This is a genomic window from Micromonospora sp. DT44 (assembly GCF_049841635.1).
Taxonomy (GTDB): domain Bacteria; phylum Actinomycetota; class Actinomycetes; order Mycobacteriales; family Micromonosporaceae; genus Micromonospora.
This window is the reverse complement of record NZ_JBNCKS010000043.1, coordinates 1-56570: the sequence shown is the minus strand read 5'-3', so window position 1 is coordinate 56570 and position 56570 is coordinate 1. Positions and strand designations below refer to the sequence as shown.

49 protein-coding genes (1 of these 49 running past the window's edge) are annotated in these 56570 nt (G+C 71.1%); 22 read left to right on the top strand and 27 right to left on the bottom strand.

Annotation, left to right across the window (positions count from 1 at the left end; translation table 11 throughout):
- Window positions 1-201, bottom strand: partial view of an N-acetylmuramoyl-L-alanine amidase gene (locus ACLQ25_RS23495; protein WP_425732957.1) — the 5' end (the start) only. It extends 765 nt beyond the left edge of the window; 201 of the gene's 966 nt are visible here — the first part of the coding sequence; its start codon is at window positions 199-201; its stop codon lies beyond the left edge, outside the window.
- Window positions 201-353 carry a hypothetical protein gene (locus tag ACLQ25_RS23490; RefSeq protein WP_425732956.1) on the bottom strand — a complete coding sequence of 51 codons (153 nt, stop codon included), beginning with the start codon at window positions 351-353 and terminating at the stop codon, window positions 201-203. Before ACLQ25_RS23490 ends, ACLQ25_RS23495 begins: the two co-directional genes overlap by 1 nt.
- 214 nt (window positions 354-567) lie before the next feature.
- Here ACLQ25_RS23490 and ACLQ25_RS23485 point away from each other — a divergent pair, with 214 nt between their 5' ends.
- Entirely contained in the window at window positions 568-951 is a 384-nt protein-coding gene (locus ACLQ25_RS23485) for a hypothetical protein (RefSeq protein ID WP_425732955.1), read from the top strand.
- A 12-nt stretch (window positions 952-963) separates the two neighbouring features.
- On the opposite strand, the gene ACLQ25_RS23480 is transcribed toward ACLQ25_RS23485, so the two are convergent.
- From ACLQ25_RS23480 to ACLQ25_RS23465, 4 genes are all read right to left on the bottom strand, one after another.
- Window positions 964-7779 (bottom strand): RHS repeat-associated core domain-containing protein, encoded by a 6816-nt coding sequence (locus ACLQ25_RS23480; RefSeq protein ID WP_425732954.1) that lies wholly within the window; start codon window positions 7777-7779, stop codon window positions 964-966.
- Between the two features lie 78 nt (window positions 7780-7857).
- Complete coding sequence (locus ACLQ25_RS23475; protein ID WP_425732963.1) at window positions 7858-11439, bottom strand: LamG-like jellyroll fold domain-containing protein; 3582 nt, start codon at window positions 11437-11439, stop codon at window positions 7858-7860.
- 92 nt (window positions 11440-11531) lie between these two features.
- Window positions 11532-14732 (bottom strand): DNRLRE domain-containing protein, encoded by a 3201-nt coding sequence (locus ACLQ25_RS23470; protein ID WP_425732953.1) that lies wholly within the window; start codon window positions 14730-14732, stop codon window positions 11532-11534.
- Between the two features lie 715 nt (window positions 14733-15447).
- Window positions 15448-16233: an aldo/keto reductase gene (locus tag ACLQ25_RS23465; protein WP_425732952.1), complete on the bottom strand. Its 786-nt coding sequence runs from the start codon at window positions 16231-16233 to the stop codon at window positions 15448-15450.
- A gap of 94 nt (window positions 16234-16327) precedes the next feature.
- On the opposite strand from ACLQ25_RS23465, the gene ACLQ25_RS23460 reads away from it, so the two are divergent.
- Together ACLQ25_RS23460 and ACLQ25_RS23455 are read left to right on the top strand one after the other, a co-directional pair.
- A complete protein-coding gene (locus tag ACLQ25_RS23460) occupies window positions 16328-17377 on the top strand; it encodes a DNA polymerase ligase N-terminal domain-containing protein (protein WP_425732951.1) in 1050 nt (349 codons plus the stop codon).
- A 14-nt stretch (window positions 17378-17391) separates the two neighbouring features.
- Window positions 17392-18582, top strand: a complete 1191-nt coding sequence (locus ACLQ25_RS23455; protein ID WP_425732950.1) for a threonine synthase — start codon at window positions 17392-17394, stop codon at window positions 18580-18582.
- 13 nt (window positions 18583-18595) lie between these two features.
- Here the strand turns inward: ACLQ25_RS23455 and ACLQ25_RS23450 are convergent, their stop codons facing one another.
- From ACLQ25_RS23450 to ACLQ25_RS23440, 3 genes are all read right to left on the bottom strand, one after another.
- Window positions 18596-20392, bottom strand: a complete 1797-nt coding sequence (locus ACLQ25_RS23450) for a glycoside hydrolase family 15 protein (protein WP_425732949.1) — start codon at window positions 20390-20392, stop codon at window positions 18596-18598.
- A gap of 42 nt (window positions 20393-20434) precedes the next feature.
- Complete coding sequence (locus ACLQ25_RS23445) at window positions 20435-20827, bottom strand: cupin domain-containing protein (protein WP_355051904.1); 393 nt, start codon at window positions 20825-20827, stop codon at window positions 20435-20437.
- A gap of 302 nt (window positions 20828-21129) precedes the next feature.
- Window positions 21130-22023, bottom strand: coding sequence for a sulfotransferase domain-containing protein (locus tag ACLQ25_RS23440; protein WP_425732948.1), 894 nt, complete (start codon window positions 22021-22023; stop codon window positions 21130-21132).
- 92 nt (window positions 22024-22115) lie between these two features.
- Between ACLQ25_RS23440 and ACLQ25_RS23435 the strand changes: the two genes are divergently transcribed.
- Window positions 22116-23186: a beta family protein gene (locus ACLQ25_RS23435; protein WP_425732947.1), complete on the top strand. Its 1071-nt coding sequence runs from the start codon at window positions 22116-22118 to the stop codon at window positions 23184-23186.
- Between the two features lie 6 nt (window positions 23187-23192).
- On the opposite strand, the gene ACLQ25_RS23430 is transcribed toward ACLQ25_RS23435, so the two are convergent.
- Window positions 23193-23474 (bottom strand): adhesin, encoded by a 282-nt coding sequence (locus ACLQ25_RS23430; RefSeq protein WP_425732946.1) that lies wholly within the window; start codon window positions 23472-23474, stop codon window positions 23193-23195.
- Window positions 23475-23749: 275 nt separating this feature from the next.
- Between ACLQ25_RS23430 and ACLQ25_RS23425 the strand changes: the two genes are divergently transcribed.
- A complete protein-coding gene (locus ACLQ25_RS23425; RefSeq protein WP_425732945.1) occupies window positions 23750-24484 on the top strand; it encodes an MIP/aquaporin family protein in 735 nt (244 codons plus the stop codon).
- Between the two features lie 51 nt (window positions 24485-24535).
- The gene (locus tag ACLQ25_RS23420; RefSeq protein WP_425732944.1) at window positions 24536-25498 is read left to right on the top strand and encodes a D-alanyl-D-alanine carboxypeptidase; all 963 of its coding nucleotides are present in this window, start codon (window positions 24536-24538) and stop codon (window positions 25496-25498) included.
- A gap of 12 nt (window positions 25499-25510) precedes the next feature.
- On the opposite strand, the gene ACLQ25_RS23415 is transcribed toward ACLQ25_RS23420, so the two are convergent.
- The 3 genes from ACLQ25_RS23415 to ACLQ25_RS23405 all read right to left on the bottom strand — a co-directional run bounded on the left by ACLQ25_RS23415 (window position 25511) and on the right by ACLQ25_RS23405 (window position 27656).
- Window positions 25511-25834: a hypothetical protein gene (locus tag ACLQ25_RS23415; protein ID WP_425732943.1), complete on the bottom strand. Its 324-nt coding sequence runs from the start codon at window positions 25832-25834 to the stop codon at window positions 25511-25513.
- Between the two features lie 86 nt (window positions 25835-25920).
- Window positions 25921-26886 (bottom strand): hypothetical protein, encoded by a 966-nt coding sequence (locus tag ACLQ25_RS23410; RefSeq protein WP_425732942.1) that lies wholly within the window; start codon window positions 26884-26886, stop codon window positions 25921-25923.
- Window positions 26887-27062: 176 nt separating this feature from the next.
- Window positions 27063-27656 carry a pentapeptide repeat-containing protein gene (locus ACLQ25_RS23405; protein WP_425732941.1) on the bottom strand — a complete coding sequence of 198 codons (594 nt, stop codon included), beginning with the start codon at window positions 27654-27656 and terminating at the stop codon, window positions 27063-27065.
- Window positions 27657-27739: 83 nt separating this feature from the next.
- Between ACLQ25_RS23405 and ACLQ25_RS23400 the strand changes: the two genes are divergently transcribed.
- Window positions 27740-28972: a serine hydrolase domain-containing protein gene (locus ACLQ25_RS23400; RefSeq protein WP_425732940.1), complete on the top strand. Its 1233-nt coding sequence runs from the start codon at window positions 27740-27742 to the stop codon at window positions 28970-28972.
- Between the two features lie 45 nt (window positions 28973-29017).
- On the opposite strand, the gene ACLQ25_RS23395 is transcribed toward ACLQ25_RS23400, so the two are convergent.
- On the bottom strand, window positions 29018-30067 hold the full coding sequence (locus tag ACLQ25_RS23395) for a hypothetical protein (RefSeq protein ID WP_425732939.1): 1050 nt from the start codon (window positions 30065-30067) through the stop codon (window positions 29018-29020).
- 133 nt (window positions 30068-30200) lie between these two features.
- Here ACLQ25_RS23395 and ACLQ25_RS23390 point away from each other — a divergent pair, with 133 nt between their 5' ends.
- Window positions 30201-30842, top strand: a complete 642-nt coding sequence (locus ACLQ25_RS23390) for an NAD(P)-dependent oxidoreductase (protein WP_425732938.1) — start codon at window positions 30201-30203, stop codon at window positions 30840-30842.
- 23 nt (window positions 30843-30865) lie between these two features.
- Here the strand turns inward: ACLQ25_RS23390 and ACLQ25_RS23385 are convergent, their stop codons facing one another.
- Together ACLQ25_RS23385 and ACLQ25_RS23380 are read right to left on the bottom strand one after the other, a co-directional pair.
- The gene (locus ACLQ25_RS23385) at window positions 30866-31330 is read right to left on the bottom strand and encodes a PPOX class F420-dependent oxidoreductase (protein WP_425732937.1); all 465 of its coding nucleotides are present in this window, start codon (window positions 31328-31330) and stop codon (window positions 30866-30868) included.
- Window positions 31331-31375: 45 nt separating this feature from the next.
- Complete coding sequence (locus tag ACLQ25_RS23380; RefSeq protein ID WP_357127766.1) at window positions 31376-32014, bottom strand: DUF6642 family protein; 639 nt, start codon at window positions 32012-32014, stop codon at window positions 31376-31378.
- 304 nt (window positions 32015-32318) lie between these two features.
- Between ACLQ25_RS23380 and ACLQ25_RS23375 the strand changes: the two genes are divergently transcribed.
- Entirely contained in the window at window positions 32319-33107 is a 789-nt protein-coding gene (locus tag ACLQ25_RS23375) for a D-Ala-D-Ala carboxypeptidase family metallohydrolase (RefSeq protein ID WP_425732936.1), read from the top strand.
- Window positions 33108-33219: 112 nt separating this feature from the next.
- On the opposite strand, the gene ACLQ25_RS23370 is transcribed toward ACLQ25_RS23375, so the two are convergent.
- The 3 genes from ACLQ25_RS23370 to ACLQ25_RS23360 all read right to left on the bottom strand — a co-directional run bounded on the left by ACLQ25_RS23370 (window position 33220) and on the right by ACLQ25_RS23360 (window position 35841).
- On the bottom strand, window positions 33220-33711 hold the full coding sequence (locus ACLQ25_RS23370) for a hypothetical protein (protein WP_425732935.1): 492 nt from the start codon (window positions 33709-33711) through the stop codon (window positions 33220-33222).
- A gap of 145 nt (window positions 33712-33856) precedes the next feature.
- On the bottom strand, window positions 33857-34609 hold the full coding sequence (locus ACLQ25_RS23365; protein WP_425732962.1) for a response regulator transcription factor: 753 nt from the start codon (window positions 34607-34609) through the stop codon (window positions 33857-33859).
- Window positions 34588-35841, bottom strand: a complete 1254-nt coding sequence (locus ACLQ25_RS23360) for a sensor histidine kinase (protein ID WP_425732934.1) — start codon at window positions 35839-35841, stop codon at window positions 34588-34590. The genes ACLQ25_RS23365 and ACLQ25_RS23360 overlap by 22 nt, the downstream gene beginning before the upstream one ends.
- Before the next feature lie 132 nt (window positions 35842-35973).
- Here ACLQ25_RS23360 and ACLQ25_RS23355 point away from each other — a divergent pair, with 132 nt between their 5' ends.
- From ACLQ25_RS23355 to ACLQ25_RS23335, 5 genes are all read left to right on the top strand, one after another.
- Window positions 35974-36870: an ABC transporter ATP-binding protein gene (locus ACLQ25_RS23355; protein ID WP_425732933.1), complete on the top strand. Its 897-nt coding sequence runs from the start codon at window positions 35974-35976 to the stop codon at window positions 36868-36870.
- A complete protein-coding gene (locus ACLQ25_RS23350) occupies window positions 36867-37664 on the top strand; it encodes an ABC transporter permease (protein WP_425732932.1) in 798 nt (265 codons plus the stop codon). Before ACLQ25_RS23355 ends, ACLQ25_RS23350 begins: the two co-directional genes overlap by 4 nt.
- 2 nt (window positions 37665-37666) lie before the next feature.
- Complete coding sequence (locus tag ACLQ25_RS23345; protein ID WP_425732931.1) at window positions 37667-38395, top strand: YqeB family protein; 729 nt, start codon at window positions 37667-37669, stop codon at window positions 38393-38395.
- A 40-nt stretch (window positions 38396-38435) separates the two neighbouring features.
- Window positions 38436-38999 (top strand): SOUL family heme-binding protein, encoded by a 564-nt coding sequence (locus ACLQ25_RS23340; protein ID WP_425732930.1) that lies wholly within the window; start codon window positions 38436-38438, stop codon window positions 38997-38999.
- A gap of 86 nt (window positions 39000-39085) precedes the next feature.
- Complete coding sequence (locus tag ACLQ25_RS23335; RefSeq protein ID WP_425732929.1) at window positions 39086-39625, top strand: DUF1697 domain-containing protein; 540 nt, start codon at window positions 39086-39088, stop codon at window positions 39623-39625.
- A 38-nt stretch (window positions 39626-39663) separates the two neighbouring features.
- On the opposite strand, the gene ACLQ25_RS23330 is transcribed toward ACLQ25_RS23335, so the two are convergent.
- The gene (locus ACLQ25_RS23330; protein ID WP_425732928.1) at window positions 39664-40638 is read right to left on the bottom strand and encodes an MBL fold metallo-hydrolase; all 975 of its coding nucleotides are present in this window, start codon (window positions 40636-40638) and stop codon (window positions 39664-39666) included.
- Between the two features lie 152 nt (window positions 40639-40790).
- Window positions 40791-41675, bottom strand: coding sequence for a serine hydrolase (locus tag ACLQ25_RS23325; RefSeq protein WP_425732927.1), 885 nt, complete (start codon window positions 41673-41675; stop codon window positions 40791-40793).
- Between the two features lie 48 nt (window positions 41676-41723).
- On the opposite strand from ACLQ25_RS23325, the gene ACLQ25_RS23320 reads away from it, so the two are divergent.
- The 3 genes from ACLQ25_RS23320 (at window position 41724) to ACLQ25_RS23310 (ending at window position 44792) form a co-directional block, all read left to right on the top strand.
- A complete protein-coding gene (locus ACLQ25_RS23320) occupies window positions 41724-42692 on the top strand; it encodes a LysR family transcriptional regulator (protein WP_425732926.1) in 969 nt (322 codons plus the stop codon).
- A 97-nt stretch (window positions 42693-42789) separates the two neighbouring features.
- Window positions 42790-43641, top strand: a complete 852-nt coding sequence (locus ACLQ25_RS23315; RefSeq protein WP_425732925.1) for an aldo/keto reductase — start codon at window positions 42790-42792, stop codon at window positions 43639-43641.
- Window positions 43642-43805: 164 nt separating this feature from the next.
- Window positions 43806-44792, top strand: coding sequence for an aldo/keto reductase (locus ACLQ25_RS23310; protein WP_425732924.1), 987 nt, complete (start codon window positions 43806-43808; stop codon window positions 44790-44792).
- A 90-nt stretch (window positions 44793-44882) separates the two neighbouring features.
- Here ACLQ25_RS23310 and ACLQ25_RS23305 read toward each other — a convergent pair whose 3' ends face one another.
- Window positions 44883-45140: a hypothetical protein gene (locus ACLQ25_RS23305; protein ID WP_425732923.1), complete on the bottom strand. Its 258-nt coding sequence runs from the start codon at window positions 45138-45140 to the stop codon at window positions 44883-44885.
- A 175-nt stretch (window positions 45141-45315) separates the two neighbouring features.
- Between ACLQ25_RS23305 and ACLQ25_RS23300 the strand changes: the two genes are divergently transcribed.
- Window positions 45316-46329 (top strand): ATP-binding cassette domain-containing protein, encoded by a 1014-nt coding sequence (locus ACLQ25_RS23300; RefSeq protein ID WP_425732922.1) that lies wholly within the window; start codon window positions 45316-45318, stop codon window positions 46327-46329.
- Entirely contained in the window at window positions 46326-47189 is an 864-nt protein-coding gene (locus ACLQ25_RS23295) for an ABC transporter permease (RefSeq protein WP_425732921.1), read from the top strand. Before ACLQ25_RS23300 ends, ACLQ25_RS23295 begins: the two co-directional genes overlap by 4 nt.
- Before the next feature lie 267 nt (window positions 47190-47456).
- On the opposite strand, the gene ACLQ25_RS23290 is transcribed toward ACLQ25_RS23295, so the two are convergent.
- Complete coding sequence (locus tag ACLQ25_RS23290; protein WP_425732920.1) at window positions 47457-50918, bottom strand: ATP-binding protein; 3462 nt, start codon at window positions 50916-50918, stop codon at window positions 47457-47459.
- A gap of 99 nt (window positions 50919-51017) precedes the next feature.
- Between ACLQ25_RS23290 and ACLQ25_RS23285 the strand changes: the two genes are divergently transcribed.
- A complete protein-coding gene (locus ACLQ25_RS23285; protein WP_425732919.1) occupies window positions 51018-51479 on the top strand; it encodes a helix-turn-helix domain-containing protein in 462 nt (153 codons plus the stop codon).
- Window positions 51472-51840 carry a DUF4180 domain-containing protein gene (locus ACLQ25_RS23280; RefSeq protein WP_425732918.1) on the top strand — a complete coding sequence of 123 codons (369 nt, stop codon included), beginning with the start codon at window positions 51472-51474 and terminating at the stop codon, window positions 51838-51840. The genes ACLQ25_RS23285 and ACLQ25_RS23280 overlap by 8 nt, the downstream gene beginning before the upstream one ends.
- Window positions 51841-51845: 5 nt before the next feature.
- Here ACLQ25_RS23280 and ACLQ25_RS23275 read toward each other — a convergent pair whose 3' ends face one another.
- Together ACLQ25_RS23275 and ACLQ25_RS23270 are read right to left on the bottom strand one after the other, a co-directional pair.
- Window positions 51846-52469: a hypothetical protein gene (locus ACLQ25_RS23275; RefSeq protein WP_425732917.1), complete on the bottom strand. Its 624-nt coding sequence runs from the start codon at window positions 52467-52469 to the stop codon at window positions 51846-51848.
- A gap of 139 nt (window positions 52470-52608) precedes the next feature.
- Window positions 52609-53514, bottom strand: a complete 906-nt coding sequence (locus ACLQ25_RS23270; protein WP_425732916.1) for a hypothetical protein — start codon at window positions 53512-53514, stop codon at window positions 52609-52611.
- 207 nt (window positions 53515-53721) lie between these two features.
- On the opposite strand from ACLQ25_RS23270, the gene ACLQ25_RS23265 reads away from it, so the two are divergent.
- Window positions 53722-54600: a cellulose binding domain-containing protein gene (locus ACLQ25_RS23265; RefSeq protein WP_425732915.1), complete on the top strand. Its 879-nt coding sequence runs from the start codon at window positions 53722-53724 to the stop codon at window positions 54598-54600.
- Between the two features lie 62 nt (window positions 54601-54662).
- Here ACLQ25_RS23265 and ACLQ25_RS23260 read toward each other — a convergent pair whose 3' ends face one another.
- Window positions 54663-55298, bottom strand: a complete 636-nt coding sequence (locus ACLQ25_RS23260) for a hypothetical protein (protein ID WP_425732914.1) — start codon at window positions 55296-55298, stop codon at window positions 54663-54665.
- An 82-nt stretch (window positions 55299-55380) separates the two neighbouring features.
- Window positions 55381-56487 (bottom strand): FAD-binding oxidoreductase, encoded by a 1107-nt coding sequence (locus tag ACLQ25_RS23255; protein WP_425732913.1) that lies wholly within the window; start codon window positions 56485-56487, stop codon window positions 55381-55383.
- Window positions 56488-56570 lie beyond the last annotated feature (83 nt).

Genomic DNA, 56570 nt, shown 5'->3' with positions numbered 1-56570 from the left:
GGCCAGGTCGGAGCGACCGTTGATGCAGATGCCCAGCGCGGGGTGCGGGTCGCTGGCGCTCGAGGTCGAGGCCGTGTGGTGCCAGAGCACCCCAATCGGGTCGAAGGAGCCGGGCCGCATCCGGTTGAGCCAGTCGCCCTCGACGACGACCTGGACCCCGGCGGCGCGCAGCACGTCCACGAGCCACGGGATGGTCGCCATCAGGAGTCCTGCAGCAGGTCCGCCAGGCACTCGGCCTTCGGCGCGGCGCTCGCCGGGGCGGGCCGGACCACGACGGTCAGAGCGGCGGCCACCAGGGCGGGGATGCCGAGCACCCCACGACGGCGCAGGCGGATGGACGGTGGTCGGGCCATGGCGATCCTCCAGCTGAGGCGGGTGGGGAACGGATCGACGGACGTAATGACGGCGCGCTATACCGTTATGTGTGTCGATGTCGATACCCTTCACGAGCCGACCGCCGCCTGAAGAAATTCGCCGTCGGAGCTAGGCCATAGAGAAGACGCGAATCACGGCCACCTCGCCAAAGGGTGACTGCAGCTCCAAGATCAGACTGTCGATGTCACGCAGGTGGACGCCCTGCACGCTAGCACCGCGCAGGGCGTCCAGACGACCGACAATCTGCCGCTCGACCCTCCCGTCTATAGCGATTCAGTCGCCTTCCACGAAAAGGTATCCACTGACATTTCTCGCCTCTTGGGCCGCGCCTTTAACTCTGACTACAAGGCTCCGCTCGGTCGACGTCAAATCGCCACGCAAAGCATCGTCAAGTTCGCTTATCATCCTATCCAACTGGATGTAGTTGAACATTGCATCAGCATATGGGTCGAAGATGTCGAACACGTGGCTGCCCCTGACGGCCAATCGGCGAGCAAGGCCAAGGAACGAGTTACCAGCATCGTCGGAGAATGTCGAAAGGCGCGCGTGCAGCTGATCCTCGACGAAAAACGTTAGCGCCATCTTTCCTCAGTTCGGCAATCCTGGGTGCATGGTGACAACCCGACCATTCTCTTCTGTCACTACCGTGTACTTGTTCGTTGGTAGACCATTCTGGTCTTTGCCGATGATCCGATTATCGGGCAAGGTGCAAACGCGGTTGCAACGACCGTTTGTCTGCCTTTGCGGCTCAAACTTCGCCGCCTCATCCGCCAACTCATCATAGTCGACGCCCTTGTCAAACTTGCTCTTGTTCCCAGGAGCGTTCGGCCCATGGAACTTGTCCACGTGTGTATAGCTTTGCGGAGCCATCCATGGCTCATCGCAGTTGTGGACCAACGTCGAGGCGCCGCCAAGGACCACGTAATACGTGTGAACCGATTCGACGGTGAGATCCCGCATAACCTTGGCGTCAATATAGGATCGCACTTCGGAGACGATAACGTCGCTGCCGTCATGAGACCTAAGCCTCTCTCCGACATGAAGCAATGACGCGGAAACCCATTCTTTCCTGTCATTGCTCCAGAGGGGGTGATTCTGGGTCGTCTGCACCTCGATGACCGTGCCATTAATCACGAGGCGCAGGTCAGTCAGCTCCAAGTCGAGATTTATGTGCGTAGCGACGACTTTTTCAGGTCCGGTCTCGCCGCTGTCTGGATCCGTTGCCAAAACCTGATCGCCGAGACTGACCTGTTCGATCGGTTTTGAAGATCCATCAGCTAGGAGCACCAGCGTCCCTGGGGCGAAGCTGTGGCAGGCCTTCTTCCCTGCCTTGATGAAGTCCTTGACCCCGGTGATCAGCTTGCCGAGCAGGTCCTTGACCCGGATGCCGAGCTCGTAGCCCTTCTTCCACTTCCACGGTGCGCCGTACTTGCTGGCGAGCTTGCCCAGCAAGCCGCCCACGAAGGAACTCGCGATCGTGATCGCCGTGCTGACACAGCCGCCGACGTCGCCCTTGGTGATGCAGTTCAACGCGTCGGTGATGCCCAGCTCGTCCATCGCGATCTTGGCGAGCGCCTTGCCCGCCTCGAGGAGAACGGCCTTCGCCTTGGCGATGCGCTCCTGCCGGGCCTTATCTGCGGCCGCCGCGGCGTCACCGCCGCCGCCACCGCCACCGCCGCCGTTGTCCTTCGTCCGTGGGTGGTTCTCGGCCGGCGCGTGCGGGTCGTACGCACCCGAACAGCCGTGGCAACCGTCGTTGTGCCCGGGCACGTCGTGGTAGTTGCCGTACATGTCCTCGTAGTCGGCGCCCGGACCGCAGGCGTCGTCGGAGCAGGCCCGCAGGCCGTCCGGGTCGGAGAACGAGACCGGGTTGTTGTTCGCGTACGCGTACCCGTGCATCTGCTGCGGGTCGTTGACGTCGATGATCGGGTCGATCGAGATGAACCGACCGAGCATCGGGTCGTACTCGCGGGCGCCGATGTTCACCAGGCCGGTGCTGCTGTCCTGGTTGCCGTTGACGAAGCCCTTCTCGGTGGGCCACTGCCCCGGTCCGGGCGGGGTCCCACGCGACTCGCCGTACGGCGTGGTCCGCCGGGTGACGATCGCGCCTGCCTCGTCGACGACCGCCTGGCCGGTGCCGTGGTGGTCCGGCGCGACGTAGCGGACGCCGTCGAGCTTGCGGACGATGCTGCCGCCACCCGGGACCGGGTAGTAGCGGGTGCCGTCCGTGGAATGGGTGGTGGTGTTGAGCCGGATCTCCATGCCCGGCAGGTAGAGCGTCGTCGTGCCGGGCTCCTTGCGAAGGATCCGCGACCCGTCGACGTCGTACACGAAGGACGTCTTCTTGCTGTTGGCGGTGACCGACTCGAGGTTGCCCTCGGCGTCCCAGACCAGGGTCTGGTCCTCGCCGACCTTCGTGCGCTTGGTGGTGTTACCGGCGGTGTCGTACTGGTAGGTGTAGAGCCGCTCCCCGGACGGGGTCGACTCGGTCATCTTGTTGACCGTGTGCGGCCGGGCCTGGCCGGCCAACGGGGTCTCGTAGCTGCGGGCGAGCAACGAGGTGCCGTTCGCGGCGTACTGGGTCTCGGTCTTGCGGTTGCCCGTCGCGTCGAACGTGTAGGCGTGGTGGTACGGGGCCACCCCGCCGAGTCCGGTGACGCTGGGGCCGCCGGCGCAGGGGTCGGGCGCCGTGCTCCCCGACGTCCAGGCCCGGTCCATCCGGCGCAGGTAGTCGTAGGTGAAGCACTGCACGTCCCGGGCACCGGTCGGGGTGTCCTCGATCCGGGTGATGTTGCCGGCATCGTCGTAGCTGTACCGGGCGTCGATATCGATGACCGGCGCGCCGGCCCGATCGAGTCGGGTGTGACTCAGCCGCTTCGACGCCCGCTCGTACTCGTACGTCGACCAGACCTTCTTGGTGTTGAGCTGCACCTCGGACTGCAGCACCTCACCGGTCGCCTGGTAGGAAACGTCGGTGACGTACGGCACGTCACTCTTGGTGCTCTTCAGCCGCTCCAGGGAGTCGTAGGTGTAGGCGATCGACTCGAACGGCAGCCCGCCGCCGTCCGACATGCCGACCGTCTGCACCGTTCCGTCGAAGTTGAACTCCGTGCCGAAGGTGTACAGGCCGGCGAGCTCCTTGCCCGCCTCCTCCGGCACCTGGTAGTACGTCTCGTGTGGCCGGTACAGCTCGTCGTAGCCGCTGTAGTAGGTGACGTACGCGCCGCCGTCCGAGGCGTACCGGGTGGTGGAGGAGAGCTGACCAAGCATCTCCAGGTCGTACTGCCACTCGCTGAGCAGTTGGCCCGTGTCCGGGTCCTTGCCCTTGTACGTGGCGGTCTTGCGGCCGACCGAGTCGTAGCGGTAGCTCAGTGACGCGCCGACGCCGTTGGTGCTGACCGCCAGCCGGTCCTGGTCGTCGTAGGAGAAGTACGAGTGCCCCGCGTCCGGGTCGATCGCTTCGGTCTTGCGACCCCGCTGGTCGTACCGGTTCTCCCACTGGTTGCCGAGCGGGTCCTTCACCGTCGCGAGCTGACCGGACCGGGTGTAGGTGTAGTCGGTCTTGTCGTACGCGCCGGTCGGGCTGTTGCCCTTGTACTGGAGCAGCTGGGTGGTCTGCCCGAGCGCGTTGGTGACGGTGGTGCGCGGCGTCTCGCCGTCCGGCGGGTCGACCGACACGCGGTCACCGCCGTACGTGGTGGTGGTCCGCCACTTCTCGGAGATGCCGTCCAGGAAGATGGTGGCCTTCACCCGGTCGGCGCCGTCGTACACGAAGGCCGTCTGGCCGTTCATGTCCGCCGGCACGGCCGGGTAGATCACGTCGGCCGGCGCACCCGCCACCTGGTAGGTGTCGTACGTCCGCTCGACCTGGCCGGTCGGGGTGTAGAAGGTGTCCGCGATGAGCCGGGTGCCGTCCGGACCCTCGGTCTGTAGCTGCCGGGGCCTAAGGAGGCTGTCGTACAGCTGGTACTCGACGGTGTAGGTGCCGTCGTTGCGCCGCTGCTCGGTCTTCACCGCCGCCGGCTTGTCGGTGCGGATCAGGTAGGTGTACTTGGTGTTCGGGGTCAGCCCGCTGGCCCCCGTGCGGTCCGGCATCCAGACCTTGGACAGCCGGCCCAGCGGGTCGTACTCCAGGATGCTCTTCATCCCGTTGGGGTCGACCTGCTGTTTCGGGCTGCCCCAGGCCGGCGCGTACGTGGTGACCGTCTCGTAGCCGAGCGGGCTCTTCTCGGTGACCTGCGTGGTCAGGCCGTTGGTCTCGACGTAGCTGGTGCCGGTAGTCGCGCCGAGCGCGTCCTTCGCGGTCAACGGACGTCCGAAGCCGTCGAAGGTGCCCTCCGCCACCCGGGTGTACGTGGCCGTGGTGCCGTCGTGCGTGGCCAGCCGCTCCGTCCGGGTGGCGTTGCCGGTGATCTTCGCCTTGCCCAGCACCTGCGCGTCATAGTAGGTGCGGTCATCGGAGATGACCTGGGTGGCCCGGTTCGGGGTCGTGGAGCACTTGACCGACACCGACTCAACCTGGGAAACCAGGTCCTTGACGTAGACCGGCTTGTTGTCGCCGTAGGTGGTCACGTCGGTGACGTAGGTGGTGCGGGTGCACGCCTCGTCGCCGGTGACGTCGACGTCACCCTCGTTCTCGGTCAGATACGCCTGACCGTAGGTGGTGTCGAAGGTCGTGCTGGTCTTCGTCTGCCGCCAGCCGCCGGCCGCCAGCGCGGTGTAGCCGCGGGTGCTCGCGGTGTTGACGAAGTACGACTCGCTGGCCCCCCAGGTGTGCGACTCGCTGCCGGTCTTGTACCGCCACGGCGTCTTGATCCTCTTGCTGATCTCGGTGGCGCCGTCGAACGTCTTGCTCTCGTACTCGAAGCCGGAGAGCTCGTCGTAGTCGGTGTAGGTGCCGCCGGCGGTGTCGGTGACAGTGATCGAGCGGGGGTTGGTGCTGTCCGGGTCGTCGTCCCCGTGCAAGCCGCGCAGGTAGCGGTACTCGGTCTTGGTGGTCTGCGTCTGACCGTCACCCTTGGTGACCTCGACCTTGCCGTAGCCGCGCCAGTCGCTCCAGGTGAGGTCCTTGCCGTCACTCAGCCCGTCCGGTTTCGCCTTACGCCAGGCGGCACCGTCGAGGTAGGTGTACCTGGTGACCATGTCGGGCGAGCGGGCGGTGCGGTCGGTCTCCACCACGGCACTGACCACGTACTTGTGGAACCAGTCGGTGACCTGGCTACCGCTGCCCAGCGGGTTCCACTTCACCGGGAAGCAGCGGCGGGTGCTCCTGCCCTCGGTGGGCAGGGTGTTCTCCGTGCAGTCGGCCTTCTCGTAGTTGACGTCGATCTGCCCGCCGCTGTCGGTGTAGACGGTGGCCAGGCGGAAGCGGATCAGCGGGGCGATGAAGTCGCTGGTCCGGTCGATCCGGTTGGGCAGCTGGAGGCCGGCAAGCTCCACGCTCGGCAGGGTGGCGCTGCCGCCGACCAGGCCGGTGTGGGTGATCTTGTTGAGCCAGAGGGTGCGGCTACCGTCACCGTTGTCGGTGAGCAGGTGGTCGAGCGCCCACTTGTCGACGTCGGTCCACGCGCTGGCACCCCGGATCTGGGTACGGATGCCGACGAGCCGCTTGCGGGTCCAGAAGGTGGGGGTGATCTGGTCGCCCTTGCACTTCGTGTCCTTGGCGCAGTTGCGGTCCCACGGGACGTCCGGCCAGTACGGGGCGGTAGTGGTGTTCAGGTCCTGCTCGTCGCAGTCGATCGTGCCTTCGGCCAGACACCGCTCCAGGGTGTCGAAGAGCACCCGGGCGGGCGCGTTGGTGGTGTAGACCTGCCCGTCCTTCTGGCCGTAGTCGATCCGCTTGAGCCAGCCGGCCCGGTGGTACTCGACTCCGTTGAGGTCGGTGCGGTTACCGCGGGCGTACCAGTTGCTCTCCCGCCCGTAGAAGTAGGACGTGACGTTGCCGTGCCGGTCCTTGACGTAGTCGAGGCTCCACCGCCACGCCTGGTTGCAGTACGAGTCGGCGAAGGTGGTCTTGTTGCACGGCTCGTTGGCGTCGTCGCCGAAGACCGGGAGGGTCCAGGTCGACGCCGTCTCCTCCTTGCCGCTGGCCCAGCCCGGGAGCCGGTTGAGGCCGAAGTAGTACTCGGTGCCGCCGGTCGTGGTGACCCGCCAGTACTCGCCGACGTCGACGCCAGTGGTCCCCTGATCGCCGTTGGAAGCGCCCAGCAGCTTCTCGACCTTGGAGCCGTCGTCGGAGGCGAACTTCCAACCGGAGGCGGTCTTGACCAGCTCGGTGGACTTGCCGTTGAGCAGGATGGTGGCGTTGTCGTGCGCCCAGCACTGGTCGGCGACCTCGCTGTGGCCGTCGTCGGCGCACGCCTTGTAGCGGCGCTCGATGTGGCCCGGCTCGTAGCTGAACCCCTCACCGATCCAGGAGCCCTGGTTGTTGGTGGTCGAGGTGCGCCCGTCGACCGACTGCGAGGAGTAGGCCAGCGCGATGCCCGGTCCCCCGCCACCCGGTACCGGGGGCGTCTGCAGCGGGTACGACCAGGAGAAGCCGCCGGTGGAGGGGGCCACCGACCACTGCGAGGAGGGGGCCAGCTTCGACGCCGCGTAGCTGCCCTGGGAGGACGAGTCACCAGCGGTCAGCGCGTAGAGGCTCCCGGTGCTGGCCGTCGCCGTCACGTCGGCCGAGACGCTGAGCTTCTCGCCGTCGTTGACCGTCGGCAGGGGCTGGGCGGCGCAGTCCTTGTGCTCGGGGGTACGCAGGGCGCACTCGGGCAGTCGGGACAACCGCAGCCTGCTGCCGAAGTCGCCGCCGAAAGCGCCGGCCAGCCCGTCGTACCCGACGGAGAGCCGCACGTCGCCGGCGGCCTGCTGGCCGTCGGTGCGGACCACCCGCACGACCGGACCGTCGACCTTGGCGCGCCCAGCCGTCCCGTGATCGAGCACCTCGACCCGGACCTTGCCGGGGGGCGTGGTCGGTGCGGCCCTGCTCGCGGTGCCGGCGGCGCCGCTCGCGGTCGCCGGCGCGGACACCGCGCCGACGGAGACGGTGAGCCCGCCCGCCTTGGCGGTGCGTGCCGCGCCGCCGGACGCGACGGTCCGGGCGTCGGCCGAGGCGGGCACCGGCAGGGCGATCTCGGCGGCGCCGGCGGCCGGCCAGGTGACCGACGCCGGCTTGGTGGTCGCCGCGGCCTTTGCGGCGTCCGGTTTCCGGGGCTTGGCGGGCAGCGGGTCCCGCTCGGGCAGGACCTTGCCGGAGTCGGCGGTCTTGGGGCGGTTGCTGCCCTGAGCGGCAGCGGTAGGCATCTCGACGGCTTGGACGAAGGTCAGGCCCAGCACGCCGGTCAACGCCCAGGACACGGGTCGCTTGATCCGGCGTTGTAGCACGCCGGAGGCGCCCAGGTGTCGGGAGAACATCAACCCTCCACGGGTGGTCGGGGGAAGCGGAAGGAGCCGTCGGGCCGCCTCCGGTGAGGCGACCCGACGGCCGGGGGATCAGAGGTTGGGCTGTTCCTTGGCGGAGAGGTTCAACCGCTGAAGGAGGTTCATGTCGGCCACACCGTTGTAGACACGGACGTCGTCGATGGCGCCGGAGAGGTGCTCGCCGAACTGGTCGTCGATGAAGGCACGACCCAGCTGAAGCCCACCGGTGGCGTTGAACGGCTCGGTGAGCTGCGCCGACCCGATCAGTTGAGCCGCCGCGTAGAGCATGAACTCGTGCGTGTAGCCGTTGTAGACCAAGGCGACGACCTCACCCTTGGAGGTGGTCTTGGGCGCCACGTCGGCTAGCGGGGTCAGCTCGACCCCCGTGCCCGCCGTGTCGGTGCCCGGCACGGACAGCTCGTACCGGCCTGCGTTGTTACACCGGACAATGATCGAGCTGTTGTGCAGGCCCTTCTGCGAGAAGAACGTCATCTGCTTACCCGCGCAACTGCTGGTGAGCTTGACCCGGGCGGTGATGGTGAAACTGCTCGCCATGTTGGCGTTGAACGTGCTGCTCGCGTAGCTGTTCACGTTGCCGTTCAGCTTCAGGTGACCCCCGCCGAGCATCGCGGCGGAGGGGGGTGGCATGACGCCCTTGTAGATCGACGCATCCGGCCCGAGAACCATGGCCGCCTTGGCGCCGAACTCCGGGCTGCTCGTTCCACTGGCGGTGTTGAGCTGCCAATACGCCGATCGGTCGAGGGCCGTCTGCTTCAGCGCGACGGCCTCGGTGGAGAGGATCGGCCGGTCGAAGAACGAGACGTCGGCCAGCTCACCGGCCCAGTAGTCCGAGTAGCCACTCTTGACCATGCGCCGGCCGAACTGGACGGCACCCCGCGACCTCGCCTGCGACCGCCGGTCGGCGGTGTAGAGGTTCGTCCCGTTCACCAGGAGGGAGATCTTCTTGGTGGAGTCGTCGTACGAGGCGGTGAGGTGGGTCCACGCCGTGGTGACCGGGGATGGGGTGGTGCCGGTCGAGAAGACCCGCCACTCACCAAGGGAGATCACGTCGTTGGTCGGCATCCGGAACACCCAGTTGCCCCCGTCGGTGCCGAGGCTGAATCCGGATTCGCCGGTGCCGTCCTGGCTCACGACGGTCTGCCGCCGCGCGGGGTCCGAGGTGCGGACCCATGCACTGACCGTGAAGCTGCCCGAGGTGTCCAGAACCCGGGCTGTCTTGTCAGGGTTCTGGGGATCCAGGGTCGTCTTCAGATAGCCACTTGAGGTGCCGTCCAGGGCCACGGCCGTGTCGAACTGACCACCGGGGCCGGGGACACCGAAGGTGACCCCGGTGCCGGCCACGGCGTCGCGGTCCCCGAGCGAATCCTCGGCCTTCGTCGATCCGGCGACCTCGGAGTACGACCACTGCGCCACCGGCGGCCGCTTGCCGACCCGGAATGTGCAGGAGGCGATGGAGCTACCCAGGCCGGCCCTGTCGACCGCCATGACGTTGATCGTCCAGGGCCCTTCCTTGGTCGGCTTCCACTGGATGGTGGCCGGCCCACCAGCGGTCGACGGCTTGATGCTGTTGGCCGAGGACGGGTTGGTGTTGAAGGCCCACCGGTACTCGATCACGTCGGCGGCAACGGAGTCGAAGGTGAAACTGGTGGTCAGGCCGAGCTTCTCGTGCCACTCCGCGTCGGTCGCGCAGTCGGGCGAGCCGTTGTCGCCAGCGTCGTCGGGCAGGAAGTCCGGCGAGTCGACGTCCGGCGGGGCGGGCTTGGTGGCGTCGTAGATGAACTGGCAGGTGTTGCGGGTGCCGTCGGAACTCCACGGCCCCCACACGGTGTTGTCGGAGGCGCGGACGTCCCAGGAGACGACGACGTTCTGTGGGATGTCCGTCGGCGCGCTGAGCGAGAAGATCGACCCGCTCGCCTTGAGCAGCGTCGTCGGATACGACCGCACGGTGTCGGTCGACGCTCCCGGAGCCCGCCAGGTGAGCCGCCACTCGGCCTTGAGCTGCTCGGTGTGAGCCGAGGAGTGGTCCGGGTCGCGCAGCACGGCGTAGAGCTTCGGGATCTTCCACACGTACGGGGCGCCGGAGCCGTAGACGCAGGCGCCACCCGGGTCAGAGCTGAGTTCCGACAGGGCGGGGATCAGCGGGGCCCGGTTGTACTTCACCGAGAGCACGCCGTTGTCGCAGAACCGCTTGCTGTGCTGGTAGTTGCCCTCGTTCTCGGCCTTGAGGCCGAGGGTGACGTTGCTCCAGCCGTTTGCGGCCGCCAGCTGCACGGCCTCCTTGGCGTTCCAGCTGGCGTTCTGGTTGGTGGAGGTGCAGCTCGCCTGTGTGCTGCTGGGCGCTCTGGTGTCCAGCCAGTTGGCGCCGCTGCTCCAGCTCGACCCACCCGGCTGGTTGTTCCAGTTGGTCCCGGACGTGGCAGCCTTCGGCAGCAGGTAGAGCTGGGCGTTCTGCGGGGTCGAATTCCAGGCGTGCTGCATGGTGACCCGGAACTCGGCGCTGAGGATCGTCTTGCCGGAGTACGGAGTGGAAAGGGTGTAGATGACCCGCTTCACCTTGGAGCTGTTGCACCGCTCAGGGCAGAGCCCGATCCGTTCGTGCCGCTTGCCGTCGAACTTCCAGTACTCCTCGTTGGGATAGCCGCTGTCGACCATGGCCCAGGAGCTGTTGGTCGTCGCCTGCCAGACCGGGTCCAGGTAGACCGGCCAGTTCGTGTCCGGGTCGGTGAGCATCGCGGCGTCCGGGGTGAGGGTCAGGGCGCCGTTGGTGTAGTCCAGCTCCATCGGCGCGACCGTCGAGCTGTCCTCCGGGCCGCGCGCGGTCTCCAGGTCGGTCTCACCGGGGACCGTGGCGGCGGTGGTCGAGTCGGAGGCCAGCGTGCCGGCGGGCGCCTTCCGGGCACTCGTCGGAGCGGGACCGTCGTCGCCGGCTGGGGCGCCGTTGTCCCACATGGTCGGCTGGTCGGCCTCGAGCACCGGGTTTCCGGTGGCCGGGTCCAGCGCGACGATCCCGCCCTCGGGCGTCTCCTGGATGGTCAGGTTCTGGCCCGTGACGCCCAGCTTGAGCCCCTGGAGTTCGGGCGTGTTCGCAGCCTCGGGGGTCTTGAGGACGATGACATGGGAGAAGCCCTCGACCGTCATGTTGACCACGAGGTCGACGTTCGGGAAGACCTCCGGGTAGACGGCCTGGTCGGCGTTGAGCACCGGCGCGGGCAGGGTGTACGGCCAGGTGAGGGTCATCACCTGGCCGTCCTTGCGGACCACCAGCAGCGGATCCGTACCGCCGGTGGAGATCCGCATGTCGATGAGCGCGGCCTTCGGGGTGATCGTCCCGTCGGCGTTCGGCGCCAAGGTGGCGTCAGTGGGAACCCAGGCGGCACCCTGGACCACCCGGACCGGATGGTTGTGCTCGTTGGCGATCAGGTTGCCGTCCGGCTGCGCGAAGACGTCCCGGTACTCGGTCCGGAAGGCGAGCACCTCGACCGGTTGGCCAAGCGACTTGGCGGCGAGCAGCGCCTCCGCCTCGGTCTCCCGGACCGGGTCCTCCTCCACGGCCGCCACCGGAGCGGTGGCGGTCGATGGGTCGGCGTTGTCGGCGTAGACGGTGGTGGAGAGCAGGCCGGCGAGGCCCACCATGAGGCCGAGCGTGAAGAGCCGACCCCGCTTTCTGCTAGGACGGGCCACCGTCAGGTCCTCCCTCGTTGAACTGCGCAATTCGTCGCGTGCCATCAGTTGATCGCCGCCCCGAAGAGGCCCTTGGCCGTCGGGAGCCCGTTCTGCCCGGGCTGCCAGGTCTGGGCCGGAGTGGTCGTCCCGCCGGCCAGGCTCGACCAGTTGAAGGCGTAGACCGCGTCGTCGCCGTACGGCGTGCCGACCAGGAGTTGCTTCGAGGTGGCGCTGAGCGAGTTGCCGACGAGTTCCTGCTCGCGGAAGCTGCCCGGCAGGCTGGCGCCGTCGCGCTGCAGCGTCACCGGCGTGCCGATCGGGTTGGCCAGCGCGGGGAAGACCCGCACCCGTCCCGAGTCGGCCGTCGAGGTCCCGGCGTCCTCGCCGGGGACGCCGATCGCGATGAACATCGTCGAGTTGGTGCCCTCGCTGGCCGGGGCGGTGTTCGCCACCACAACCTTCTCGCCGAGGTAGTCGCCGTCCTCCGAGGCGTACGTGATCGACGGCAACTCGGTGAAGGTGTTGGCCGCGGTCACGTGGAAGCGGTGCACCATGCCCGCGTCGGTCGTCAATGCGGTCGCGCCGGAGAGGGTGATGTCCTCCCCCGGCACACCCACGGCGACAAGCGAGTCCTGCGTCCCGGCCGGGCTACCGACCGGGCGGTACGGCGCGATGGAGATCGACTTGCCGAAGTTGTCGTTGGCCTCCGCGACGTTGGAGACGCCCGTCAGGCCCTGGTACAGCCCTGCGGCGATCGTGGGCAGCCCGCTGGTCAGCTTGTTACTGAAGACGTTGACCGCGCCGGCGAAGACCTCGCTGCCGATCGCCTCTCCCGGGGATCCGACCGCCCAGTGGTACTTGGCGGCCGCCACCGAGAAGCCCGTCCGGTCGTCGAACTCCGCGCTGCCCGGGATGCCGTTGCCCTGGGTGAGAGCCACGTTCACGTTGCCGCGCAGGTAGTGCACCATGCCGGTCAGGGCACCGCTCGAGAGGCTCTCCCACGGGACGCCGATCACCAGGTAGGGCTCGCCGCTCGCGGTCCGGCTCCCGGCCACCGAGTAGCCGAAGACGTCCCAGGCCTCGGCGGTGTCCGGGACGTTGGTGACGTCCTGGTGGTAGACCAGCGAGGCCGGCCCCTGCGCGAGCCCGGCCGGGGAGCCGAGCAGCACGTAGACCGCACCGGCCCCTTCCTGGCCGCTGACGCTCTGGTACGGGACGCCGACCGCGAGGTCGGTGCAGCCGTCGTTGTTGGCGTCGTACGGCGAGATCGAGAAGCCGAAGCGGTCACTCGACGCGGGTGCGCCCGGGACCTTGGCCACCCCCTCCTGCAGGGTGTGCACGGTGGTGCTGCCGCCATAGGTCACGTGCACCTGACCGGCGCCCCAGAGGCCGTTGACGGTCACCTCCGGGTCGGCGACTGCCAGGTCGGTGACGCCGTCGCCGTTGAAGTCGTTCTCCGCGGTGCCGGCGCAGCCGGTGACCGGGGCGACGGTGGTGTAGACCTGCATCTCGCAGAACGCGGACCAGCGGTCGCTGCCGCTGACGCCGTCGGCGGCCTTGACCCGCCAGCGGTAGATGCCGCCGTCGACGAAGGCGCCCGCCGGCACGGTCGTCGCGGCGGTGGCGCCGGAGGCCACGGCGCTGTAGCTGGCGGAGCCGATCGCGGTCTCCGCGTTCATCGCCCACCACTCGAAGGTGACCGTCATCGCGGTGCCGTCGCCGTCCGAGACGGTCGCCTTGAGCTGCGGGGTCAGGGTGTTGACCTGGGGTCGGCCCGTGCCGGTGACGCAGCTGGTGGCCGGAACGGTGGCCTGGGTGCCGACGGTCGGCCACGAGTTGTAGGTGACCGATGCCTTCGGATCCTCGGCGGCGTTGCCGCCCTCGCGGGAGCGGAACTGCTTGAATCCGCCCACGTCGGCCTCGTTGGTCGCCCGGAGGCCCATCCCGGCCCGGGTCTTGTTAGCGTTGGCGGCCCGCTGGAAGAAGGTCTTGCCGTCGATGTTCACCCAGGCGTCGGCGCTGGTGCAGCTCGCGCCGCCGCCGGCGGTGGCGGTGGACCGGGCATCGGGCCCGACCGCGTCCCACGCGGGCTGGTTGGCGAAGGTGGTGGTGGACGTGGCCGGCGCGGTGGTCCAGATCTCCCACGAGACCGGGGTGCAGAGGTACGACCAGTAGTTCCACAACGACACGGTGGCCGAGTTGATCTGCTTTCCGGCGAGGACCGTGCTGTCCCAGGTGAGGAACGACCGGGTCAGGTGCGGGTTGCTCGGGTCGAGCAGGCCGAGCTGGAGGTTGTTCTGCGTGCTCTGGTCCAGGCTCGACCCCGCCGTGACGTACGTGTCGAAGGTGGTGCCGAGCGGGTTGACCGTCGGGTCGATGGTCACCGGGTAGGCCGTCGCCGGATTCCGCAGCCACGCGCGGTCCGGCGTGAGGGTCAGCTCGACCGTGTCGCCGCGCTTCGCCAGCTCGGTGCGGATCGGCTTCTGCACGGCGGGGGCACCGGTGATCTTGTGCTTCCTGGCATCCCACATCAGGGGCGCCGGGATGCGGGCGGTCTGCTTGCCGGCCCGGTCCTTGATCGCGATGGCACCGTCCGCGCCCCGGCTCCCTTCGGCCACGCCGCGACCGCTGAGCGGGAAGGCCACGCTCTCGACCTGGGCTGCGGCGGCCCGGTTCTTGACCACGAGGAACTGTTCGAATCCGGTCCGGGTCGCCTCGACGACGAGGTCGACACCGGGACGGGCATCGACGTACGTCGCGCGGTTGCCCTGCAGGACCGGCGTGGGCAGTGCCCCCGTCCAGCCCATGGCGACCCGCTGGTCGGCGGAGCCGAGCGCGGCCAGCTCGTGGGTGCCCGCCGCACGGCTACCCGAGATGCGCAGGTCGCCGGGGTGGGCGACCGGGGTGACCGAGCCGTCCGTCCCGGCCTTGAGGGTGAGATCGACCGGCACCCAGTCGCCGCCGCGGCGGAACCGTTGCATGCCGGCGGCGAGCTCGGCCCGGAACTGCCCGTCGGGCAGGGCGAAGACCTCGGCGGTCTCGCTGGTGAGGCTGTCGACCCGCACCGGTTTGCCGGTTTCCCGGGCGGCCCGTAGGGACACTGCCTGGTCTGACCTGTTTTCCACGCCACCCGTCACGCCATCGGGTCCGGCGGCGAGGTACTCCGCCGGTTCGCCCGAGATGCCTGCCAACGCGACCGCCGTCAGCACGGCGACTCCCGCCGCAAGGCATGAACGTACGGTGGCCGTCTTTCGACGTGCCACGAAAACCCCCCGTGGGTTGCCCGTTTGTCGGTCGGGACTGTAGGGAGCCGCACGCTCTACGCACAAGGAGCGTTACAACTGGTAAGCACAGACGCGGCAATACGGACCTTCCGCCCCCAGTGGTCACTCCACGGAGTGTTAGCTGCTCAGAACAGGCGCGGTGGGCTCGACGAACAGCCGGACAGGCATCCGCCGAACGACTGACTCGCGCCAACGCCGGACGTCGGCCATTGCCACCCAACCAGAGCGGACAGGTCGATCCGACCGCCAATTGCAGGCTCCGCCGCGAAGCGTCTGCAGTGGACCGGAATAGCGGAGCGGGCGATGAGCAATTCGCCCACGGCAAACCGCCGGAATGCCTGCGTTCGGCCGACCGAAGGGCCTCGCGGGAGGTGCCCGAATCGCCGCCTCCAGACCTGCACCCCATCGATGTCCAGGCAGCTCACAGCAACTGCCCAGGACGGCGCACCACCGCTCGTGAATCGACGTCCGGTCCCGGCGCGAATGAAGCGGCGGCCCGATGGTCGGACGCATCCGCCAATTGAGTCGAGACATGCTCGGGTGGCAACCACACCGCCGAGGAGACAACAGTTTGCAGCCATCGACGATGGTAGTTGCCTCAGCCAACTACTCCGTCGATCGCCCGCAGGTGGACACCGCCGCCCCGCCCCGCTTCCCGGGCGCCCACATGCCGGACGTCCGTCTTAACATGTGATCAGTCGCCGAGCGCGTCGATGTCGCGCATCTCCTCGGCCGTCAGCGAGAAGTGGAAGACGTCGAAGTTGGCGGTGATCCGCTCCGGCGTCACCGACTTGGGGATCACCACGATCTCGTGGTCGATGTGCCAGCGCAGCACCACCTGCGCCGGGGAGACGCCGTGCGTCGCGGCGATCCTGGTCAGCACCGGATCGCTGAGATCGCTGGTCTTGAACGGGCTGTACCCCTCCAGCACGACGCCCCGGTCCCGGTGCTCGGCGTGCCGCTGCCGGTCGTACAGCGCGGGACTCCACCGGATCTGGTTGACCGCCGGGTTCTCCTCGGTCGACTGGATCAGCTCATCGATCTCGCTCGTGCTGTAGTTGCTGACCCCGACGGCCCGGGTCAGGTTCTCGTCCCGTGCGGCCAGCAACTCACGCCACAGCGGGATGCTGTCCGCCGCCGACGACGGCGGCCAGTGGATCAACCAGAGGTCCACCTGGTCGACGCCGAGCGCCTCGAGACTGGCCTCCAGGGTCTGACGCTCCCGGCCGATCCGGTCCGGTGGCAGCTTCGTGGTGAGGAAGATGTCCTCCCGACGCAGCCCGCTCTCCCGGACCGCCCGACCCACCTCCCGCTCGTTGCCGTACACGGTGGCGGTGTCGAGGTGCCGATAGCCGGTGTCGAGCGCGGCCAGCACGGCGTCGTAGCCCGCCTGGCCGGTGGCCTGCCAGGTGCCGAAGCCGAGCAGGGGCATTCGCACGTCACCCGGAAGTAGGGCGGTGGGCTGGTCGCGGAGGTCCATGAGGTCCGTTTTACCCCGACTCATGCTCGGCCGCCGAGCGAATCGGACACTCCGGCGGCCCGCAGGAGCGCACGTTTTGCCGGAGAATGCGGGTGTGACGGACCGGCTGGACGAGTACCGACGTCGGCGCGACGCGGCCCGCACGCCGGAGCCCGTGCCGCGGGCGAAGCCCCGGCCGGCCGGCGACGACGGCGACCGCGCCCGCTTCGTCATCCAGCAGCACCACGCCCGCAGCCTGCACTGGGACCTGCGGTTGGAGCACGAGGGCGTGCTCGCGTCCTGGGCGGTGCCGCGCGGCCTGCCCCGCGACCCGGGCCGCAACCACCTCGCCGTCCATACCGAGGACCACCCGATGGAGTACCTCGACTCCGCCGGCGAGATCCCAGCCGGCGAGTACGGGGGCGGCCGGATGATCATCCACGACCGGGGCACGTACCGCTGCGAGAAGTGGCGCGACGACGAGGTCATCGTGACGCTCTCCGGCGCGCGCACCGAGGGCCGGTACGCCCTGTTCGCCACCGGCGGCCGGGACTGGATGATCCGCCGCACGGATCCCGCGCCGCCGGGCTGGACGCCGATGCCCGACCTGGTCCGCCCGATGCGCGCCACGCCCGCCGCCGGGCTGCCGCGCGACGCCGGCAAATGGGGGTACGAGCTGCGTTGGGACGGCGTCCGCGCGGTGGCGTACGTCTCCGGCGGGCGGTTACGGCTGCTCTCCGAGACCGACGAGGAGATCACCGGCGGGTACCCGTGGCTGCGCGCGATGGCCGAGGCCCTGGCGCCGACCGAGGCGGTGCTCGACGGCGTGCTGGTGCGCATCGACGGATCGGGCCGGGTGCGTGCGGCACGCCCGACCAGCGGGGGCCGGGTGCCGACCGGATCGCAGTTCCTCCTTGTCGACCTGCTGTGGTTGGAGGGCGTGAGCAGCGTCGACGTCCCGTACGCGCAACGCCGCGAACTGCTCGATGGGCTGGCGTTGGCCGGTACGCACTGGCAGACTCCGCCGTGGTTCTCCGGTGCCGGCGACGAGGCCCTGCGCACCGGGCGGGAGCAGGGGCTGCCCGGTGTGGTCGCCAAGCGGCTCGACTCGGTCTACGAGCCGGGCGTACGCAGTCGGCACTGGCTGAGTGTCGACGCGGCCTGACGGCGAGGAGCGACGTGTACCTGACCCACCTGGACTGCCCGCGATGCGGCCTGGAGTACGCCGCCGACGAGGTGCAGAACCTCTGCGACTGCGGTTCGCCGCTGCTGGCCCGGTACGACCTGCCGGCAGTCGCGAAGGCGGTCACCCCGGAGCGCTTCGGCCTGCGCCCAGCCGACCTGTGGCGGTACCGGGAGCTGCTGCCGGTCGCCGACCCCCGGCACGTCACCACGCTCGGCGAGGGCTGGACGCCGCTGCTGCGCGCCCCCTCGTACGGCGCCGAGATCGGCATCGCGGACCTGATGGTCAAGGACGAGGGGCTGATCCCGACCGGCTCGTTCAAAGCGCGGGGCGCGGCGGTCGGCGTGAGCCGGGCCCGCGAGCTGGGCGTCAAGCGGATCGCGATGCCCACCAACGGCAACGCCGGGTCGGCCTGGGCAACCTACGCGGCGCGCGCCGGAATGGGCGCCACGATCGTCATGCCGTTGGCGGCGCCGACCATCTGCCGGCGCGAGTGCGTGGCCGCCGGCGCCGATCTGCGCCTGGTGGACGGGCTGATCAGCGACGCGGGCCGGCGGGTGGCCGAGCTGGTCGCCGAGTCGGACGGCGCGATCTTCGACGCCGGCACGCTGCGCGAGCCCTACCGGCTCGAAGGCAAGAAGACGATGGGGTACGAGATCGTCGAGCAGCTCGGCTGGCAGGCGCCCGACGTGATCATCTATCCGACGGGTGGCGGGGTCGGCCTCATCGGCATCCACAAGGCGCTGCACGAGATGCGCGAGCTGGGCTGGGTCGGCGACAAGCTGCCCCGACTGGTGGCGGTGCAGTCGACCGGCTGCGCGCCGATCGTGCGGGCCTTCGCCGCCGGTGAGTCCCGGGCCCGCCCGTGGGAGGACGCGCACACGGTGGCGTTCGGCATCACCGTGCCGTCGCCGCTGGGTGACGAGCTGATCCTGGCGGCGTTGCGGGCGTCCGCCGGCACCGCCGTCGCCGTCGACGACGCCGAGATCCTGGCCGACCTGCGGGACTTCGCGGCCCGGGAAGGGCTGCTGCTCTGCCCGGAGGGCGCGGCCTGCCTGACGGCGGCACGCCAGCTACGCGCCGGTGGCTGGATCCGGGCCGGGGAACGGGTGGTGGTGCTCAACACCGGCGCGGGCCTGAAGTATCCCGAGACGGTCGACGTCTCCGGCGTACCCGTGCTGGCCTGAGCCTGCGGCCCGATCAGAAGCTGTTCGGCTCGGTCAGCCGCCAGGCCGCGTTGATCAGCCCGATGTGGGACAACGCCTGCGGCATGTTGCCGAGCTGCGCCCCGGTGGTCAGGTCGATCTGCTCGCTGAACAGGCCCACGTCGTTGGCGCGACCCACCACGCGCTCGAACAGCTCCTCGGCCCGCCGCGCCTCACCCGCCATCACCAGGCACTCCACCAGCCAGAACGAGCACAGCAGGAAGCCGGCCGGGTCGGTCGTCCAGCGCCGGACCAGCCCGTCCTCCGTGCCCAGCTCACGCTCCACCATCGCGATGGTCGAGCGCATCCGGGGGTCGGTGGCCGGCAGGAAGTGCGCCACCGGCAGGGCGAGCACCGAGGCGTCCAGCTCGGCCGAGCCGAACGAGCCGGTGAACGCGCCGATCCGGTCGTTCCAGCCTTCGCGTAGCACCGTCTCGCGGATCTCGTCACGGACGCCGGCCCAGCGACGCGGGTCGGCCCGCTCACCCAGCCGGTCGGCGAGCCCCACCGCCCGATCCATGGCCAACCAGCAGGAGACCTTCGAGGAGAGGTAATGCCGTTCCTCGTCCCGGGTCTCCCAGATGCCCCGGTCCGGCAGGTGCCAGGTCGCCGCCACCTGCTCGGTCAGCCCGAGCACCATCTCCCGCAGCTCCGACTCGAACGTCGCGCCGAGGTAGTCGCGCAGCCGCCACACCGCCGACAGCACCTCACCCGGCACGTCGAGCTGCCGTTGCTTCCAGGCGTCGTTGCCGACGCGCACCGGACGACTGTCGTGGTATCCGCGCAGGTGGTTGCAGTGGTGCTCGGAGAGGTCGCGTTCACCCTCCAACCCGAAGAGCACCGGCACTGGCTCGTCGCCGAACTGACCGATCGACCGGGCCACCCAGGCGAACAGCCGCGACGTCTCGTCCGGACAGGCGGCCACCCAGAGCGCCCGCATCGTCAGCGAGAAGTCCCGCAACCAGGAGTACCGGTAGTCGTAGTTGCGGTCACCGCCGATCTGCTCCGGCAACGAGCTGGTCAATGCCGCCGCCACCGCGCCACTGCGGGCGTACGTGAGGCCGGTAAGCACGGTCGCGCTGTGCCGCACCAGCTCCGGGTACCGGCCCGAGTACGTGTGCGTGTCCCGGAACGCCTCCCAGGCCCGCGTCGTATCGGCGAGGGCGGCCAGCGGGTCCATCTGGACGGGTGGTTTGCCGTACGTCTGCCCGAACGCCACGTCGATCCCCACCACCTGGCCGGAGGAGACCTCGAACTCGTGGGTCACCCGGTCCCGGCCCGCCCGCAGCGGCATGCCCCCGGCCCGCAGCACCAGCACCACCGGGCCGGCGCCGGCCACCACCGCGCCGCCGGGACGCTCGTGCAGGTACGGCGTGAGCAGGCCGTACTCCGGGCGGGGGGCGAAGTCCAGCGCCATCCGGACCCGCCCGGTGAGACCCTCGACCACGCGGACGAGTACGGCGGGCGAGTTCATGCCCAACTCGTGCGCGCGGGCACCGGGCTCGGCGGCGAGCGCGTCTGTCACCGACACGCTGCCGTGCGGCGTGTGGTGCACGGTCCGCAGGATGAGCGTGTCCGGCCGGTAGGCGCGCTCGACCCGGTAACCGGGGCCACCCACGCCGACCGGCGCCAACCGGAAGTGCCCACCGTCCGGGTCGAGCAGCCTGCCGAAGACGGAGGCGCCGTCGAACCGGTCCGGGCACCACCAGTCGATCGAGCCGTCGAGGTCGACCAGCGCGCCGGAACGGGAGTCCGAGAGGAACCCGTAGTCGGAGATCGGCGGCTGCGTCACCAGCCGCGCGTACCCGGATCGGCCCGATTCAGGCCGACGCCGTCACGCGGTCGGCGGTTCGTCCTCGCCGGCCTCCTCGGCCCTGTCGGCCTCCTCCTTGGTGTGGTGCACCGCCTGGTCGGCGTGCTCCGGAGGACCGTAGACGGTGTAGAGCACCAGCGGATTCGGACCGGTGTTGACGAAGTTGTGCTTCGTGCCGGACGGGACGACAACCAGGTCACCCGCGACGACCTCCCGCTTCTCGCCGGCGACCCGGGCCTCGCCCGTCCCGCTGACGAAGGTCAGGATCTGGTCGATGCCCTCGTGCACCTCCTCGCCGATCTCCCCGCCCGGCGGAATCGTCATGATCACCAGCTGGGTGTGCTCGCCGGTCCACAGCACCCGCCGGAAGTCCGGGCTCTTCTCGGCGACGGTCGCGATCGTGAAATGCTCCATGGCCCGCTCATACCCCGTTCGGTCACGCGTCACGCCGGGACTGGCAGATGGTGGAATTCCCCACGGTCGGCAGGTTTGGATCCGCGCCGAACGGGGATCGACAACGCTGACCGGCGCGAACGGCCGGTCGAGCCAGGTCCCCGCTGGCGTACCGCCGAACGGCTGCGGTGGTGGGAGACGGCCAGAGCGCGGCGACGTTGCGACCAAGATCGCAGCGGCGCCGCGCGCTCGTTTCCGCGTCCGGCGTCGCGGTGTACGCCTCAGGTCTCGCGGTGTACGTCTCAGGTGTCGCGGTGTACGTCTCAGGTGTCGCGGTGCAGCCAGGCGAGCAGGTCGGGCGGGGTCAGCGCCCGCGCCCGCCGCTCGTAGCGGGCCAGCGCGGCCGCGTCCAGCAGGTCACGCCCCTGCCCCGAGCCGCCGCGACGGAAGAACGCCTGGCGGTCCCGCAACACGCCGAGCGTGTCCGGGGCGAGTTGGTCAGCGCGCTCGCGCATCCGGTCGAACGTGGCCGCCTCGACCAACGCGGACCACCGCCCGGCGGGCACCTCGACACCCCAGCGGTCGGCCAGCAGTCGCATCTGTGCGCCCAGGTCGGCGCGGAGGTCGTCGTAGTGCACCAGCGCGATGTTCGGCTCGTGCCGGCGGGCCCAGGCGTCCCGCAGGTGCCGGAACACCCCGGGGAGTGAGTCCAGCTCGACGCGCGGGTCGACCTCGTGGTCGACCCAGCTGGCCAGCCACTGCCCGAGCGATGGACGGACACGCGGCGGTCCCGCCGGCGCGGGTTGGCCGGTCAGCTCCGCGACTCGGGTCCGGTCCAGGTTTCCCGCCTGGTGGTAGAGGGAGACGGCCATGTCCAGTGGATGCCGCGCCACCACCACATAGTGCGCCCGGGGATCGAGCGGTACCCCGTCCAGCGGGGTGTGCGTCTTGATGAACCGGCGGTGCGGCTGCGCGGCCAACCGCTCGTACACCACGTCCCGCGGCTCGCCCAACCAGTCCAGCCAGGGCGACAACTCGGACAGCGGCGCCGGCAGCTCCGGAGTGCCCAGCACCAGCAGCGCGCAGATCATCTGCATCCAGGTCGTGCCGCTCTTGGATCGGGTGCTGATCACGATGTCGCCATCGCGAAACGGGAAGCCGACCCAGCGGGCGCTGTCCTCGTCGGTGGAGCGGTAACGGTACGGCGACGCGGACATCGGGCGAGCGTAGTCGCCGAACCGACAGCCGGACAGCGGAATTTCGGTACCAGAAAGTGTGGAGGCATGCGAATGCCTGACTAGATTGAATTATGGTGCCCGCCCATGGGGGCCGGGCAGTGGAGCCGGTCTACCGCCCCATCCTCGCCAGCCGCCGACGCGGCGAGCTGGAAGCCCTGACCCACCTCGATCCCGCGGCCGCCGGGCTCGTCGCGCCGATCCTGGAGGTCAACGCCGTCGACCGGTCCACGAGGGACGGTCTGCGCCGACTGCCGGTCGGCCTGCTACCGGCCGTCGACGTGACCGCCCAGCCCGACTCGGTCGACACCGAGCTGGTCCGGTGGGGCGTACCGCTGATGCCCGTCATCGGCCTCGCGGAGAGTGAGCGGCGGCTCGTCGCGCACGGCGCGGTGGCCCGGGCGTACACCCGACGGGCGCTGGTCCGCGTGCGGGCCGCGCACGACCGGGCGGGCCCGGACGCGGACACGACGGCCGTCGAGCGGATCTGGCGGTACACCGGCCTCGCACCGGAGGAGTGCGACCTGCTGGTGGACGCGGGTGACGTCTGCTGCCCGGCGGACGTACGAATGGCGGAGCCCCGGATACGGCGGCTGCTGGACTGGGCCCGCCGCCACGCCTGGCGCTCGGCGACGGTGGCGGCGGGCGGCATGCCGCCGACGCTGTCCCGGCTGCCCGCCGACGAGCCGGTCCGGCTGGAACGCTGGGACTGGCAGCTCTGGCAGCGACTGGTCGACCTCGGAGTCGACTACGGCGACTACGGCGTCGGTTCGGCGCTGCCCGACTCGGGAGACCCCGGCGACCGGCTACCGACCGTGCGGTACACCGCCGACGACGGCTGGTGGGTCTACCGCTGGTCACGCCGGGGCGGCCGGGGCGACGACCGCTTCGCCGACCTCTGCCGGACGCTGGTTACGGCACCGCACTGGTCGAGCGTCGGCGCGGCGTTCTCCTGGGGCGACCACGAGCTGCTGCGCCGCGCACGCGGAGGGGCCGGAGCCGGGTCCGCCGCCAACTGGACGGCGTGGAGCACGTCGCACCATGTGGCGCACGTGCTCGCCGCACTGCTGCGACCCGACAACCCCGGCCAGTCGGGGTGGGACTCCCGGCCGGGGCCACCGCAGCGGGGGCGATCGCCCCGGTGAGAGCCCCTACTGCTTGTCGGTGAAGCCGAACTGGATGATGCCCTCGTCGTCGACGGTGGCGTCCACCGAGGCGTCGCCGAGCAGTTCGGCGGCGTCCGGGTCGAGGAAGATCCGCGCGCCCTGGTTGTCGACGACCTGGTCACCCTGCTCCGGCTCGGGCACCAGCTCCACGGTGAGCGATCCGGCGTCGGTGTCGGCGGCGATCCGCACGCCACCGTCCTGGGCCACGTCCTGCTGGTTGGCGAGGTCACGGATGACGAGCACGGCGTTGTCGGTCATGGTGAGCATTGGTGGAACTCCTCGTGGTTTCTCGGCTCGCGGTGGGTTGTCGCGCAGAGGCGGACAAACGGCCCGCGTACGAGCACGCGTGGGAGGCGACGGGAGATACGGACGGTCATCGCCGTCGCGTCGAATCGGGGCGGCTGACGGGCCCCTTCCCAGCCCACGGTGCCCGCTACCGAGCGATACGTCAAATAGAGCCGGATCAGTCCCGCTCTCGCTTCCGCGCTGGTCACAGCCCTGATTTGCCCACCAGCGAGCGGAACTATCCTTACGCTGAGTAAATGATGGATGACGCTCGCCGTGCGGCTGCCGAATTCCTCGGCACGCTGCTGCTGGTCTTCTTCGGCGTAGGCGCCGCCGTCGCCGCGCGGGTCCAGGGCGGCGTGGTGGTCGTCGCGCTGGCCTTCGGGTTCGTCATGCTGGCCCTCGTCTACACGATCGGCCCGCTCTCCGGCAGTCACGTCAATCCGGCGGTGACGCTCGGCGTCCTGCTCTCCGGCAAGATCTCGGTGATCGGCGCTGTCGCCTACTGGATCGCGCAGTTCGCCGGGGCGACCGTGGCCGGCTTCCTGCTCTGGGCACTGACCCGGTGGGGTGACGTCGCGGACCAGACCGGGGCGCTGGGCTCGAACGGGTACGGCGCCCACATCAACCGGGGTGGCGCGGCCGTACTGGAGATCGTGCTGACCTTCCTCTTCGTCCTGGTGGTGCTCGTCGTGACCAGTCGCAGCGAGAACCCCGGCATCGCGGGGGTTGCCATCGGTCTGGCCCTGGCCGCGACCCAACTCGTCGGCGTGACGCTGACCGGCGCGGCGGTCAACCCGGCCCGCGCCTTCGGTCCGGCCGTCTTCGAGGGCGGGGTGGCGCTTCGCCAACTCTGGGTGTTCATCGTCTTTCCGCTGCTCGGCGGGGCGCTCGCCGCGTTGGTGGCTCCGCTGGTGATGGGCGTGCAACGGCACTACTGGGGCGGCCACGAACGAGGGCTCGGCCGACCGGGACATCGCGAAGGGCAATAACCTTCGCTGGAGACTCTTCTCCGGCGATTACCTTCATGGCAGCATCGGCGCATGCATCGTCGTCTCTTTCCGCGCGCCGTCGCGCTGCTCGCGCTGGTCGCCACCGTGGCCACCGTCGGCGCGTCCGGCGCGACCGCCGAGTCGCCCACCCCCGCGACGACCCGCCTGCGCGCCACCATCGACGCGATCCTCGCCGACAGCCGGCTGGCCGGCGCACAGACGTCGGTGGTCGTCGTCGACACCAGCACCGGGCAGACCCTCTACGACCGCAACGGCGACCGGCGGCTGATCCCGGCCTCCAACACCAAGCTGCTGACCTCGACCGCCGCGCTGGGGCTGCTCGGTCCCGGCCACCACTTCCGCACCGACGTGCAGACCACCGGCCCGCGCCGCGGCGGTCTGCTCTCCGGCAATCTCTACCTGCGCGGCGGCGGCGATCCGACCATGCTGGCGGCCGACTACGACGCGCTCGCCGCGCAGGTCGCCGCCGCCGGTGTCCGGGTCGTCAGCGGCAACCTGGTGGCCGACGACACCCGCTACGACCGCGCCCGGTTGGGCCCGGACTCGGGCCTGTCCCGCCGTAACCTGGTGCCGGCGGCCGAGTTCGTCGACCTCCTGGCCGCCGTGCGAGCCCAGCCCTGGTTCACCACCTGGTACGCGGCGCTGCCCATCGCGGGGCAACCGGAGCGGTTCGTCGGCGGCACGCTGCGCAGCCGGATGGCCGGCACCCCGGCGGCGGGCAACGTCCACGCCAAGACCGGCAGCCTGACCGGCGTGTCGGGGCTGTCCGGCTACGTCACCAGCGCGGACGGCCACCTGCTCGCGTTCTCCATCCTGCTCAACAACTACCTGACGGCGTCGGTCAAGGCGCTGGAGGACCAGATCGCGGTGACGCTGGCCGGCCACCGCGAGGACGGCGCGAGCGCGGCCCGGGTCGCAGCGCCCGAGGTGCCCCAGGCTCCGCGTACGCCAGAGGGCGTGGAGTGCTCCTGGGTCAAGCCGATCACCTGCTGATCAGCGCGCGGGTCAGGCGGGGCGCTTCGGTGTGGGGGGCACCGCCGCAGGGTCGCCGCGCTCGATGAGCGCGGCGATCTCGGCGGCGTGCAGGCCGCGGAGCGTCAGCACCCGGGTGCCCCACCGGTGCAGCCGGCACGGGTGGGGGCTGGCGTCGTTGCGACAGACCACTCCACCGGACCAGCGCCGGGGCGCGTGTACCACCACCGCGCGTACCGCGAACTGGGCATCCTCGCCCGTCACGTACGGCGGCAGGGGAATGTCGCGAAGCACCTCCGGCTCGTCGAAGCCGGGAGAAACGGCAGGACGGACGCGGTGGGCGGTACTGCTGCTCATCTGCGCTGCCTCCACAGTGGAAAGTGAACGGGGACAGCAGAAAGTTACGTCCTCACCGACGGAGGGCGACGGACAAACTGTCCCGCTCAGCGCAGCGCGACGGCTTGGAGGCCGACGTTCCCGCAGTGCTCGGTGTAGACCTTCTCGACCGTCCAGCTCACCACCAGCCGGGCGTCCTTCGGCGCCGCGAACCGGATGACGAACTGGGCGCTCTGACTGGTGTACGGATCCTCCAGGCGGAGGGTGCTGACCGGCCCGCCCGTCGACAACCGCACGTCGAGCCGACCGCGCGCCATCCAGATTCCGGCGTACACCTGGACCGTGCGCGGCGCGCCGCTGCCGACGACCGCCAGGCTGAACCCGTTGCCCACGCCGCAGGTGTAGACACCGTCGGAACTGCCCCGGTCCCACCGGTCGGGTGCGCCGTCGGACCAGCGGACGACCTCCTGGTTGCCGTCCCAGCCGATCCGGCGACCCTTTCCGCCCCCGTCGACGATCTCCCCGGAGCCGGACTGCTTGCGGACCGTCGAGGTGCCGCCGCGCTGCCCCCAGTGCATCCAGTCCCGGGTGCCCACGGCGGTCAGGTCGACCTCGGCGGGCACCTCGGCGCGGGTCAGCGACAGCAGCGGCGCGGCCGGCTTCGCCGATTCGGGGGCGGGCGGGCTGGCCGACGGGGTTGGTTCGGGCGAGGGTGGCCGCTGCCGGGGCTGCAGACCCGGCAGCGCCGGGCCGGCCTCGCTGGTACGTCCGTCCGCGCCCGGCAGGCCCGTCGGACGGGCGGCGCCGGCGGGCACGCCGCCCGGGCCGCCGACCGTCGCGTCGCCCGAATCCGGGCCGGACCGCGTGCCGAGGTACGCCACGAGCACCACGAGGCAGACGACCGCGCCGACCCCCTCCAGTGCCCAGCGCCGCCGCTGCCGGGTGCGGGCGAGCCGGCGCAGCGCTCGGTGACTCAGTCCGGCCGCAGCAGATCGCGGCCGGTGCGACGCGGGTCGAGCGGCCGGCTCGTCCCCGGCCCGCGAACCATCCCGCGTACGGTCCTCGTCCGCCACCGACTCCTCCACGTTGCCGCCCGACCGCCACCGCACATGACGGATCGACCGTCCACTGTGGGTTGTTCACGATTGCACCGGCGTGGTCGACACGCTAAATCGGGACAGCATGGCGTGTCCAGTCCGGATCGGGACGGTATGGGACAGCCGGCTCACCGTCCGGTGGTCACCCCGGCTCAGCCGATGCGGAAGCCGAGCGCCTGCGCGATGACGAGGGCCTGCTCGGCGTCCACGAGCGCGCCGGCCCGCTCGACCGACGTCGGGTCGAGCGCGGTGAGATCACTGCGCCGCAGGTCGGCGCCGCCGAGGCGGCAGCGCTGAAGTTGCGCTCCGGAGAGGTCGACGCCGGTCACGGTGGCCCCGGCGAGGTTCGCGCCGGTCAGGTCGGCCTCGCGCATCCGCACGTCGCTCAGCCGGACGGCGCGCAGGTCCGCGCCGGGCAGCGCGACGAACGACCAGTCGCCGCCGTCGACGCGCAACGGGCGCAGCTCGCACTGGACGAAGGTGCTGCCCACCAGCTTGCAGCCGGTGAACTCGGCCTCGAAGAAGTTGCAGCGCTTGAAGACACAGCGGGTGAAAGCCGAGTCGAGGTGCCGGGACGCGTTAAACCGCACGTTGCCGAACGTGCAACCGGTGAAGACCGCGCCCCGGGTGACCGCCTCGGTCAGGTCCACGTCGAAGAACTCGCAGGCAACGAACTGGCGGTCGGCCAACTCCTCGCCGTACCAGTCCTCGTGGCGGAAGGTCACGTCCTCGGTCAACTCCGGCATTCGGCCAGGCTAGTGCCGCCGACCGACACCGCCGGGGAGCCGCCCCTTCCGGTAGCGGTGTACCGGCGAGTAGTTTCGGCGGCGTGAGTGTGGCGCGGAGCAAGGACCCGGATGAGATCGGCTTCGACCCGGAACGGCTGGCCCGGATCGACGAACACTTCGGCAGGTACGTCGACGACGGTCGGCTCGCCGGCTGGCAGGTGGTCGTCACCCGCCGCGGCGAGGTGGCGCACTCCTCGACGTACGGCCTGCGGGACCGCGAGTCGGGTGCGCCGGTCGGGGCGGACACGCTCTGGCGCATCTACTCGATGACCAAGCCGATCACCTCGGTCGCGGCGATGATGCTGTGGGAGGAGGGCCGCTTCGAGCTGACCGACGAGATCAGCCGCTGGCTGCCGGAGTTCGCCGACCTGCGGGTCTACTCGAAGGGCTCGACGCTCAAGCCGTACACGGTGCCGGCGACCGAGCCGATCCGGGTCTGGCACCTGCTCACCCACACGGCCGGCCTGACGTACGGCTTCATGCAGACGTCGGTGGTCGACGGGCTCTACCGGGCCGCCGGCTACGACATGTACCCGCCGGCGGGCGTCGACCTGGCCACGGCCTGCGCGGCCTTCGCCGAGTTCCCCCTGCTCTTCGAGCCCGGCACGGCCTGGGGTTACTCGGTCGCGACCGACGTGCTCGGTCGACTGATCGAGGTGGTCTCCGGGCAGAGCCTCGACGCCTTCTTCGCCGACCGGATCTTCGCCCCGCTGGGCATGACGGACACCCATTGGTGGGTGGAGGGCGACGAGGCCGAACGGATGGCCGCGCTCTACGCGCCGGATCCGCGCAGCGGGCAGGCGTTCCGCTACGACCGGCTCGGCGCTCTGGCACACCACAAGCCCGCCCTGTTCTCCGGTGGCGGCGGCCTGATCTCCAACGCCGCCGACTACCACCGCTTCACCCAAATGCTGCTGCGCGGCGGCGAGTTGGACGGCGTACGTCTGCTCGGGCCACGCACGGTGCGCTTCATGGCCCGCAACCACCTGCCGGGCGGGCAGGACCTGGGCACCCTGTCCACCGGCGGCTTCGCCGAGAGCACCCTGGACGGGGTCGGCTTCGGCCTCGGCTTCGCGGTCGTCGAGGACCCGATTCCGAGCCGGGTGCCGAGCAGCGTCGGCGAGTACTACTGGGGCGGGGTCGCCAGCACCGCCTTCTGGGTGGACCCGACCGAGGAGATCACCGCGATGCTGTTCACCCAGCTCCTGCCGTCGAGCACCTATCCCCTCCGCTCCCAGCTGCGCCAACTCGTCTACGCCGCTCTCATCGACTGAGGGTGTGGGGTCCGTCGCCCACGCTGACGGACCCCACACCGCAGCTCAGCCGAGCTGCTGCGACTGGATCGCGCGGATCTTCGCCGGCTTGCTGACGGAGAGGTTCGAGATCAGGTACGCCCGCACGCTGCCGTCGGGGAACACCGCCCACAGGTCGGCCACGCCGTCGGCGTTCAGGTCGGCGGCGATGAGGCTGCTGACCGCCACGCCGGTGTTCCAGCCCGAGGCGAGCCGGTACTGGGTGTAGGCGAGCGCGCCAGTCCCGTCGCCGTTGTCGGTCATCGTCACGCCCTGCCACAGGTACAGGTCCCCGGTGGTGGCGTTGCGCAGGACCAGGGCCACGCCCGAAGCCAATTCAGTGCTGGCCAGGGTCCAGTTCTGCCAGTCGCTGCCGCCAGTCGGGGTGGCGGTGGTGTTCAACGCCACCCGGTAGTAGAGGCCCGCCGCCCAGACGCTCGGGTAGTAGGAGAGTCGGTAGCCGTTCGTCGTGTCGCCGACGATTCCGATCAGGTCAGGGATGTAGTCGCCGACGCCGTCCGCCACGTACCCGCTGACGAGCTGGATCGGGGAGTTGTCGTGGTCGTCGGCCAGGAATTCGCGCGCGAGGCTGACATTGGCGTTGTAGGGCTTGGCCATTGTTCCGTCGCCGACACCCTTGATGATGACGCCGCCACCGGCGTTGTTGCCACCCGGGTAGTAGGCCAGGAAGTCCTGGTTCGCGGTGCCCCAGAACGTGCCGGTGATCATCTGGGCGCCGTCGAAGTCGGCCGGCGATTCGTTGCCGGTGACGCCGTTGCCGTAGATGCCGATGTTCACCGCTGGGACCTTCACCCGGCCGGTGCCGACGCCGGTGGTCGCGTTGATCCGGCCCCGCGCCGTCCAGACGCCGGAGTCGAGGCCGGTCGTGGTGCCGCCGGCGGTCACCAGGTCCGGTACGCCGTCACCGTTGAGGTCCTTGTCGACCGTGCCGGCGACGGCGGTGCTCGGCGTGTTGACCGGTGCGGCCTGGGCCGGCAGGGCCGGAACGACGGCGAGCGCCAGGGTGGCAGGCACCGTCCAGGCGAGCAGCCGGCGACGGGCGGACAGGTGCTTCATGGATTCCCCGTTCAGTCAATGGATCTTGTTCGGCTCACCGTAGTGGGCCCATGCCAGTCGGTCGCTCCCCTGAACGCCCGGCCGGGTTCGTCATAACGGCATCTCCGGGGCGAGCCGGCCCTAGCCTGGGCTGGTGAGCACCATCGTCGTGTTTGGCGCGGGCGGCACCGCCGGGTCGCGGATCGCCGCCGAGGCCGTCGACCGGGGACACCGGGTGATCGCCGCGGTCCGTCGCCCGGAGGCGACCTCGTACCTGCCGGACGGGGTGCGGACGGTCACCGGCGACGCCACCAGCGAGCGCAGTGTCCGGGAGTTGGCGCCGGACGCGGACGCACTGGTGGTGGCCATCGGCGGCGGCGAGCGCGGGCTCTGGCGCGCGGCCGCCGAGACCCTGGTGACCACCCTGCGGCCCATGCCGGCCGCGCCCCGGATAATCCATCTGGGTGGCGGATCCACCCTGCTCACCCCGCGCGGCACCCGCTTCCTCGACGAGCCGGACTTCCCCGAGCAGTACCGGGACTCGGCGATGGGCCAGGCCGACGCTCTCGATTACTACCGCAGCTCCGCCGACGGGGTGCGCTGGACCTACGTCTCGCCGCCGCCGCTGGAGTTCCACCCCGGCGACCGCACCGGGCACTACCGCACGGGCACCGACGAGCCGGTCACCGACGACCAGGGCCGGTCGGTGCTCACCTACGAGGACCTCGCGGTCGCGATCGTCGACGAGGTCGAGCAGCCCCGACACCTGAACGCGCGCTTCACCGCCGCGTACTGACCGGCGCGGCGAGAAGCGGGCGGTCAGTCGGCGAGGCGGGCCGGGAAACCGCCGGTGGCGATCGGACCCCAGGCGTCGATGGTCACCCGGATCAGCGACTTGCCCTGGCGCACCATCGCCGCCCGGTAGTCGTCCCAGTCCGGGTGCTCGCCGGAGATGCTGCGGAAGTACTCGACCAACGGCTCCAGCGCCTCGGGCAGGTCCAGCACCTCGGCCGTGCCGTCAATCTGCACCCAGGGGCCGTTCCAGTCGTCGGAGAGGACGCACGCCGAGACCCGGGGGTCACGGCGGATGTTGGTCACCTTCGCCCGCTCGGGGTACGTGGACACCACCAGCCGACCCTCGCCGTCGATGCCGGCGGAGACCGGGGAGGACTGCGGCCGGCCGTCGGCCCGGGTGGTCATCAGCACGACGCGGTGTCGCGGCCGGAGGAAGTCGAGCAGGGTGTCCCGGTCGACCTGGGTGTTCTTCGCGATGCTGCGTGCCATCACTCGTTCCTACCAGGCCGGCGGCGGGTCCGCGGGCGGTGGGGGTCAGCGCGGGTCGGCGGCCGTCCGGTGCACCGCCTGGGTGGGCACGCGAGGCCGGCCGGCCGGGCGCCACGCCCGACCGTTGGCATAGATCACTCGAAAGCCGAGGTACGAGGCGAGTGGCGCCCAGTGCGCCGAGCCCATCCGCAGTTCAGCGGCGTTGTGCCGCTGCCCGTTGGCCAGCACGTCGAGCAGGACGGTTTCGAAGGCAGCCGATTCAACCCAGTCGACGTCCCGGGTGAAACCACAGATCAGGGCGGCGCCGGTGACCTCCAGGAACTCGCGCAGCACCGCGTCCGACGCGCGCAGCACCGAGCAGCTACCGAAGTAGAGCCGCCGCCCCTCGCAGCGGCCGGCCATCAACTCGGCCACCTCGTTCAGCTCCACCGACTGCCAGTCGGTGAGGCAGAGCCGGCTCGGCTCACCGTGCATGGCGAAGAAGCCGACACGGTGGTCGGCGTACTGCTTGAGCAGCCAGCGGTCCAGGAAGTAGAACAACTCGTCGCGGGTGGCGGCGTCCTTGTGGATGAAGCGGATCTTGCCCAGTCGTTCCAGCAGTTCGAGGGTGGGCAGCACGGAACCGCGTTCGTTGAGGTCACGGTGCCACTGACCCTCGACACAGAAGACGCCACCGCGTGCCACGTGCACCTCCGCCAGTTCGCCGCCCGGGCCTGACGTTACCGGCCGACCAGCGGAGTGGAACATCACCCCGGGTACGACCGAATGCGACGTTCGGTGCCGTTCCCGCGTTCCCGCGCCGATCGAGGGAAATGGCTGTTTCGCAAATCAGCCGAATTCACAGGTGGCGCCCAGGAACGGGCGAATCGTGAGAACAATTCTCGTTATTGCCGCCAACCGCACTGATCAGTGCGAAGGTGGAAATCGCGGGACGTCCCGGTCGATGTCCCAGAGCCACCCCATTCGCTCTCCTAACGGGAGGACTTCTGTGCGCGTAAACACCTTGAAGCGAGTTGCTGTCGCTTTCGCCCTGGCGTTGCCCGGGGCAGCGATCGCCTCGGTGGTCGCCGCGCCGGCAGCGTACGCGGACGGCTGTTACACCTGGAACCGCAACCTCTACCAGGGGCGCTCGGGCGACGACGTCCGTCAGCTGCAGATCCGGGTCGCCGGCTGGGCCGGCAACCGGGACATCGTCGAGAACGACGGCCGCTACGGACCGAAGACCGCCGCCGCGGTGAAGCGGTTCCAGCAGGCGTACGGGTTGCGCGCCGACGGCATCGCCGGCCCGCAGACGTACGCCAAGCTGTACCAGCTCCAGGACAACGACTGCACGCCCGCGCACTTCAGCTACAACGAGCTGGACAACGGGTGCGGGGGCAGCGGGTATAGCGGCGGTCCGCTGTCGGCGGCCCAGACCAAGCAGAACGCGCTGCGCACCATGTGGAAGTTGGAGGCGTTGCGCAAGAGCCTCGGCGACAAGCCGCTGAACGTGACGAGCGGTTTCCGCAGCCGCGCCTGCAACAACCAGGTCGGCGGCGCGTCGGACAGCCAGCACCTGTACGGCCACGCGGCCGACGTCACCTCACGGACGTCGTCCCTGTGCACGGTCGCACGGGACGCCCGTAACCACGGCTTCAGCGGCATCTACGGGCCCGGCTACCCCGACCACGACGACCACGTGCACGTCGACTCGCGGCGCGAGAACAACAGCGACGGCAGTTCGAACACGACTAACTGGTCCGCGCCGGACTGCGGGATCGGCGCCGGCAACGACTGAACCAGCCGGTCGGCGTGACGTCGGCCCGGCGCGGTGGGGAAACCCTCCGCGTCGGGCCGACGCCCTGTCGCCCCGGGCAGAGCGGGCCGAGCGGGCCGTGGGGTGACGCCGCTCAGCTCGCCCGGGGCCAGCGCGGCGCGGTGACACCGGGGCTCACCGGGCGGCTGGCAGGCGCGGGTCGTACCCCCGTGGGGGTGGCCCGCGCGGCCTGGTGTCGCGAGGGCAGTCCGGCCCGACCCGGGGGCGGCGCCGGATAGCCCGGGGGCGTGGCCGGCCGAACGCCGGCGGGGCGCGCGGACGACGGCCCGGTCGCGGTGAACGGGAACGGCACGTGCACGAACGGGTTGCCGTGCCGGATCAGCGCCTCGATCTGTCGCTCGTTGAGCCCGTGCGCCTCCAGGACCCGACGCCCCCAGCGGTGCAGGCGGCACGGGTAGGACGCGCCGTCGTTGCGGCACAGCGGTCCGGTCGGCCACTCCTCGGCGGTGTGTACGACCACCGCCCGGACCGCGAGCCGGACATCCTCGGGGGTCAGTGGCGCCGGCATCGGCACCTCACCCAGCACCTGGTCGATGGGATCCGTCGACTGCTCACCAACACGCACGGCAGGCCTCCCGCAGTTCGGCAGCGGTACGGCGGACCACCGCACCGACATCCTCGGGCAGTGGTACGGCCGGCATCGGACGAAGGTTCAATTCCGGTAGGCGGTAAGCAGATCCTCCGGAGCCGAGCACCCCGACGGTCGACGCTCAGACGAGGTCGGCGTCGTGCACGAGCAGGGCCACCTGGACCCGGTTGTTGAGGTCGAGTCGGGTCAGCAGCCGGGAGACGTACGCCTTCACCGTCGCCACGCTCATGAACAACTCCCCCGCGATCTCGGCGTTGGTGTAACCCCGACCCAGGGCGATGGCGACCTGCCGTTCCCGCTCGCTGAGCGCGGCGAGCAGGCGCAGCGCCCGTTCGCGTCGCGGATCGGGGCCGGGCGGGCCCGGGTTGGCGGCGGTCACGTGGTTGATCAGCGTGCGCGTCACCGACGGGGAGAGCATCGCCTCACCCCCGGCGACCCGGCGTATCGCGTGCACGATGTCCACCGGCGGAGTGTCCTTGAGCAGGAAACCGGCCGCTCCGGCGCGCAACGCCCGGAGCACCTGCTCGTCGGCGTCGAAGGTGGTCAGCACCAGCACCTCGGGCGGGTTCGGTTGCCCGCGCAGCGCCTCGGTGGCGGCCAGCCCGTCCACCCGGGGCATCCGGATGTCCATCAGCACCACGTCCGGGGCGTACGCGGCCACCGCGGCGGGAACCTCGCCGCCGTCGGCCGCCTCGCCCACCACCCGCAGGTCCGGCAGGCCGCCGAGGATCATCGAGAGCCCCGCCCGGACCAGCGCGTCGTCGTCCACGATCAGCACCCGCACCGGCTCGGTCGGACCGGCGTCGTCGGCGCTGGGCACGTCAGGAGAGCCAGGACCGCTGGGCGGCGCGGTCACGCCGGCCACGGCAGCCAGGCCGCCAGCCGGAAGTCGCCGGTGTCGTCCCGCCCGTAGGCGAGCCGGCCGCCGGCCAGGGCGACCCGTTCGCTGATGCCGACCAGGCCGGTGCCCGCGCCCGGGAGCGTGCCGCCGACCGGAGTGCCCACCGGCCATCGGTTGGCGATCGCCACGGTCAGCCCGCTGCCCGGACCACCGGTCACGTCCACGGTGACGACTGCGCCGGCCGCGTGCTTGCGCGCGTTGGTCAGACCCTCCTGCACGATCCGGTAGGCGGCCCGGCCCAGCGCCGCCGGCACCTGCGCCGGCCGCGCCACACCGTCGCTGACGTTGACCCGCACTCCGGCCGTCCGCGACTCGTCGATCAGGGCCGGAAGGTCGGCGAGGGTGGGCTGGGGCGGCTCGGGCGCGTCGCCGGCGCCGTCGCCCTCGGCCCGGAGCACCCCGATGACCTCCCGCAGGTCCTGCAGGGCCGCGTGGGCGCTGCCCCGGATCACCCCGGCGGCGCGGGCCACCTCGTCGGCGGGTGCGTCGGGGCGGAACTCCAGCGCTCCCGCGTGCAGGCTGAGCAGGGAGATCCGGTGGGCCAGCACGTCGTGCATCTCCCGGGCGATGCGGGTGCGTTCGAGGTGGCGGGCCTGGGCGACCCGCAACTGCTGCTCGGCCTCGGCCCGCTCGGCACGTTCGCGTAGCGAGACGATCAACTGCCGCCGGGCCCGCACGAACATCCCCCAGGCCAGCACCGCGAGCGTGATCACCACGCCCCAGGACACGGTGAGCCAGTACGGCATGGCCGGATCGGGACGCACCCAGCTGAAGACCAGGTTGGTGAGGAGACCGACACCGGTGACCGCCACCGCGACGGCGGTACGGCGGTGCACCACGACGGTGAAGTACACGATCAGCAGCGGGATCGCGGCGGCCATCGAGAACATGCTCAGCGGCAGGGTGGCCACCGCCAGCCCGAGCGGCCACCGCCGACGTACCCAGAGCAGCGCACAGCAGACCAGCCCGATCAGCGCGTCCACGCCGACCATCCAGTCGTGCGGAAGCGGGACGGCAGCCTCAGGAGTGGGCGAGAGGCTGTCGACGGTGGCGAACAGCACCCAGAGCAGGCTGATCAGGAAGGCCAGGCTGTCCACCACCCAGTCACGGGTGGTGCGACGCGGACGGGCGCGCTCGGGCTCCGCCGGCACCACCAGCTCCCCCGGCAGCAGCCAGGGGTGCTCGGGAACGGCGATGCTGGTCACGCGCCCATGCTAGGCAGCTACCGGCCCGGACAACCAGCTACCAAAGTCTCGACCCGAGCGTCGACCAAGGTAGCTGCGGCACCGACCAGCGGCCGCAGCGGATGGCCGGGCGGCGGCGTCAGGCTCGACCGCATGATCACCGTAGAGAACCTCACCAAGCGGTACGGACCGCACCCGGCGGTGGACGACGTGTCGTTCCAGTGCGAGCCCGGCACCGTCACCGGCTTCCTCGGTCCCAACGGGGCCGGCAAGTCGACCACCATGCGCATGATCTGCGGGCTCACCACGCCGACCGCCGGTCGCGCCACCGTCGCCGGGCACCCCTACCGGGAGCTGCCCAACCCGGGACGGGAGGTCGGCGTGCTGCTGGACGCCTCCGCCCAGCACGCGGGCCGCACGGGCCGCGAGGCGTTGACGCTGTCCGCGTACACCCTGGGTTTGAGCATGCGCGAGGTCGCCGCGAAGCTCGACCTGGTCGGGTTGAACGCGGTGGCGGCGAAGCGTCGGGTACGGGCGTACTCGCTGGGCATGCGCCAGCGGCTCGGCCTGGCGCAGGCGCTGCTCGGCGACCCCCGGGTGTTGATCCTCGACGAGCCGGCGAACGGCCTGGACCCGGAGGGGATCTTCTGGATGCGGGGTCTGCTGCGCGACTTCGCCGACCGGGGCGGCACGGTGCTGCTCTCCTCGCACCTGCTGCGCGAGGTGGAGGCGGTCGCGGACCGGCTGGTGGTGATCGGGGGTGGCCGGATCGTGGCCCAGGGCCGCAAGGACGAGCTGCTGGCCGTCGGCGGCACGGTGGTGCGGGCGCGCGATGACGTGGCGCTGCGTCGGGCGCTGGAGGCGGCCGACCTGACCCCCACCGACAGCCCCGACGGCCTGCTCGTGCAGGCGGACGCCGAGACGGTCGGCCAGGCCGCGGCCGACGCCGGCGTCGCGCTGGCCGAGCTGCGCCCGGCCGGCAGCGGCGGCCTCGAACAGCTCTTCCTCACCCTGACCGCCGGCGAATCCACCAGAGAGGCCGTCCGATGACCACCGCCACCGCACCCACCGCCGGCGCAGTCGCGTCCCGGGACCATTCCCCGGTACGCCGCCCGTCACTGCTCCGGCTCACCGCCGTCGAAATGCGCAAGCTCGTCGACACCCGGGCCGGCCGCTGGCTGCTGATCACCATCGGCCTCGTCATCGTCGCGGTCGTCACCCTCCTGCTGATCTACGCGGAGGACGCCGAACAGACCTTCGGCACCTTCTTCGTGACCTCGCTGCTGCCCGCCAACGTGCTCCTGCCGGTGCTGGGCATCCTGTCGATCACCAGTGAGTGGTCCCAGCGGACCGCCCTCACCACGTACGCGCTGGTCCCCCGGCGGGAGCGGGTGGTGACCGCGAAGCTGATCGCGGTGGTGCTGGCCGCGATCGCCTCCGTGCTGGTCGCCCTCGCCGTCGCCAGCATCGGGACGCTCGTGGCGTCGGCTACGGGCGGTGCGGGCACCTGGCAGGTCGGCGCGACGCTGATCGTCAACGGGGTGATCGTCCAGGTGGCCGTGGTGCTGATGGGTGCCGCCTTCGGTCTGCTGCTGCTCAACACGCCGTTGGCGATCGTCGGCTACCTGCTGCTGCCGACCCTCTGGTCGGTGCTCGGCGAGATGGTCCGGCCCCTGCGCGGTCCGGCCGGGTGGCTGGACACCAGCCGGACCATGGACCCGTTGTTCAGCAGCGATGCGCTCACCGGCGAACAGTGGGGGCGGCTGGCGGTGTCCCTGCTCGTCTGGATGGTCCTTCCGTTGGCCGCCGGCCTGGTCCGGACGCTGCGCCGCGAGGTGTCCTGACCATGGACGCGGCCGACAACCGCCCCCGCACAGTGGTCAGCGGTGGTCCGCTGGAACTGGTCGTCCTCTGGGGTGGGTTTCCGCTGCTCGGCGCAGGCGCCGGTTGGCTCCTCGCCGCGTCGACGGGGTGGCTGGCCCGGTTGTCGTGGGTGCCGTTCGGCGACCTCATCAGGTGGTTGGACCGGCTGCCCGAGCCGCAGGCGACCCTCGGCACGATGGCCGTCGGCGTCCTGGCCGGCCTGGTCGTCGCCGGGGTCGGCACCGCCGAACGGCTGATCGTCACCGTGGACTCCACGCAGGTCCGGCTGCGCCGCGCCGACCAGGTACGCACCGTCGCACGGGCCGACGCCCGGATGGCTTTCCTGGCCGACAAGCACCTGGTGCTGCTCGACGGCGACGGCGCGGAACTCGTCCGGGAGTCGACGGACCTCCCGGCGGCCCACCTGGCGGCGGCGTTCCACGCGCACGGCTGGGCCTGGACGGACGACGACCCGCACCGCTCGGCGTACCGGCTGTGGGTGCCCGACCTGCCGGGGCTGCCGGTCGGCGCGGACGCCCTGCTGCGCGCTCGCGAGCGGGCTCTCGAACGGGACCGCCGCGACGACGTACGGGAGCTGCGCCGCGAACTCGGCCGGCTCGGGGTGGTGCTGCGCGACGAGGGCAGACGCCAGTACTGCCGGACCGTCGCCCGGCAGGCGGGACGGCCGACTTCGACCGGGCGGGAGCCGTAGGAGCGGTAGCGTCAGTCCCAGGAGATTCTGGGAGCGCGCGATGACCGAGCAGCAGCCGTACCGGGTGGTGTCCCGACACCCCGGCTTCGAGCTGCGCCGCTATCCGGCTCACCTGGTGGCCGAGATGCGGATCCAGGCGTCGTTCACCCGGGCGCCGATGGAGGCGTTCCGGCCGCTGGCCGCGTACGTCGGGGGCGCCAACCGGGCCCGACAGCCGGTCGGGTCGGCGGTGCCGACGACGTCCACGGCCGACGGCGCGGCGAAGATCCCGATGACGCTGCCGGTCGTCCAGGTCGAGGGCGAGCGGCCGGGCGCGTACCTGATCCAGTTCGTTCTGCCGGCCACCGTCACCGCCGCGACGGTGCCCGAGCCGGTGGACGCCCGGGTACGGATCCACGAGGTACCGGCCCAACTGGCGGCGGCGATCCGGTTCTCCGGCCGGTGGACGGAGCGGGCGTTCAGCCAGCGGGCCACCATGCTGGGCCGATCGGTGACCGCCGCCGGGCTGCAACCCACCGGCGCCATCCGGTACGCGCGTTTCGACCCGCCGTGGAAGCCGTGGTTCCTGCGCCGCAACGAGGTCGTGCTGCCGGTCGTGGAATAGCCGGCGACGAGGGCCCCGTCGGTCCCGGCGGCGCGAGGTCGACCGGCCTAAGCTGGCCGGGTCGCCCCGCGTCCGATGGAGGAGCCATGGCCCGGTACGTCGCCCTGCTGCGCGGGGTCAACGTCGGCAGCACCCGCCTCGCGATGGCCGACCTGCGCCGGATCGTCACCGACCTCGGCCACGACGACGTCACGACGTACCTGCAGAGCGGCAACGTGACCTTCGGCAGCACGGTGCGCGACGCGGAGAAGCTCGCCGCCGGCATCGAGCGGGCGCTCACCGACGAGCTGGGACTCACCGTGCCGGTGCTGGTGCGCAGCGGCCGGGAGCTGGCGGCGGTGGCCGGCGGAAACCCGTACGCCGAGATCGACGACGACCCGAAGCGGCTGCTGGTCGCCTTTCTCGCGACCGCTCCGAAGAAGTCCCTGGTCGACGCGCTCACCGTGCCCGGTGGCGAGAACGTGGCGTTCACGGTGACCGGTCGCGAGGTCTTCCTGCACTTCCCCGACGGCGGCTACGGGCGGACGAAGTTCACCAACGCGTACCTGGAGAAGCAGCTCGGCGTGGTGGGCACCACCCGCAACTGGAAGTCGGTGCGCACGCTGGCGGAGTTGGCCGCCGGCTGACGCGACCGGGCGGGCGCGCGGCGCCCGCCCGGAATCGCTCAGAAGTGGTACGCGGTCTCGTAGTCGGGGACCAGCACCCGGATGCGCGGCGAGATCCAACGCACCGCCGCGATCATGTCGTCGAGCCGGGCCCGGTCGGCCGGTGCGACGACCGGCGGGTTCCGCAACGGCGTCTCGAAGTTGTCCCAGTGCACCGGCACCACGACCTTCGGATAGTCCAGACCGGCCAGCAGCCGGGGCAGGTAGTCGGCGGTGGTGGTGGCGCTCTGCATGGCCACCATCGCCACGTCCGGCGCCAGGCCGGTGAGGTTGCGCTCGGCGACGTCGCTGGCCCCGGTGAAGTAGACCGACGGGCCGCCCGCGACGCGCAGCAGGTAGCCCAACGTGTCGCCCTCCGGCAGGTCCGCGATGGTCGCCGGCCGCGCCGGCTGACTCACCCGCACCCCGGGAAAGGCCACCGAGTACGACGCGTTGCGGCTGTGCAGCGAGCCGACCACCTCGACGGTGTGGTCGCCGAAGTCGAGCACCTCCCCGCCCTTCACGGCGCTGAGCTGCGCCGACGGCACACCGTACGCCAGTCCCAGGTGGTACGCGGTGAGTGTGCCGAACACCCGCGCGCCGGTCCGCCCGGCGATGTACGGCACGTCCATGAAGTGGTCCCAGTGCGTGTGCGTGACCAGCACGGTCGTGGCCTTCTCGACGCGCTGGTCGATCACGTCGGTGCGCACGGTCAACGGGGTGTCCGTCTTGAACGCGCCAGCGAACAGGCCGGTGTCGATCCGGCTGAGGAAGGGGTCGACCAGGATGGTCCGGTCGGCGATGTCGATGCGCCAGCCGGCCGTACCCCACCAGCGGAAGCTGACCGCGCCCTTTCCACTGGTGGTCGGCGTGGGCGCGGCGGCCGGAGGCGCGGCCTGGGCCTGGGTGGTCGAGGCGGCGAGTCCGCCGGCCGAGACCAGGGCGGTGGTGGCTGCGGCGTCGCGCAGGAAGCGACGGCGGTCGAGGTGGGACATGTGGATCTGCTCCCCGTGTCGGTTGATCGGTCGAGCCGAGCCAACCAGCGCCATTGGGCCCAGGTCCAAGATCGAACGCGGTCGCCTCCGATACGCCACCGCATATCGGGCCTGCTCGACGGTGCTGTCCCGTCGCTCGACACGCCGGAAAATCAGTCGCCGCGCAACGCTTCCACCGCCGTCCGGGCGGCCCGCCCGACGGCCAGGTCCACGTCGATCCGGCGCGGGGCGAGATCCTCGGCGCGGGCGAAGACGGCGATCGCGTACCGACCGCCGTCGGGATATTCGGCGACTCCGGCCTCCAGGTGCAGTCCGGGCAGGGTGCCGGTCTTGCCGGACACCCGCACGGCGGGCGGGAACCCGGCGGCCAGGCGGGTCCAGAAGAGCTGCCGGGCCATCCAGGCGCGGACCATCGCGCACGCTGACGCCGGCCCGGCCTCGTCCCGCCAGATCAGGGTGAGCAACCGGGTGATGTCCCGCGCCGTACTGGAGGTGGTGTGTTGCGGGTCGAAGACCCGCATGGCCCGGACCTGGTCCGCCGGCAGGGTCGGGAAGATCCGCGCGAACTCCGCCTCGGTACGCGCCCCCACGTCGGCGAGCATCATCTCGACCAGTTCCCGTGGGCCGCCGAGAACGCGGGTTCGGGTGAGGCCCAGCTCGGCGGCGAGCATCGGCAGCAGGTCCGGACCGACCCGGCGCAGCAGCACGTCGGCGGCGGTGTTGTCGCTGACCGACATGGCGAAGTACGCGAGGTCCCGCAACGACACCTCGGCGTCGTCGGCGCAGCCGGCCAGTCCCCACCCGCCGAGCCGGTCGGTGGCGGTGACCAGGACACGTTCGGTCGGGTCAACCTGGCCCGCCTCGACCTGCCGGGCGAACTCCAGCACCAGCAGGATCTTGAAGATCGACGCGATCACCACCTGCTCGTCGGTCCGCAGCCCGACCTCCCGGCCCGCCGCGTCCAGGTCCACGACGTGCAGGCTGCCGGTCACCCCCGCGGCGGCGAAGATGGCCTCGATCCGCTCCCCCACGTCCACCACGGCACGGTATCCAGTGGCGCTGCTGGGCTGCCGTAGGGTCCGGCCGTGGACCTGCTCCGACATCTGCGGCACTTCGTGGTGGTCGCCCACGAGCTGCACTACGGGAGGGCGGCCGAGCTGCTCGGAATGGCCCAGCCGCCGTTGAGCCAGTCGATCCAGCGGTTGGAGCGGGAGCTGGCCGTCGAGCTGTTCGACCGTTCCCGCCGCCAGGTGCGGCTCACCACCGCCGGCGGTCTGCTGCTCGCCGAGGCCGAGGAGCTGCTCGCCGGCGAGGGCCGGCTGCGCAACCTCATGGGTCAGGTCCGCGCGGGCGAGTTGGGCGTGCTGCGCGCCGGGGTGCCGCCGGAGACGCCGGCGGTGACGCTACGGGCGCTGCTGGACCAGCTCGCCACCCACGCGCCCGGCCTCGACGTGGAGCTGCACGAGCTGACCACCGCCGAGCAGGTGCGGATGCTCACCGGGCGGAGCCTCGACGTGGGGCTCGTGCACCATCCGGTCGAGGCGGACGGGCTGCGCTTCGGCGCCCCGGTCGACGTACCCCTGGGGGTGTTGCTGCCGCGGACCTCGCCGCTGGCACGCGGACGGGAGGTGCCGCTCGCCGCGCTCGCCGGCCTGGACCTGGTGACCGCACCCCGGGCCACCGCGCCGGGCTGGCACGACCACCTGCTCGGGGTGTGCCGACAGAACGGGTGGCAGCCGGCGCGGGTGCGGCCGGCGCGCAACCCGGAGTTCCTGTTCGGATTGGTGCTGGCCGGCGGCGGCGTCGCCGTGGAGCCGGCGGCCCTGGCCCGCCGGGAACCACGGATCGCCTGGCGACCGCTCGCCGACGCGGCACTGACCAAGCGCACGTCGGCGGCCTGGCCGAAGCGGTCGGCGCACCCGGCGGCGGCGATGGTCGGGCAGCTCGCCGCCGAGGTGCTGGCCGCCGCCGAGCCGGTGCCACCCACGTCGCAGTCGGTGCCAGCGGTGCCGGCGGCACGGCCCTGGCCGGTCCTGTTCGACACGACTGGGTGAACCAGATCGCCGTTGCGCTCGTCACCCCGCTCTGGGCGGTGAATCGTCCACCTGCCCTGGTATGGATGACGGATAACGAAGACGCGAAGGAGCCGCAGTGGCAGTCACGATTCCTGACATCAGCCTGAACGATGGCACCACCATTCCGCAGCTCGGCTTCGGGGTGTTCCAGATCGAGCCGAAGGACACCGCCGCGGCGGTGTCCACGGCCTTCGAGGTGGGCTACCGGCACATCGACACCGCCGAGATGTACGGCAACGAGGCCGAGGTGGGCGAGGCGGTACGCACGTCCGGCCTCGACCGCGGCTCGGTGTACGTGACGAGCAAGCTGAACAACGCCTTCCACCGCCCGGACGACGCCCGCAAGGCGTTCGACTCGACGCTGTCGGCGTTGAAGATGGACTACATCGACCTGTTCCTCATTCACTGGCCGCTGCCGACCCTGTACGACGGCGACTACGTCTCGACGTGGAAGGTGCTCGAGGAGTTCCAGCGCGACGGTCGCGCCCGCTCGATCGGCGTGTCGAACTTCCAGGTGGCGCACCTGCAGCGGCTGGCCGACGAGGCGAGCGTGGTGCCAGCGGTCAACCAGATCGAGGCGCACCCGTACTTCACCAACGACGAGGTCCGCGCCTACGGCCGCGAGCACAACATCCTCACCGAGGCGTGGTCGCCCATCGCCCAGGGCAAGGTGCTGGACGACCCGACGGTGGTCGACATCGCCGAGCAGGTCGGCCGTACGCCGGCGCAGGTGGTGCTGCGGTGGCACGTGCAGCGCGGCGACATCATCTTCCCGAAGTCGACCACGCCGAAGCGGATCGAGGAGAACACCGGGATCTTCGACTTCGAGCTGGACGACGCGGCGATGGAGCGGATCACCGGGATGGACAAGGGTGCGGCCGGCCGGCAGGGCCCGGACCCGGACACCTTCGCCTACCTGCCCCGCTGACCTGCGCGCGCTGCCCCGGAGTGCTGACTCCGGGGCAGCGCGCCGTTCGCGGACGGGTGAGCCCTCGCTCGGTCTCGGTGGACGAGGGCTTGACCTGGAGTGCGCTCCAGCTACCAGGGTGGTTCCCGGGCGCCCACCGGCAGGGCGCACGGAAGGAGATCCCCATGCGGTACCGCACGATCGGCACCGACCCGGCGACCCGGCGCGAGGTCAGCGTGCTCAGCCTCGGGGCCATGCTGTTCGGCAGCACCACCGACGAGGCCACCTCGTACGCGATCCTCGACCGGTACGTCGAGGCGGGCGGCACCTTCATCGACACGTCGGACAACTACGCGTTCTGGGTCGACGGCTCACAGGGCGGCCAGAGTGAGGAGCTGCTGGGGCGGTGGCGGCGCAGCCGGGGCATCGGCACCGAGATCGTCATCGCCACCAAGCTGGGCGCCCGCCCACTGGCCCCCGGCACCAGCTACCTGGACAACGCCGAAGGCCTGTCGGCGAAGGTCATCCGCGAGTCGGCGGAGCGCAGCCGTGACCGGCTCGGCGTGGAACGGCTGGACCTGCTCTACGCACACATCGAGGACCGGACGGTGTCGCTCGCCGAGACCGTGGAGGGCTTCGCCGAGCTGGTCGCCGAGGGGACGGTGGGCCTGTTGGGCGCGAGCAACCACCGCGCCTGGCGGGTGGAACGGGCCCGCGCGCTCGCCGCAGCCGCCGGCCTCCCGGGGTACGAGCTGCTCCAGTACCACCACAGCTACCTACGCCGGCGCACCGACGTGGCCAGCGAGCTGGACCCGGACGGCGACCCGGGCGCCGTCGGTGGCGACCTGCTCAGCTACCTGCGCGCCGAGCCGGAGCTGACCCTGGTGGCGTACTCGCCGCTGCTCAGGGGGGCGTACAGCCGGCCGGAGGTGCCGCTGGGCGCCGCGTACGACCTGCCGAGCGCGCCCCGGCGGCTGGCCGCCCTCCGGGAGGTCGCCGGGCAGACCGGCGCGACAGTGAACCAGGTGGTGCTCGCCTGGTTGCTGGGCGGCGATCTGCCGTCGATTCCGCTGGTGGGCGCCTCCTCGGTGGCCCAGCTCGAGGAGAGCCTGGCCGCCGTGGAGCTGGAGTTGACCGCCGAGCAGCGGCACCGTCTCGACACCACCTGGTGACCTGCGACGGCCGCCCCGCCGACCTCAGTCGTCGGCCTCACTCGTCGGCCGGCGGGGCGGTCAGGTCGAGCTGCCAGTCGTTGGCCCGCATCAGGTGCCCGGGCGGGTACTCGAAATTCGTCTCACCCAGCAGCGTGAAGCCGCCTTGCGGCAGACCGCGTTCGGCGGCACCGCCGTGAACATGCACCCCTGCCCGCCCTCGGCGAAATGCACGTACCGGTCGTGCCGGGCGAGCACCTGCTCGTCGGTCTCCGGGCCGCCGGTGTGTCGGCGCGTGTCCGGTGAGTTGAGCTGGCGCAGCAGACCGAGATCATTCTCGTGCCACGGCTCGATGCGTACCAGCGTCATTCCGTCCCCCTCGTCGACTCCAGTCACGCCGGTCCCACCGACATCCGGTCCCGGAACGGCGCTCGCTAGTTCCGATCTAGCGGGCGGGCGGTCGTCACCTCGCGCCGGTAGGACGGCGGGGTCGTTGGTCACACCGACCGCGACGTCGCCGGCCATCGAACGAGAGGTATGAATGATGAACAGACGCGCCACCGGCCTGGCCATCGAGGCCGAGGGGCTCACCCGCACGTTCGGGGAGACCCGGGCGCTGGCCGGCATGGACCTGCGGGTGCCCGCCGGCACCGTCTACGGCCTGCTCGGCCCGAACGGGGCGGGCAAGACCACGGCGGTCCGGGTGCTGGCGACGCTGCTGCGTCCGGACGGCGGTAGCGCGCGGGTCTTCGGGCACGACGTGGTCACCGAGGCCGACAAGGTCCGCAGCCGGGTCAGCCTCACCGGCCAGTACGCTTCCGTCGACGAGGACCTCACCGGCACGGAGAACCTGGTGCTGCTGGCCCGCCTGCTGGGCCTGCGCAAGCCGGAAGCCCGCGACCGCGCGGCGGCGCTGCTGGCCGCGTTCGGTCTGACCGAGGCGAGCGACCGCCAAGTCAAGAAGTACTCGGGCGGCATGCGACGGCGCATCGACATCGCCGCGAGCATCCTGAACACTCCCGACCTGCTCTTTCTCGACGAGCCGACGACGGGTCTCGACCCGCGCAGCCGCAACCAGGTGTGGGAGATCGTCCGGGCCGTGGTGTCGCACGGTACGACCGTGCTGCTGACCACGCAGTACCTCGACGAGGCCGACCAGCTCGCCGGGCGGATCGCGGTCGTCGACCACGGCCGGGTGATCGCGGAGGGTACGCCGGGCGAACTGAAGTCGTCGGTCGGCTCCGGCACCGTCCACCTGCGACTACGCGATCCCGGCCAGCGGCCCCAGGCCGAGCAGGTGCTCCGGGAGGCGCTGAACGTGCCCGTGCAGCTCGCCGCCGATCCGGTGGCCTTGACCGCCCGCGTCGGCGAGGCCGGCACCGACCTGGACGCCAGCGCGCAGGCGGCGCGCGCGCTCGGTGACCTGGCCCGCGCCGGCATCGTCGTCGACGACTTCTCCCTCGGCCAGCCCAGCCTGGACGAGGTCTTCCTGGCCCTGACCGACCACCCGGCCGTGTCGGCCGACGAGCGCGACGACGAGCTGGAGGCAGCCCGATGAGTGACACGACCACGACCGCCGGCACGGCCGAGCGGGCGCCGTCGGTTTACGTACCGTCCGCCGAAGCGCTGGCGACCGTTCTCGCGCCGGGTGCCCGACCGGCCCGGCCGAGCGCGTTGGGCGCGTCGCTCACCTTCGGCTGGCGGGCCCTGCTGAAGATCAAGCACGTGCCGGAACAGCTCTTCGACGTGACCGCGTTCCCGATCATCATGGTGCTGATGTTCACGTACCTGTTCGGTGGCGCCCTCGCCGACAGCCCGCGTGACTACCTGCAGTTCTTCCTGCCCGGCATCATGGTGACCAGCGTCGTCATGATCACCATGTACACCGGCGTCGGCCTCAACACCGACATCGAGAAGGGCATCTTCGACCGCTTCCGGACGCTGCCCGTCTGGCGGCCCGCCGCGCTGGTCGGCATGATCTTCGGGGATGTGCTGCGCTACATCCTCGCCGCCCTGGTCATCCTCGGCGTCGGGCTGGCGCTCGGCTTCCGGCCCGCCGGCGGCGTCGCCGGGGTGGCCGCCGGGATCGGGCTGCTGGTGGTCTTCTCGTTCGCGTTCTCCTGGGTGTGGACGTTCTTCGGGCTGATCCTGCGCAGCGAGAAGTCGGTGATGGGGGTCAGCATGATGGTGCTGTTCCCGCTGACGTTCCTCAGCAACGTCTTCGTCGAGCCGAGCACCATGCCCGGCTGGCTCCAGGCGTTCGTGAAGGTCAACCCGGTGACGCAGCTGGTGGCCGCGGTACGCGCCGTCATGTCCGGCAACTCGGACGCCTCCGCCACGATGTGGCTCCTGGTGTGGAGCGCCGGCTTCGTCGTCGTCTTCGGCACCCTAACCATGCACCGCTACAACCGCCGCTAACCCGCCAACCCGCCCCGCCGCCCCGCCCCGCCCCGCCCCGCCCCGCCCCGCCCCGTCGATCATGAAGTTGTGGTGGGCGACAAAGCGGCCGGTCATCCCCACATCCGGCACCACAACTCCATGATCGGCGACCTGACGGCGGCTACGCCGCGATCTTGCACTTTCTGTGGCGACATAAGCCACGAGAGCACCCGAGTCGGCAACCGAAACTGCAAGATCGCGGGGATGGTGCGAGGTTCGGGGGCGAGGGGGCGGGGCGGGGTGGGGTTAGAGGTGCCAGGGGAGGCGGGTTTGCGGGAGGTAGCGGCAGGTGGCGCCGGTGGAGACGGCCTCGCGCAGGTGGTCGGCCAGCGCGGGATGGTTGTCGTCGAGCTTGCGCAGGGTGTCGCGGATTCGCGCGGTGACCGTCTTGCGCGCGCGTTCGGCCTCGTCGCCCAACCGTCGACTCCGACCGGCCAGCCCCACCGCGGAACGCAACTCCCCGATCAACGCGCCGCGCTCGGCGTCCAGCGCGCCAACCTTCGCCGTGTCGCCACGTGCGGCGGCCCGGTCGATCTCGTCGTCGAGGCGGGTCAGGTGCCGCCGGTAGCGGGCCTTCGCCTCGTCGTCGAGGACCGGGTCACCGCCCATCCGACGGGCGGCCACCAGCACCGGCCCAGCGGTCGGGTCGAGCAGTTCCACCGCCGGGACGTCGCTGCCGGGACGGCCCAGCAGCAGGTGCAGGTCATGCAGGCCCTTGGCGTCGGGCAGGTGCGCCACCACTCCCGCGTACGCGAGCCGCCAGACCGGCCCGTCGCGCCGGAAGGCGTACCCCTCGATGGTCGGGTCGGACGGCACCACCTGACGCCGACCGACGGCCGGGCCGCCCCCGACCACCTGCTCTCCCCCGCCTGCGTGGCCTCCCCCGCCGGCCTGGCCCGCGAGCGCGACAGTGCCCGACTCGCCGCCTCCGGCCCTGCCGGCGGCGTGGCCCGACGCGGCGTGGCCCGACACGACGGGCCCCGACACGGCGGGCCCCGACACGGCAGGCCCCGACACGGCAGGCCCCGACACGGCAGGCCCCGACACGGCGTGGCCCGGCTCGGCGTGGTCCGGCTCGGCGTGGGTGGGGTCCGGGTCGGCGAGCCGGAGGAGCACCTGCCTCATGCCGAGGGCGGTGGCGTCCCGGACGGTGGTGGCACGCAGCTCCGCGACCGTCGCGGCGTCGCCCGGCTGGTCGCGGCCGGCGAGGGCGTTCACCAGCCCCGCGCGGGCGATGAGCGACCAGGGTCGGGAGCCCATCCGGTCGGCGGCGTCGCGGGCCGCCGTGAACCCGGTGACCGCGTCGTCCCAACGCTCCTGCGCGGCGTCGACCACGGCGAGCCAGTGGTCGATCGGCCCGCTGATGTCGCAGCCGAACAGCCCCACCGCCCACTGCCCACGGTGCGGGACCAGCGCGGCCCGCGCGTCGTCGCAGCGCTGCGGATCGCGGGACGCGGCGGCGGCCTGAGCGCGCAGGCGCAGCCACAGCGGCGACACCGGACGCGGGTAGTGGATCCCGGCCGCCTCGATGCCGGCGGTCAACCGCACCGCCTGCTCGTCGTCGCCACGCTCGGCCGCCGTGATGGCCGACAGCAGCTCCCGGTACGGGTAGTCGGTCGATGCCCACTCGTGCAGCAGCGCGTCGATCTCGTCGAAGCGCCCCTGCAACAGCAGCCGGGCCCAGCGCAGGTGGTGGCCCATGAAGGCGAACTCGGCGTGCCCCGGGTCGGACAGCTCGGCGATGACGGTGAACCGCTCGTCCGCCTCGGCGAAGTCACCCCGGAACGCCGCGATGATCCCGCCGTCGACGGCCGCCGCCATCCGGGGACGGGCCAACTCACCCTGCTGACCTACGGTGACGAAGGCGGTGAACTCCTCCATGAAGCGCGGGTCGCCCAGTTCCAGCAGCGCCACCCAGCGCAGCGAGGTGGCCCACAGCTCGGTCTCCCGGTCGCCCGAGCGGCGGGCCACGTCCCGGATCTCGGCGGTGAGCGCGGCCCGCGCCGATGCGGTGCCCAGCCCCCAGGTGGTGTCGTGGCGGGCCCACAGGCTGAACGTGAGCGCCTCGTCATCGCGACCACGACGGGCGATGGTCTCCGTCGCGGTGATCAGGTCCGCCACCAGCGCGCCCGTCGACGCGGTGGGCGCGGGCTCGCCGATCAACCGCTGGTACGCCTCGCGCACCAGGTCCGTCGTGTCAACGGCGATGGTGGTGTCCACCTGACGGGCGCGGTGCACGGTGAGCGCGACGCGGGCCAGTGGCACCGGGTCGTCGAGCGTACGGGCGAGCGTCGCGGCTTCGGCGAGCAGGCGTGCGGCCTCGGATCGGCCGGCGTGGTGGTACTGCACCTCCCCGAAGTCGACGAGCAGGCGAATCCGCTGAGCGGGGTCCTCGACGATCTCCATCGCCCGCCGAAAGTGCACCCCCGCCTCGTCGCCGGCGAGCCGGGCGAACGCGTCCCGCCCGGCGGCGACCAGCAGCTCGCCGGCCCGGGTCCGGTCCAGCGCGGCGCCGGCCAGGTAGGCGTGGCGGGCCAGATCCGCCGGGATGAGCCGGTCGGTGAGTGCGGTCGGCGGATCCACCGCCCGCACCACCGCAGCGTGGCGGGCCTGCCGGTCGTCGGTGGTGAGCCCGTCGTACAGGGTCTCGCGGACCAGGTCGTGGGCGAAGGTGAACCGGCCGCCACCACGGGCGACCACGAGCCGGGCGGTCACCGCGTCGTCGAGCAGCCGGTCGACGGACGCCACCGGTACCGCCGCGCTGGCCGCCAGGACCTGTCGGTGGAACTCACGCCCCAGTACGGCGGCGACGGTCAGCGCCTCGACCACCGGGGCGGGCAGCCGGGCGAGCCGCTGTCGCACCGCTTCCCGTACGCCGGGCGGGATCGCGCCGGTGGTGCCGTCGGCGTGCCACAGCCGCGCGGTCTCCTCGACGAAGAACGGGTTGCCGCCGGTGCGGCGGTGCACCTCGTCCGCCAGGTCGGGGGCGGGCTCCCGACCGGCGGTACGCGCCATCAGCGCGGCCACCTCGTCGCGGGCCAGGCCGGTGAGGGTGATCGTGGTGGCCTTGGCGACCAGGGGCAGCAGCAGCGGGCGCAGCGGGTGGTCGCCGGCCTCGACCTCCGCGTCGCGGTACGTGCCGATCAGCAACAGGCGTTCGAACCAGGTGTGCTGGGCGGCGAACCCGAGCAGCCGCAGCGAGGCCGGATCGGCCCAGTGCAGGTCGTCGAGGACGACCACCACCGGCCGGTGCGCGGAGACGGCGACCAGGGCGGCGGTCACGGCGTCGTACAGGGAGAACGCCTCCCGGTCGGCCACGTCCTGGCCGTCGCGGGCCGACCAGGCGGCGGTGAGGCCGGGAACGTCACCGGTGCCGCTCTCGCCGAGCAGGGCCGCGAGGGCGGGTTCGGCGGCCGGGCGGGCGAGCGCCCAGTCGTCGGCGGAACGCCGCAGGGCGCGCAACACCTGCACCCACGGCCAGTAGCCGGGAGCGCTGTCGGAATCCCAGCAGGCCGCGCCGAGTACGAGCGCACCGCCTCGACGGGCTTCCCGCGCCGCCGACGTGACGAGGGTGGTCTTACCGATGCCCGGCTCACCGGTGACCAGGACGAGACCGCCATGGCTGGTGGCCGCCCGGTCCAGCTCAGCGCGCAGCAGACCTGCGGGATGATCCCGCCCGATGATGGCGTCGCCGACCCGCGCGTCCATGGTTCCCAGACGGTACTGGACCCCACCGACGCTAAGCGTCGAATATGCGGCCGGACCCACCACTCCCTAAACTCCCCTATAAGAGTAAGATAGGGAGCAATGACGGAAGAAATGTACTCGGTTGAACAGGTCGCCGACCGGCTCGGCCTGCACGTGCGGACGGTGCGCGGCTACATCCGCTCCGGCCGGCTGCGTGCCGTGCGGATCGGCAAGCAGTACCGGATCGCCGCCAGCGACCTCGACGCGCTCACCGCACGACCACCCCTCGGCGGGCCACCCGCCGGCGTCGTCGGTCAGGCCGAGGTGTCGAGCATCGTGCAGGTCGACGGAGTTGACCGGGCCGCCGCCGACCGGCTCGGCACGCTCGTGCTCGCCAGCGCCAACACCGGGCACGACCCGACCCGGCCGCTGCGGGTGCAGACCGTGTACGACGACCAGCGTCACCGCCTGAAGATCATCATCATCGGTGATCCCGCCGGCACCGCCGAACTGCTCCACCTGCTCGACGCCGTCCTCACCGCCGACAACGGCCTGATCGACCGGGAGGTCCCCGATGCCTGACGAGATGCAGCAGCGCGAGGGGGTGCCGGTGCTGGTCTGCGATCCGGCCGGCCCGCCGATCGCCACCGAGCAGGACGCGCTGGACCTGATCGGCGCGGCCTTCCTCGGCGCCCAGGTGGTTGCCGTGCCGGCCGACCGGCTCGACGAACGCTTCTTCTCGCTCGGCACCCGCTTCGCCGGTGACGTGATGCAGAAGTTCGTCAACTACCGGCTACGGCTCGCCGTGGTGGGCGACATCTCGACGCAGCTCGCGGGAAGTTCGGCGCTGCGCGCTCTCGTACACGAGTCGAACCGGGGCGAGCAGATCTGGTTCGTGCCCGACCTCGACGCCCTCGACGATCGACTGCGCGCCGCCCGATAGCCAGCTCACCGGTCGGGCCTGACCGCCATCTCCACCGCGTCCGGCTCCACCGCCCTGACCCGAGCCTGCTCGGCGGCCCAGCGCAGATAGGCAAGCCACTCCTCGGACGACCACCCGTTGCGGCGACCGACACCCGCCTCGGCGGGGAGTTGGCCGGCCACCACACGATCGAGGATCAACGGCTGCACACCGCCCGCGCCGCGCCGGTAACCGGCGAAGTAGAGAACCTTCGTGAACAGGCCGGGCCCCAACCACGGCAGACGAGCGTGGTTGGGGTCGCTGAAGCGGCGGTACGCCGTACGCAACGCCTCCTCGTCGGGCGTCGGGGTGCACACCTCCTCCAGCGCGTACGCCAGGCGCTTGCCGTCGGGGTCGGCGGCGAGTGACCTGGCGGCGCGCCATGGGCCGTACCCGATGGGGCCGTAAGCCCAGGCCAGTACGGCCGTCAGTAGGTGACGTGGACTCGCGGCGCCAGCACGGCACGCCTCGGCCACCGCGAAGACGTCGCGCCGCCAGACCTCGCCACTCGCCGGGAAGGTGTCGGGCCACGCGTCAGGTGGCAGTCCCGCCCGCCAACGATCCACCCGCACGGTGACCGGGGTTCGCTCTGCCTCTGTCGGGCTACGCATGGCCTGCCTCCCTCGACTCGCGTCCTTGTCCGGACGCTAGAACCGAGGCACACCCACGACAGCCCGCTGACGCCATATCGGGGGAACGAACACGGCCGGTGGCCGCCCCTGGCTTCGGGGCAGCCACCGGACGTCGACGTTACGGCGTGGCGCAGATGGCGTACGCCGTGTCGGACCAGTTGCCGGCGAAGGCGTCCTCCTCGTACGCGCCGGACGCGGCGGACGTCGGGGCGGTCGCGGGGCCGCCGTTGGGGCGAAAGTCGTCAACGATGCCCTCGCCGGTCACGCCGTTCAGTTCGTAACCGGCGCCGGTCAGCACCTTCCCGACCGGGCAGGTCGCCGTAACGCTGCGGAAGTCGGCCGAGGTGCTGGCACCCAGCGTGGAGGCGCGCACCAGGCCCGCGAGGGGGTTGGCGCAGATGGCGTACGCGGTCGCCGACCAGTTCAGGGTGGTGGCGTCCGACTCGTACGCGCCGACGGTGACCGCTGTCGGTGCCGTGGCGACACCGCCGTTGGGGCGGAAGTCGTCGACGACACCTTCGCCCGTGACGCCGTTGAGTTCGTAGCCGGTGCCGGTCAGCACCTTCCCGACCGGGCACGTCGCGGTGACGCTGCGGTAGTCGGCCGAGTCGCTGACGCCGGTCGTGGTGACCCGGACCAGGCCCGCGAGGGGGTTGGCGCAGATCGCGTACGCCGTCACCGACCAGTTTCCCGCGAACGCCTCGGTCTCGTAGGCGCCGACGGTGACCGCTGTCGGTGCCGTGGCGACACCGCCGTTGGGGCGTAGGTCGTCGACGACACCTTCGCCGGTGACGCCGTTGAGTTCGTAGCCGGTGCCGGTCAGCACCTTCCCGACCGGGCACGTCGCAGTGACGCTGTGGAAGTCGGCCGAGTCGCTGACGCTTGTCGCGGCGACGCGCACCAGACCGGGGACCGCGGCGGACGCCGGGCTCGCCGGGGCGAGCACCGCCCCGGTCGCGAGAAGACCGAGCACGAGTACGGACGCGCGAGCGCCGAACCGGCGGGTCGTGTTCTGAGTACGCATGTGTATCTCCCGTCTGAGGCCGGACGGGGCGGCAGCGCGACGCCGACGTCGAGGCCGTTCGTGATGACGGGTTCACGCTAGATAGTCACCTGAACAGGCATTATCTCCAAGCCGACTACGTCGCGTAACGGACCACCAGTGTGAACCTGAGCCCACGTATTGACTAGTAACTATCGGTTCTGCCGGCGCGGCCCTAGCATTCGCCTCATGCCCGCCCGCCGCGTCACCGCCGCCGTAGCCGTCGCCGCGCTGGCGAGCCTGCTCGCCGTAAACGCCGCCCGCGCCGACGGGCCGGCGATCAGCACCCCCGGCACTCCGACCGTGGTCGTCAACGAGCCGCATCGGCTCGCGCTCAGCTGGGCGCCCTCCGCCTGGGTCGAGCCCGGCGCGGAGCAACCGATCAACTACGAGGTGCAGGTGCCGCTGGGGCCCAACACGTACCGTTTCCTCGGCTCCACCACGGACACCACGATCACTCTCACCGACCTCGCGCCCGGCACGACGTACCGGATCGCGGTTGCCGCCCGCGCGCTCGGCGGCTACTCCGACCCCTCGCCCGCCACCACCGTGCGCACCGCCAGCGGCCGCGCGACGGTCAGCTACCTCAACCTCGACTGGTCGCCGACGAACAACCAGATCCAGCACCTCCTGAAGGTCACCAACACCGGCACCGCGCCGCTGGACCTGAGCACGGTGCGGGTGCGCTACCACCTGCGCTTCGAGGGCGGCAACACCTCGCTGGTGCCGAACTGCGACTGGGCCGCACTGGGCTGCCAGAGAATCCGGCAGACCGTGCAGTTCTTCGTTCCCCCAGGCGGGCCGGCGGTGCTGTCGACGCCGGCGCCGCCGAATCCCCCGCCGGGCACTGCCGTTCCCGGCTGGGTGGAGCTGACCTTCACCGACGGTACGCTCGCGCCGGGCCAGTCGACCGGGCCGATCCAGCTGCGGCACCACCGGCACAGTTGGAGTGACATCGACGAGCGCGACGACCCGAGCTGGCTCGCCGCCACGGGGCAGTGGACCGAGAACGGGCGGATCACGCTCGACGTCGACGGGGTACGCGAGTTCGGCGACGCGTCGTCCTGACCGCGCACCGGCCGGTGCGGCCGCTACTGACCTGAATCATTCTTCGTGGTCCCGGGGAGCTGTCATCGCACTCGTGCGACTGGCAGGTCCTCGACGTGGCCCCACTTGAGTTCGGTGCCACCAAGCAGAGCCGCCTCACCCCAGGAGACCCGGAGCAGACCTTCGTCGGAGTTGCAGGCGAACCCGACGAGCAGCACCCTCGGCTCGTCGGTCAACTGCTCCACGGCCTCCCGCAGAGCTGAGCGGTCACGAGCCTCCTCCGGCGTGAGCGGCATCAGCGGGAGTGTGACCTCCTCATGGCCCGGCTCGGGCCCGAAGAGGATCAGCAGGTCTCGGATCAGCCGGTTGAGGTCACGCCCGGGACGGGCGTCGCGCATGTCCAGGTCGCTCCGAGTCGCGTACCGCCAGGGCAGCAGAAGATGCCCCCGGCAGATGGTGACCCGCACCTGGGCGCCGGGTGGATGGACGCCGACCACGTCGGGGAGGTCGTGCAGGTACTCGTGCAACACCTCGTACTGCTGCTTCCACCGGACGGGACCGAAGGCGTGGTCAGTGTCCAACTCCGACGCTTCGCGCGCACCTTGCGCGAGCTCGACCGCGCGGCGTAGCGCCGCCGGGACCAGAGTGCGCAGAGAGGTTGCCAGCGGCAGCCCGAACTTCTCGACCGACCAACCGGACGGACCGTCAGCATCCTGCACGCCGCTTACCCCCCGCACTGAGACGAACACTCTCAGGCGTCCAAGCCTCTCATGGCGATCGATCAATGAGAAGGCGCAGCCGTCAGTGGGTGAAGCCTTCGGGCAGGTGGATGCGGGCGGCGGGGATGTCGAGGGCGCACAGCCGTGACCGCGCGTCGGCCACCATCACGGGTGGGCCGCAGACGTAGATGTCCTGATCCGGCTGGTGATGGTCGAGGGCGATGGTCAGAGCGTCGCCCAGCTCGCCCGGCTCGGCGCAGGGGTCGTCGGAGAGGGCCGGCACGATTGTCAGCCAGTCGTGGGCGCACTGCAGCTTGTCCAGGGCGATCGCGTCGTACAGGTCGGTGAACGTGCGCGCGCCGACGACAAGCGTCACCCGCCGACCATTCGGTGTGGCGGCGACCTGCTCCACCAGGGCACGCAGCGGCGCCAACCCGGTGCCACCGGCCACGAGCAGCAGGTCGTTCGTGCTCAGCGGGTCGAGGCTCAGGCCGGTGTCGACGGGTGGGCCGAGCCAGAGCAGCTCACCGGGGCGTACCCGATGGACCAGGCGGTGGGAGACGGTGCCGGCGGGTACGGCGCGGACGTGCAGCTCGACGGTGCCGTCCGCCCGTGGGGCGTTGGCCGGCGACAGCCAGCGCCAGTGCCCGGGCAGGCGCGGCGTGCAGACCGGCACGGCCTGACCTGGCTGGAAGGGCAGTCGCCGCAGGGGACGTACCGTCAGGATGGCGATGTCGGGCGACGGCCGATCGTGGCCGATCACCTCGACGTGCCACCAGGCCCGGCCGTCGCCGGCGCGGGCGGCGGCGCGGCGGATGGCGTGCGTGGCGCGGCACAGGGCGCGCTCGGCGGCGATGGTGAGCTGCGGCGTCCACACTGGCTGGGCGTGGCGGGCCACTGTCGCGAGCAACGCGTCGCCGATGGTGGTGGCGTGCGGGAGCAGGTCGAAGTGACGGTACGCGCGGCCGAGCACCCGGAGCAGCGCCGCCCGATTCGCCGGGGCGTCACCGCCGGCCAGGAGGCAGCCCAGCGCGGTGAAGAAGAGCGGCGCGTCGCGGCGTGGGAGCAGACCGGTCCGGCGGTCTTCGACCGTGCACCAGAAGTCGCCGGCGGCCCGCACGTCGACCGACTCCCACGCGGCGGCCAGACTCACGCGGGCAGGGTGGTCGTCGTCGATCACGGTGGGCATACCGGCTCCTAGATGATCGATTCCAAGGGATGTGGGACCGCAAGTAGACGCGAGGGCGTCCATGATCGGCGTTGTCTAGGCAA

Bases quoted from the DNA above. Each gene is read 5' to 3' on its own strand.
- ACLQ25_RS23490 (WP_425732956.1), bottom strand. From the start codon at position 353: ATGGCCCGACCACCGTCCATCCGCCTGCGCCGTCGTGGGGTGCTCGGC.
- ACLQ25_RS23480 (WP_425732954.1), bottom strand. From the start codon at position 7,779: ATGTTCTCCCGACACCTGGGCGCCTCCGGCGTGCTACAACGCCGGATC.
- ACLQ25_RS23475 (WP_425732963.1), bottom strand. From the start codon at position 11,439: ATGGTGGGCCTCGCCGGCCTGCTCTCCACCACCGTCTACGCCGACAAC.
- ACLQ25_RS23465 (WP_425732952.1), bottom strand. From the start codon at position 16,233: ATGGACCTCCGCGACCAGCCCACCGCCCTACTTCCGGGTGACGTGCGA.
- ACLQ25_RS23445 (WP_355051904.1), bottom strand. From the start codon at position 20,827: ATGGAGCATTTCACGATCGCGACCGTCGCCGAGAAGAGCCCGGACTTC.
- ACLQ25_RS23440 (WP_425732948.1), bottom strand. From the start codon at position 22,023: ATGTCCGCGTCGCCGTACCGTTACCGCTCCACCGACGAGGACAGCGCC.
- ACLQ25_RS23435 (WP_425732947.1), top strand. From the start codon at position 22,116: ATGGTGCCCGCCCATGGGGGCCGGGCAGTGGAGCCGGTCTACCGCCCC.
- ACLQ25_RS23430 (WP_425732946.1), bottom strand. From the start codon at position 23,474: ATGCTCACCATGACCGACAACGCCGTGCTCGTCATCCGTGACCTCGCC.
- ACLQ25_RS23425 (WP_425732945.1), top strand. From the start codon at position 23,750: ATGATGGATGACGCTCGCCGTGCGGCTGCCGAATTCCTCGGCACGCTG.
- ACLQ25_RS23420 (WP_425732944.1), top strand. From the start codon at position 24,536: ATGCATCGTCGTCTCTTTCCGCGCGCCGTCGCGCTGCTCGCGCTGGTC.
- ACLQ25_RS23415 (WP_425732943.1), bottom strand. From the start codon at position 25,834: ATGAGCAGCAGTACCGCCCACCGCGTCCGTCCTGCCGTTTCTCCCGGC.
- ACLQ25_RS23405 (WP_425732941.1), bottom strand. From the start codon at position 27,656: ATGCCGGAGTTGACCGAGGACGTGACCTTCCGCCACGAGGACTGGTAC.
- ACLQ25_RS23395 (WP_425732939.1), bottom strand. From the start codon at position 30,067: ATGAAGCACCTGTCCGCCCGTCGCCGGCTGCTCGCCTGGACGGTGCCT.
- ACLQ25_RS23385 (WP_425732937.1), bottom strand. From the start codon at position 31,330: ATGGCACGCAGCATCGCGAAGAACACCCAGGTCGACCGGGACACCCTG.
- ACLQ25_RS23355 (WP_425732933.1), top strand. From the start codon at position 35,974: ATGATCACCGTAGAGAACCTCACCAAGCGGTACGGACCGCACCCGGCG.
- ACLQ25_RS23350 (WP_425732932.1), top strand. From the start codon at position 36,867: ATGACCACCGCCACCGCACCCACCGCCGGCGCAGTCGCGTCCCGGGAC.
- ACLQ25_RS23345 (WP_425732931.1), top strand. From the start codon at position 37,667: ATGGACGCGGCCGACAACCGCCCCCGCACAGTGGTCAGCGGTGGTCCG.
- ACLQ25_RS23340 (WP_425732930.1), top strand. From the start codon at position 38,436: ATGACCGAGCAGCAGCCGTACCGGGTGGTGTCCCGACACCCCGGCTTC.
- ACLQ25_RS23335 (WP_425732929.1), top strand. From the start codon at position 39,086: ATGGCCCGGTACGTCGCCCTGCTGCGCGGGGTCAACGTCGGCAGCACC.
- ACLQ25_RS23330 (WP_425732928.1), bottom strand. From the start codon at position 40,638: ATGTCCCACCTCGACCGCCGTCGCTTCCTGCGCGACGCCGCAGCCACC.
- ACLQ25_RS23310 (WP_425732924.1), top strand. From the start codon at position 43,806: ATGCGGTACCGCACGATCGGCACCGACCCGGCGACCCGGCGCGAGGTC.
- ACLQ25_RS23305 (WP_425732923.1), bottom strand. From the start codon at position 45,140: ATGACGCTGGTACGCATCGAGCCGTGGCACGAGAATGATCTCGGTCTG.
- ACLQ25_RS23300 (WP_425732922.1), top strand. From the start codon at position 45,316: ATGAACAGACGCGCCACCGGCCTGGCCATCGAGGCCGAGGGGCTCACC.
- ACLQ25_RS23295 (WP_425732921.1), top strand. From the start codon at position 46,326: ATGAGTGACACGACCACGACCGCCGGCACGGCCGAGCGGGCGCCGTCG.
- ACLQ25_RS23290 (WP_425732920.1), bottom strand. From the start codon at position 50,918: ATGGACGCGCGGGTCGGCGACGCCATCATCGGGCGGGATCATCCCGCA.
- ACLQ25_RS23285 (WP_425732919.1), top strand. From the start codon at position 51,018: ATGACGGAAGAAATGTACTCGGTTGAACAGGTCGCCGACCGGCTCGGC.
- ACLQ25_RS23280 (WP_425732918.1), top strand. From the start codon at position 51,472: ATGCCTGACGAGATGCAGCAGCGCGAGGGGGTGCCGGTGCTGGTCTGC.
- ACLQ25_RS23275 (WP_425732917.1), bottom strand. From the start codon at position 52,469: ATGCGTAGCCCGACAGAGGCAGAGCGAACCCCGGTCACCGTGCGGGTG.
- ACLQ25_RS23270 (WP_425732916.1), bottom strand. From the start codon at position 53,514: ATGCGTACTCAGAACACGACCCGCCGGTTCGGCGCTCGCGCGTCCGTA.
- ACLQ25_RS23265 (WP_425732915.1), top strand. From the start codon at position 53,722: ATGCCCGCCCGCCGCGTCACCGCCGCCGTAGCCGTCGCCGCGCTGGCG.
- ACLQ25_RS23255 (WP_425732913.1), bottom strand. From the start codon at position 56,487: ATGCCCACCGTGATCGACGACGACCACCCTGCCCGCGTGAGTCTGGCC.